This is a genomic window from Microcosmobacter mediterraneus, from assembly GCF_031846265.1.
Taxonomy (GTDB): Bacteria; Bacteroidota; Bacteroidia; order Flavobacteriales; family Flavobacteriaceae; genus Microcosmobacter; species Microcosmobacter mediterraneus.
Genome location: NZ_JAVRIA010000007.1, coordinates 57672 through 113435 on the forward strand (window position 1 = coordinate 57672; position 55764 = coordinate 113435).

General features: G+C 31.5%; 49 protein-coding genes and 1 tRNA gene (1 of these 50 cut by a window edge). 17 read left to right on the forward strand and 33 right to left on the reverse strand.

Annotated features, from left to right (window positions below; translation table 11 throughout):
• Window positions 1-803, forward strand: partial view of a fatty acid desaturase family protein gene (locus tag RM697_RS11880; RefSeq protein ID WP_311428119.1) — the 3' portion only. 292 nt of this gene lie to the left of the window's left edge; only the last 803 of its 1095 coding nucleotides appear in the window; its start codon lies beyond the left edge, outside the window; the stop codon is at window positions 801-803.
• A gap of 25 nt (window positions 804-828) precedes the next feature.
• Window positions 829-2013 carry a pyridoxal phosphate-dependent aminotransferase gene (locus tag RM697_RS11885; protein WP_311428120.1) on the forward strand — a complete coding sequence of 395 codons (1185 nt, stop codon included), beginning with the start codon at window positions 829-831 and terminating at the stop codon, window positions 2011-2013.
• Here RM697_RS11885 and RM697_RS11890 read toward each other — a convergent pair.
• The 4 genes from RM697_RS11890 to trkA form a co-directional block, all read right to left on the reverse strand.
• Window positions 2005-2301 (reverse strand): hypothetical protein, encoded by a 297-nt coding sequence (locus RM697_RS11890; protein WP_311428121.1) that lies wholly within the window; start codon window positions 2299-2301, stop codon window positions 2005-2007. The genes RM697_RS11885 and RM697_RS11890 overlap by 9 nt on opposite strands.
• A gap of 352 nt (window positions 2302-2653) precedes the next feature.
• The gene (locus tag RM697_RS11895; protein WP_311428122.1) at window positions 2654-2908 is read right to left on the reverse strand and encodes a hypothetical protein; all 255 of its coding nucleotides are present in this window, start codon (window positions 2906-2908) and stop codon (window positions 2654-2656) included.
• A 173-nt stretch (window positions 2909-3081) separates the two neighbouring features.
• A complete protein-coding gene (locus RM697_RS11900) occupies window positions 3082-4575 on the reverse strand; it encodes a TrkH family potassium uptake protein (RefSeq protein ID WP_311428123.1) in 1494 nt (497 codons plus the stop codon).
• Between the two features lie 13 nt (window positions 4576-4588).
• Window positions 4589-5938, reverse strand: a complete 1350-nt coding sequence (gene trkA / locus RM697_RS11905) for a Trk system potassium transporter TrkA (protein WP_311428124.1) — start codon at window positions 5936-5938, stop codon at window positions 4589-4591.
• A 192-nt stretch (window positions 5939-6130) separates the two neighbouring features.
• Between trkA and ubiE the strand changes: the two genes are divergently transcribed.
• The gene (ubiE, locus tag RM697_RS11910) at window positions 6131-6862 is read left to right on the forward strand and encodes a bifunctional demethylmenaquinone methyltransferase/2-methoxy-6-polyprenyl-1,4-benzoquinol methylase UbiE (protein ID WP_311428125.1); all 732 of its coding nucleotides are present in this window, start codon (window positions 6131-6133) and stop codon (window positions 6860-6862) included.
• Between the two features lie 20 nt (window positions 6863-6882).
• Window positions 6883-7596: a type IX secretion/gliding motility protein PorT/SprT gene (porT, locus tag RM697_RS11915; RefSeq protein ID WP_311428126.1), complete on the forward strand. Its 714-nt coding sequence runs from the start codon at window positions 6883-6885 to the stop codon at window positions 7594-7596.
• On the opposite strand, the gene RM697_RS11920 is transcribed toward porT, so the two are convergent.
• Window positions 7583-8311: a TrmH family RNA methyltransferase gene (locus RM697_RS11920; RefSeq protein WP_311428127.1), complete on the reverse strand. Its 729-nt coding sequence runs from the start codon at window positions 8309-8311 to the stop codon at window positions 7583-7585. The two genes, porT and RM697_RS11920, sit on opposite strands and share 14 nt — an antisense overlap.
• Window positions 8312-8415: 104 nt before the next feature.
• On the opposite strand from RM697_RS11920, the gene tamL reads away from it, so the two are divergent.
• The 3 genes from tamL to accD all read left to right on the forward strand — a co-directional run bounded on the left by tamL (window position 8416) and on the right by accD (window position 13022).
• Window positions 8416-10950: a translocation and assembly module lipoprotein TamL gene (tamL, locus tag RM697_RS11925; protein WP_311428128.1), complete on the forward strand. Its 2535-nt coding sequence runs from the start codon at window positions 8416-8418 to the stop codon at window positions 10948-10950.
• 108 nt (window positions 10951-11058) lie between these two features.
• Complete coding sequence (gene fbaA / locus RM697_RS11930) at window positions 11059-12126, forward strand: class II fructose-bisphosphate aldolase (protein ID WP_311428129.1); 1068 nt, start codon at window positions 11059-11061, stop codon at window positions 12124-12126.
• Between the two features lie 38 nt (window positions 12127-12164).
• A complete protein-coding gene (gene accD / locus RM697_RS11935) occupies window positions 12165-13022 on the forward strand; it encodes an acetyl-CoA carboxylase, carboxyltransferase subunit beta (protein ID WP_311428130.1) in 858 nt (285 codons plus the stop codon).
• Window positions 13023-13087: 65 nt separating this feature from the next.
• Here accD and RM697_RS11940 read toward each other — a convergent pair whose 3' ends face one another.
• A complete protein-coding gene (locus RM697_RS11940; protein ID WP_311428131.1) occupies window positions 13088-13930 on the reverse strand; it encodes a hypothetical protein in 843 nt (280 codons plus the stop codon).
• A gap of 292 nt (window positions 13931-14222) precedes the next feature.
• Between RM697_RS11940 and rpsO the strand changes: the two genes are divergently transcribed.
• The 4 genes from rpsO to rpe all read left to right on the forward strand — a co-directional run bounded on the left by rpsO (window position 14223) and on the right by rpe (window position 18788).
• Complete coding sequence (gene rpsO, locus RM697_RS11945) at window positions 14223-14492, forward strand: 30S ribosomal protein S15 (RefSeq protein WP_311428132.1); 270 nt, start codon at window positions 14223-14225, stop codon at window positions 14490-14492.
• A 159-nt stretch (window positions 14493-14651) separates the two neighbouring features.
• Window positions 14652-16910: a polyribonucleotide nucleotidyltransferase gene (locus RM697_RS11950; protein ID WP_311428133.1), complete on the forward strand. Its 2259-nt coding sequence runs from the start codon at window positions 14652-14654 to the stop codon at window positions 16908-16910.
• 207 nt (window positions 16911-17117) lie between these two features.
• The gene (locus tag RM697_RS11955) at window positions 17118-17981 is read left to right on the forward strand and encodes a sigma-70 family RNA polymerase sigma factor (protein ID WP_094967995.1); all 864 of its coding nucleotides are present in this window, start codon (window positions 17118-17120) and stop codon (window positions 17979-17981) included.
• 144 nt (window positions 17982-18125) lie between these two features.
• Window positions 18126-18788: a ribulose-phosphate 3-epimerase gene (gene rpe, locus RM697_RS11960; RefSeq protein WP_311428134.1), complete on the forward strand. Its 663-nt coding sequence runs from the start codon at window positions 18126-18128 to the stop codon at window positions 18786-18788.
• 1 nt (window position 18789) lies between these two features.
• On the opposite strand, the gene RM697_RS11965 is transcribed toward rpe, so the two are convergent.
• From RM697_RS11965 to RM697_RS12050, 18 genes are all read right to left on the reverse strand, one after another.
• Complete coding sequence (locus RM697_RS11965; protein ID WP_311428135.1) at window positions 18790-21129, reverse strand: GumC family protein; 2340 nt, start codon at window positions 21127-21129, stop codon at window positions 18790-18792.
• A 9-nt stretch (window positions 21130-21138) separates the two neighbouring features.
• Window positions 21139-21897, reverse strand: coding sequence for a polysaccharide biosynthesis/export family protein (locus RM697_RS11970; RefSeq protein WP_311428136.1), 759 nt, complete (start codon window positions 21895-21897; stop codon window positions 21139-21141).
• Window positions 21898-21960: 63 nt separating this feature from the next.
• Entirely contained in the window at window positions 21961-23094 is a 1134-nt protein-coding gene (locus RM697_RS11975) for an MraY family glycosyltransferase (RefSeq protein WP_311428137.1), read from the reverse strand.
• 190 nt (window positions 23095-23284) lie between these two features.
• On the reverse strand, window positions 23285-24376 hold the full coding sequence (gene wecB, locus RM697_RS11980) for a non-hydrolyzing UDP-N-acetylglucosamine 2-epimerase (RefSeq protein ID WP_311428138.1): 1092 nt from the start codon (window positions 24374-24376) through the stop codon (window positions 23285-23287).
• 16 nt (window positions 24377-24392) lie between these two features.
• Window positions 24393-25091, reverse strand: coding sequence for a WecB/TagA/CpsF family glycosyltransferase (locus RM697_RS11985; protein ID WP_311428139.1), 699 nt, complete (start codon window positions 25089-25091; stop codon window positions 24393-24395).
• Window position 25092: 1 nt separating this feature from the next.
• Entirely contained in the window at window positions 25093-26286 is a 1194-nt protein-coding gene (locus tag RM697_RS11990; protein ID WP_311428140.1) for a delta-aminolevulinic acid dehydratase, read from the reverse strand.
• Window positions 26270-28414, reverse strand: coding sequence for a bi-domain-containing oxidoreductase (locus tag RM697_RS11995; RefSeq protein ID WP_311428141.1), 2145 nt, complete (start codon window positions 28412-28414; stop codon window positions 26270-26272). Before RM697_RS11995 ends, RM697_RS11990 begins: the two co-directional genes overlap by 17 nt.
• Window positions 28414-29646 (reverse strand): hypothetical protein, encoded by a 1233-nt coding sequence (locus tag RM697_RS12000; protein WP_311428142.1) that lies wholly within the window; start codon window positions 29644-29646, stop codon window positions 28414-28416. Before RM697_RS12000 ends, RM697_RS11995 begins: the two co-directional genes overlap by 1 nt.
• Window positions 29643-30101 (reverse strand): acyltransferase, encoded by a 459-nt coding sequence (locus RM697_RS12005; RefSeq protein ID WP_311428143.1) that lies wholly within the window; start codon window positions 30099-30101, stop codon window positions 29643-29645. Before RM697_RS12005 ends, RM697_RS12000 begins: the two co-directional genes overlap by 4 nt.
• Before the next feature lie 43 nt (window positions 30102-30144).
• Window positions 30145-31311, reverse strand: coding sequence for a glycosyltransferase family 4 protein (locus RM697_RS12010; protein ID WP_311428144.1), 1167 nt, complete (start codon window positions 31309-31311; stop codon window positions 30145-30147).
• Entirely contained in the window at window positions 31304-32407 is a 1104-nt protein-coding gene (locus RM697_RS12015; RefSeq protein ID WP_311428145.1) for a glycosyltransferase family 4 protein, read from the reverse strand. Before RM697_RS12015 ends, RM697_RS12010 begins: the two co-directional genes overlap by 8 nt.
• Before the next feature lie 4 nt (window positions 32408-32411).
• Window positions 32412-33242: a sulfotransferase domain-containing protein gene (locus tag RM697_RS12020; RefSeq protein ID WP_311428146.1), complete on the reverse strand. Its 831-nt coding sequence runs from the start codon at window positions 33240-33242 to the stop codon at window positions 32412-32414.
• Window positions 33243-33254: 12 nt separating this feature from the next.
• The gene (locus tag RM697_RS12025) at window positions 33255-34259 is read right to left on the reverse strand and encodes a glycosyltransferase (protein ID WP_311428147.1); all 1005 of its coding nucleotides are present in this window, start codon (window positions 34257-34259) and stop codon (window positions 33255-33257) included.
• On the reverse strand, window positions 34249-35028 hold the full coding sequence (locus RM697_RS12030; protein ID WP_311428148.1) for a sulfotransferase domain-containing protein: 780 nt from the start codon (window positions 35026-35028) through the stop codon (window positions 34249-34251). Before RM697_RS12030 ends, RM697_RS12025 begins: the two co-directional genes overlap by 11 nt.
• On the reverse strand, window positions 35025-36188 hold the full coding sequence (locus RM697_RS12035) for a glycosyltransferase family 4 protein (RefSeq protein WP_311428149.1): 1164 nt from the start codon (window positions 36186-36188) through the stop codon (window positions 35025-35027). The genes RM697_RS12030 and RM697_RS12035 overlap by 4 nt, the downstream gene beginning before the upstream one ends.
• Before the next feature lie 51 nt (window positions 36189-36239).
• Entirely contained in the window at window positions 36240-37328 is a 1089-nt protein-coding gene (locus RM697_RS12040) for a sulfotransferase family protein (RefSeq protein ID WP_311428150.1), read from the reverse strand.
• An 8-nt stretch (window positions 37329-37336) separates the two neighbouring features.
• Complete coding sequence (locus tag RM697_RS12045) at window positions 37337-38074, reverse strand: sulfotransferase family protein (protein ID WP_311428151.1); 738 nt, start codon at window positions 38072-38074, stop codon at window positions 37337-37339.
• Window positions 38075-38128: 54 nt separating this feature from the next.
• Window positions 38129-39565, reverse strand: coding sequence for a lipopolysaccharide biosynthesis protein (locus RM697_RS12050; RefSeq protein ID WP_311428152.1), 1437 nt, complete (start codon window positions 39563-39565; stop codon window positions 38129-38131).
• A 190-nt stretch (window positions 39566-39755) separates the two neighbouring features.
• Here RM697_RS12050 and RM697_RS12055 point away from each other — a divergent pair, with 190 nt between their 5' ends.
• The 5 genes from RM697_RS12055 (at window position 39756) to RM697_RS12075 (ending at window position 46366) form a co-directional block, all read left to right on the forward strand.
• Window positions 39756-43316: a T9SS type A sorting domain-containing protein gene (locus RM697_RS12055; protein ID WP_311428153.1), complete on the forward strand. Its 3561-nt coding sequence runs from the start codon at window positions 39756-39758 to the stop codon at window positions 43314-43316.
• 70 nt (window positions 43317-43386) lie between these two features.
• Window positions 43387-43548, forward strand: coding sequence for a hypothetical protein (locus RM697_RS12060; protein WP_311428154.1), 162 nt, complete (start codon window positions 43387-43389; stop codon window positions 43546-43548).
• A 15-nt stretch (window positions 43549-43563) separates the two neighbouring features.
• Complete coding sequence (locus RM697_RS12065; protein ID WP_311428155.1) at window positions 43564-44694, forward strand: hypothetical protein; 1131 nt, start codon at window positions 43564-43566, stop codon at window positions 44692-44694.
• Entirely contained in the window at window positions 44695-45732 is a 1038-nt protein-coding gene (locus RM697_RS12070) for a nucleotidyltransferase family protein (protein WP_311428156.1), read from the forward strand.
• Between the two features lie 70 nt (window positions 45733-45802).
• Complete coding sequence (locus tag RM697_RS12075; protein WP_311428157.1) at window positions 45803-46366, forward strand: hypothetical protein; 564 nt, start codon at window positions 45803-45805, stop codon at window positions 46364-46366.
• Here the strand turns inward: RM697_RS12075 and RM697_RS12080 are convergent.
• From RM697_RS12080 to RM697_RS12120, 9 genes are all read right to left on the reverse strand, one after another.
• A complete protein-coding gene (locus tag RM697_RS12080) occupies window positions 46361-47230 on the reverse strand; it encodes a zinc-dependent peptidase (RefSeq protein WP_311428158.1) in 870 nt (289 codons plus the stop codon). The genes RM697_RS12075 and RM697_RS12080 overlap by 6 nt on opposite strands.
• A gap of 103 nt (window positions 47231-47333) precedes the next feature.
• Window positions 47334-47408, reverse strand: a tRNA-Val gene (locus RM697_RS12085).
• A 62-nt stretch (window positions 47409-47470) separates the two neighbouring features.
• Entirely contained in the window at window positions 47471-48688 is a 1218-nt protein-coding gene (locus RM697_RS12090; protein WP_311428159.1) for a bifunctional folylpolyglutamate synthase/dihydrofolate synthase, read from the reverse strand.
• Window positions 48689-49534: an energy transducer TonB gene (locus tag RM697_RS12095; RefSeq protein ID WP_311428160.1), complete on the reverse strand. Its 846-nt coding sequence runs from the start codon at window positions 49532-49534 to the stop codon at window positions 48689-48691.
• Complete coding sequence (locus tag RM697_RS12100) at window positions 49534-49929, reverse strand: ExbD/TolR family protein (protein ID WP_311428161.1); 396 nt, start codon at window positions 49927-49929, stop codon at window positions 49534-49536. The genes RM697_RS12095 and RM697_RS12100 overlap by 1 nt, the downstream gene beginning before the upstream one ends.
• Window positions 49929-50624 carry a MotA/TolQ/ExbB proton channel family protein gene (locus RM697_RS12105; RefSeq protein ID WP_311428162.1) on the reverse strand — a complete coding sequence of 232 codons (696 nt, stop codon included), beginning with the start codon at window positions 50622-50624 and terminating at the stop codon, window positions 49929-49931. Before RM697_RS12105 ends, RM697_RS12100 begins: the two co-directional genes overlap by 1 nt.
• Before the next feature lie 65 nt (window positions 50625-50689).
• Complete coding sequence (gene nhaD / locus RM697_RS12110; protein WP_311428163.1) at window positions 50690-52084, reverse strand: sodium:proton antiporter NhaD; 1395 nt, start codon at window positions 52082-52084, stop codon at window positions 50690-50692.
• An 11-nt stretch (window positions 52085-52095) separates the two neighbouring features.
• Window positions 52096-53322, reverse strand: coding sequence for a Glu/Leu/Phe/Val dehydrogenase dimerization domain-containing protein (locus tag RM697_RS12115; RefSeq protein WP_311428164.1), 1227 nt, complete (start codon window positions 53320-53322; stop codon window positions 52096-52098).
• A 73-nt stretch (window positions 53323-53395) separates the two neighbouring features.
• Complete coding sequence (locus RM697_RS12120) at window positions 53396-54457, reverse strand: anhydro-N-acetylmuramic acid kinase (RefSeq protein WP_311428165.1); 1062 nt, start codon at window positions 54455-54457, stop codon at window positions 53396-53398.
• Window positions 54458-54549: 92 nt separating this feature from the next.
• Between RM697_RS12120 and RM697_RS12125 the strand changes: the two genes are divergently transcribed.
• Complete coding sequence (locus RM697_RS12125) at window positions 54550-55692, forward strand: acyl-CoA dehydrogenase (RefSeq protein WP_311428166.1); 1143 nt, start codon at window positions 54550-54552, stop codon at window positions 55690-55692.
• Window positions 55693-55764 lie beyond the last annotated feature (72 nt).

Consider the following 55764-nt stretch of genomic DNA (forward strand, 5'->3'; position numbering starts at 1 on the left):
GTAAACCTTGGGTAAATAAATTAATGGGAAGCAGTATCCATATTTTAGCAGGAAACGATTATAATTGGAAGGTACAGCACAATGTTTTACATCATACATACACCAATATCAAAGGACATGATGAGGATATAGATGCTGGTAGAATTATACGTTTTTCTAAACACTCTAAATGGTTAAAAATTCATCAATATCAAAAATATTATGCTTTTTTCTTATACGGATTATTAACCGTTAATTGGGCCATTACAACAGACTTTAAGCAAACGTATCAATACCTTAAAAGACGATTATCTTATGGTAAATTTCCAAATCCAGCGACACAATGGACTAAACTTATTATAGGAAAAATAATCTATTACTCCATTTGGGTAATATTACCTTTAGCATTAGGCTATGAATGGTATCAAGTTTTAATAGGCTTCTTAATAATGCATTATACTGCAGGAATTATTTTAAGTGTTATTTTCCAATTAGCACATGTAATGCCAAATACTGAAATGCCGCTTCCTGATGAAAATGGCAATATGAAAAATACTTGGGCAATACATCAGTTATTTACGACATCAAACTTTTCTCCTAAAAGTTGGTTGGTAGAATTTTATACTGGTGGATTAAATAGACAAGTAGAACATCATTTGTTTTCACATATTAGCCATGTGCATTACAAAAAAATTGCAAAAATTGTTAAGGAGACAGCTAAAGAATTTAGTCTGCCTTACAATGAATACAACACGATTTGGAAAGCCATAGCTGAGCATTATAGACAATTAAAAGTTTTAGGTCAAAAACCTAGTTTGGCTTAGATTATTATCTCGTAATTACACATACATGAACCAACTTTCTGATAGAATAAACAATCTATCAACTTCACAAACTTTAGCCATGGCTGCAAAAGCCAGAGAACTTAGAGCTGAAGGAAAAGACATCATAGGCTTAAGTTTAGGAGAACCCGATTTTAACACACCAGATTTTGTTAAAGATGCTGCTATACAAGCCATTAATGACAATTACAATTCTTATACACCTGTTGATGGTTATTCAGAATTAAAAGAGGCCATTATCACAAAATTTAAGCGCGATAATAATTTAGAGTATACTCCATCTCAAATTGTAGTTTCTACAGGTGCCAAGCAATCTCTTGCTAACGTTGCTTTGGTTATTCTTAACAAAGGTGATGAAGTTATATTGCCATGTCCTTACTGGGTAAGTTATGCCGAAATGGTAAAACTAGGTGAAGGTATCCCTGTAGAAGTAAAAACATCGATCGAAAATGATTTTAAAATGACAGCTGCACAACTTGAGGCTGCCATTACTCCTAAAACTAAAATGCTTTGGCTAAGCTCTCCATGTAATCCAAGTGGCTCTATTTATAGCAAAGAAGAATTAAGAGAACTAGCTGATGTACTTCAAAAATACCCAAATATTATCGTTGTTTCAGATGAAATCTATGAGCATATCAACTTTGTTGGTGAGCATGTTAGCATGGCTCAATTTAGTGATATGTACAATAGAACTGTAACTGTAAATGGTGTTTCTAAGGCGTTTGCAATGACAGGTTGGCGTATAGGCTATATTGGAGCTCCAGAGTGGATTGCTAGAGCCTGTAATAAAATGCAAGGTCAAATTACAAGTGGTGCTAACTGTATTGCTCAACGCGCTGTAATTACAGCATTAAATGCGCTTCCATCTAAAGTACAATATATGATAGATGAATTTAAAGCTAGGCGCGAACTAATTTTAAATTTGCTAAACGATCTAGAAGGTTTTAAAACCAATGAACCAGAAGGTGCTTTTTATGTATTTCCAGATATCTCCTATTACTTTGGTAAAACCTTAAATGGTAAAACTATAAACAACGCAACCGACTTCTCTATGTTTCTTTTAGAGGAAGCATTAGTTGCAACAGTTACAGGTGATGCTTTTGGTAACCCAAATTGTATACGTATTTCTTATGCAGCATCGCAAGAACAAATTAAAGAAGCTGTTGAAAGGATAACAATTGCTTTATCTTAAACAGAATAGAACTAATAATATTAGTGAGATAATTATACTAAATACTAGTAATTGCTTACGCTCTATCTTTTTATTTTCTCTAGCTATTTTTTGAGATAATCTTTTAATCTCTTGATCACTAGCTTGAGGAAAATCGTAAGCCACTTTTTGTTTTGGACCATAACCACCTAATGACTTTCTAAAGTGTTTAGATTTATCAATCATTATACGTTTATTACTCCTTACAATACTAATCATTGATTCTCCTAATGGCATAACTATTTTAATATTAGTAATCCTAACAGACATAAAACAATCATTACAACCCAAAAAACAACTAACTGTTTTACAAATAATTCTCTATTTTCAGATTTAGTTCGCTCACCAATAAGCTCAATAGTTTTAGAACTTACTTTAGGTAAATTATATTCAACCTTCTTTGATGATTTATAAACTTTAGATTTATAAATTTCTCTGATAGACTTCCTATGCTTTTTTAAGAGATTTCTATTATTCTTAACAACAATATTATTGAACCACTACTAAATCCCATAATAAAAAGTTTTAAAAGGTTAAATAAAATCTATGCGACACCTTCAATAAGAAAATCTTATTGATACAGTTAAACTATACGTTTACACTAAGCTCTAAAAAACGCTGTTTACAAAATAACAGCTAATGCGATTACGAAAACAGACACTTTAAGTAAAACATCGACACTTGGTGTAAGTTGAAATCTTGCACGCTTTACATGTTGTCTAATTCCGAAAATAGATTGAGATCTTTCATTTTTGAAGTTACACTTTACTACTTGCTTGTAGTTAGAATTTAAAAGACCATCGTTTGAAGTAATGTTTGATACTACAAGGGCTTTAGGGAGTGGATCTAAATCTACGTTTGATAATACTAATTCCATGACTATAATTTTAATTGGTTATACAGATAAGACGTATATACATTAAAAATGTTACAACTGATATATCTATAACTCCTTAAAAGTCAACCATAAAATATCAAAAACAGTAGATAAATACTAGAGTATTTTAAAATTGAAGATTCTTAAAAAAAAACGGAATTTTAGAAAAATAGTTATCTATTTTTCCAAAAAGAAACAGAAAATAAGATTAAAACAGTAAATAATTCTAATCGTCCTAAAAGCATTAAAAATGCTGCCCACCATTTTCCTAACGTAGGTAAAGCTGCATAATTATCCACAGGTCCAAAATCACCAAGTGCAGGTCCAACATTACCCAAACTAGAGGCAGATAAGCCTATAGCAGATTCAAAATCTAATTGAAACATAGAGAACACTAAAGCACCAATAATAAAAGACAACATGTATAAAATAAAAAATCCAAGAACGTTAAATACAATATCACCAGAAATAGATTTTTGATTATATCTAACAGGAATAATAGCACTTGGATGCAATGATCGCTTAAATTCTAAAAACCCATTTTTAATTAAAATAAGGTGTCTTACCACTTTAACACCACCAGAAGTACTACCAGATGATCCTCCCAAAAACATAAGCCCAAAAAAGAACACTACTAAAAATGGAGTCCAAGCTGTGAAGTCTGCTGTTACAAAACCAGTAGTTGTTACAATAGCTAATACCTGAAATAAACCATGCCTAATAGAACTTTCAGCTTCTCCCCAAACCATTGGATGCTCAACAGAGCTTGCAGAAACATCTGCTCTAAAATAAATTAATAGCGCAGCTACAATGGTAAATCCTAAAATAAACTTAGCATAGAGTTTAAACTCTTCATCACCAAAAACTTTAGCAACTCTGCCTTTAAATATATAATAACTCAATACAAAATTTGTACCAGCTAAGAACATGAAAAATATAATGATATATTGAATCATTGGTTGTCCATTCCAATAAGCTATACTTGCGTTTTTGGTGGAAAAACCACCAGTAGATAAGGTACACATAGCATGATTAATAGCGTCGAAAAAAGACATCCCAGCTATATTTAACAAAATAGTTTCAGCAGCTGTATAGCCAAAATAAATAAGCCATAAGCGCTTTGCTGTATCTGTAATTCTAGGATGTAATTTGTCTGTGTTAGGTCCTGGAGCCTCTGCAGCAAACATTTGCATGCCTCCAATTCCTAATAATGGAAGAATTGCAATAGCTAATACAATAATTCCCATACCACCAATCCAATGTGTCATACTTCGCCAAAATAAAATCCCTTTAGGTAAAGATTCTATATCACTAAGTATGGTTGCACCTGTTGTTGTGTAACCAGACATGGTTTCAAAAAATGCATTGGTAAAACTTGGAATAGCCTCTGTGAGCATATAAGGTAGTGTGCCAGATAATGCCATAATAATCCATCCAAACGCAACAACTAAATAACCTTCACGCTTATTCATTTCTTTTCTATGCTTACGTGTGGTTATCATAGTAAAGGCTCCTAAAAGCACAATGACTAAACCAGAGAGTGCTAAATCTAGAGTAATTCCATCTTGATAACATAAACTCAGTAATGCTGCTAAAAACATAAAACCTCCATTAAACAAAAGAAGTAATCCAAAAAAATGAAATATGATTTTATAGTTGAGTTTCATGCTTTATAAAGATCTAAAAGAAAAAGCGTTCAACTTCAGTTATTGATCTTGGCAAACAACAAACCACAATACGATCACCAACCTGGATTTTAAAATTCCCTAAAGGTATAATTCCTTCCCCTTCTCTAATAATTCCTCCTATTATGGCAGATCGTGGAAATTGTAACTCTTTAATTTCTTTGTTAGCAATTTTTGAGCTATCAATAACTTCAAATTCTAATAACTCAGCGTTCATACTACTAAGCTTGGTCATAGCAACCACTTCTCCTCGTCTTATATATCTAAAAATATTATTAGCAGCTAATAACTTTTTATTAATCAATGTATCAATACCTATAGACTCTGAAAGCTGATAATAATCCATGTTTTCTACTAAAGCAATGGTTTTTCTAACACCTTTAGATTTAGCAACAAGACAAGACATAATATTCGTTTCTGAGTTTCCTGTAACAGCAATAAAGGCATCCATACCTTTAATATTCTCCTCTTCTAATAGCTCTGCATTGCGACCATCACCATGAATAACTAAAGCATTTGGAAGATCGTCAGCCAAATCAAAAGCAATATCCTTATTACTTTCAACTAACTTTACGCTAAACTTACTCTTACATAAGTCTCTTGCCGTTTTAAAACCTATTTTACTTCCTCCAAGGAGCATCACATTTTTTATTTCAGTTTTCACAGTACCAGATAGTTCTAATAACTCTTCGTCACCGCCTTTTGAAGTAATAAAAACAACTTTATCTCCTTCTTTAAACTGCGTATCGCCTCTAGGAATTATAGTATACTGCGTACCAAAGCGTTGAATAGCAATTGGAATAAAATGAAGCTCAGGGAAAATTTCTGCAGCCTCCTTAACTGTTTTATCCACAAATGATGCAGTGCGAGCCAACTTTAAACTTAGCATTGTTAATGCACCATCTTCAAACTCATAACTTTCATTAAATCCATACTGGTTTAAAAGCAATTCAATTTCTGAAGCAGCCAAAGATTCAGGTGAAATAAGCTCATCTATTCCAAATTTAGAAAACCCTAAATCGTCTTTATGATCTATGAATTCTGTATTAGAAATTCTAGCGATAGTCCTTTGAGCACCTAACTGTTTAGCTAAAACACAAGCCGTAATATTGGTTGTTTCTGATGAAGTTACGGAGATAAATAAATTAGTATCAGTAATTCTTGCTTCCTTTAAAAGTGCAATAGATGTGGTATTTCCACGCATCACTTTTATATCTAAATGATCATTAGCATAGTTTAAGCTATGCTTATCTGTATCTATAAGTGTAATTTCTTGAGATTCGTAAGACAATAGTTTTGCCAAATGAAATCCGACTTCTCCTGCACCAGCAATAATGATTTTCATCTTTGTTTTTTAAATAGAAAAACAGGCAAATATACTAAGAACTTATAAGTAGCTAAAGTTATAAGAGGCTAAAGTTGCTTTAAGTGTATAGGATTTAGTTTTACGCTTTTAAACTTCATATTGTAAGCTCTATTTATATAAACTAATCTTTAAGTACTTGTAACTTATATCTATCTTTGCAAAAAAAATAAAATGTCTACCAAAGTAAAGCCATATAAAGACAGTGACTTGAACAAAAAACAACAAGTCACAAAAATGTTTGATAATATTTCTAAAGAATATGATGGATTAAACAGAGTAATCTCTTTTGGAATTGATGTGAAATGGCGAAAAAAGGTAGTACAAATTGTAGCAAAATCAAATCCTGAAACCATTTTAGACATTGCAACTGGAACAGGAGACTTAGCCATTAACCTTACAGAAACTGCTGCTAACAGAATTGTTGGTTTAGATATAAGTGATGGTATGTTAGAGGTTGGCAGACAAAAAATAAAAAAGAAATCTTTAGATGGTATTATTGAAATGGTTATTGGAGATTCTGAGAGTTTACCATTTAAAGACAATAGCTTTGATGCGATTACTGTAGCGTTTGGAGTGCGTAATTTCGAGAACCTAAATAAAGGCTTATCAGAGATTTTAAGAGTATTAAAACCTAATGGTATTTTTGTGATTTTGGAAACTTCGGTTCCAACAAAAACCCCTTTTAAACAAGGATATAAGTTGTATAGTAAATTCATTTTACCTAATATTGGACGTTTGTTTTCTAAAGACAAAATTGCTTACAAATATCTCAGCGACTCAGCATCTAAATTTCCTTTTGGTGAAGAGTTAAACAATATTTTAAGAGATATTGGGTTTATTAATGTCGAAGATATGCCTCAAACATTAGGTGTAGCTACAATTTATAAAGCTACCAAGAGATAATAGATTACTGTGACATTATAATGAAAAAAGGACTCATAATTTTAGCTTTTTTAATTGCAGGACACTCTGCTTCTGCACAGTTATTTAGTAAAGAGAAAATTAAAAACAACGAGAATTTTGATAAAAAACGTTGGTCTTGGGGATTTTTTCTTGGCTTTAACAGCTATGATTATAAATTTGAATACGAACAAAATTTAGAAGATATACTTGTTGAAAACACACTTGGTTTTAACGTAGGACTTATCTCTAACCTAAGAATAAATGATTATCTGGACGTTAGGTTAGAACCAGGACTATATATTACTCAAAGAAATTTGGTTTATAGTGAAAACTACTTTCAAGGTATAGAGTTTACACCTTCAGATTTATTACGAGAAGTTAAGGCAACCTATATTCATTTTCCGTTATTACTCAAAGTATCTACTAAACGTGTTAATAATTTCAAACCATTTATAGTTGGTGGTGTCTCAGCAGCATTAAACCTATCCAGTAATGAAAAAAATCCTGATGACAACAGCTCTGGAGAATTTAGATCTAGAAAAAACATGTACTTTTACGAAGTAGGTTTTGGTATAGATTTCTATTTACAGTGGTTTAAATTTTCTCCATCAATACGTGGTGTTTTTGCTCTTAATGATGAGATTGTAAGAGATGCAGACCCTAATAGTCCATGGACAGGTAATGTAACTACAATGAAAACAAGAGGTGTGTTTATTAATTTCACATTTCAGTAGTACGTCTTTTAAATTCGCTCAACACAATAGATGCAGCAGTAGCAACATTTAAGCTTTCAGTTGCTTTTAATGCTCCATATCTAGGTATACTTATTTTCATATGAGTTAACGCTTTAATTTCAGTAGAAATGCCTTTGGCTTCGTTTCCTAAAACAATAACACCCTTATTGGGAAGTTGAGAATCGTATATATTTTCACCTTCCATAAATGTTCCAATAATATAAGCATTTTGAGCATTTAAAAAATCTTTCAACTTAGTATAAGTAACGTTAACTCTACTTAAAGAACCCATTGTAGATTGCACCACCTTAGTATTAAAACAATCTACAGTTTCCATACTACATACTAAATCTGTAATACCAAACCAATCACATAAACGAATGATGGTTCCTAAATTTCCAGGGTCTCTAACAGCATCTAAGGCTAAAATTAAATTATCATTATTAATAGGCTTAGAATCAGGTATTTTAAATACTGCTAGAGCAGTATTTGGTGTCGTTAAAGCACTTATTTTTTTTAGCTCTGTTTCTGAAATTTCAACACTTATATGAGAATTAAAAACGGACTTTGTTGTAAATAATTGATGTAACACAAAGTCAGATTCTAAAAACTCTGTAATCCCTTTTACACCTTCAACCGTAAATAATTGGTGTTGTCTTCTATATTTTTTTTGAGACAAACTTTTAATTAATTTTATCTGATTCTTTGATAACATTAAAATGTCTTTACTTTTGTTGAGCAAGCAAAGTAATACTTTTTGGACTAATTATTGTTTAAGAGCATTATAACTAATTTAAGATAGCATTGTAAGCTTCCTTTTTGAAACATCATATAAAATACATATTACAACTTATTTGTATCTGCTTTCTGGTATTGTCTTGCAATGTTATAAAACGTGTAAAAAAAGATGATTATTTATTGACAGAAAACACGGTTTACATTGATGGTAAAAAAGAAAAATCAGAAGACATTAATAACCTTATCTATCAAAAACCAAACAGTAAAATTCCGCTTTTAGGAACTCCTGTACGTCTTCATGTCTTTAATCTTGCAAGACCAAATATAGATTCTATAATGAAAGAGAGAATCTACGGAAACCCAAAAAAATTAAAAAGAAAAACTAAACTACTTTCAAAGAAACAACTAGATCGTCTTATATACTCAAGAGGTAAACTAAACAGTTGGCTTAAACGAACAGGTGAAGCTCCTGTTATTGTCAATGAAGAAAAATCTAAAAAATCTGCAACTCAGTTACGTAAGTATTTTTTTGACAGAGGTTGGTTTGAAACCAAAACTGATTATACCATTAACTACAACGATAAGCAAAGAGCAACCGTTCATTATACTATAATAAAAGGTAAACCTTATATATTAGATTCGATTGTTAAAGATATAAAATCACCAATTATTGACAGTCTGTACTCTAAAATTAAAACAGGATCTCTATTAAAAACAGGAGATCAGTATAAAAACAGTAATTTCACTAAAGAGCGTGAAAGGATAAACACTTTTATGCGTAATCAAGGTGTATATCATTTTGCTCAAGATTACATAACTTTTGATATCGATACGTTTGGCTTAACAAAAACGGTAAATACAAAACTCAATATAGCTAACAGAGCCATAAGAACATCAGATTCTACAGTTAGAGTTCCTTTTAAACAATACACTATAAGAGATGTTACTATTATTACAGATGCTAGATTTGAGAACCAGAATAATCCCTTAACCGATAGTATTTCTTACAATGATTACAAACTTTACAGCTATAACAAATTAGCTTACAGACCTAAAGCGATAACTGATGCTATATTTATTTCTAAAGGTAAGTTTTTCAGTGACTTAGATAGAACACGTACTTACAGATATTTAAACGAGTTACAAACATTTAACGCACCAGATATTAGGTATATAGAACATGATGAAGATTCTACCCTAACTGCACTTATACAATTATCTCCAAGAAAAAAATACGACTTAGGCATTGAAGCTAATATTTCTCAGAGTAATATTCAAACTGTTGGGTTTTCTGGAAGTATTGGTTTAATTACTAGAAATATATTTAAAGGTGCAGAAACTTTAGAGATCTCTGCTATTGGTACCATTGGTGCATCAAAAGATGGTAACAATCCTGATGATCCTTTTTTCGACATTAACGAACTTGGTGCTACAGCTAAGCTTACCATTCCAAGAATGTTTTTCCCATTTAATACTGAACGTATTATACCAAAGTACATGTCGCCTACTACAAGAATCAATCTTGCAGCTACAAGCCAAACCAATATTGGATTAGATAAACAAACCTTTTCTGGAGCTCTAAGTTACAATTGGTATCCTAATGATAAGGTAACTAATACCTTAGATTTATTTGATGTTCAGTATGTAAAAAATCTTAATACTAATAACTATTTTAATGTCTACAACACCTCATATGATAGGCTTGTAGATATAGCAAGAGACATCAATTATATAAATCAAAACGATGTGCTTACTATACCAAATGGAGCTGATATGTTCATAGATGATGTGTTAAACCTCAATACATCTATAGGTTCAACAGATCCAAATTTTTTCACTATAAATAGTATAAACCAACGACAAGATAGGCTTACTGAAGACAACCTTATATTCGCTTCTAGCTTTAATTATGTAAAAGATAAGAAAGAAAGTCTGTTTGATAATGATTATTCTACTTTTAAAATGCGTTTTGAACTCGCTGGCAATCTTTTAGCTAATGTTTCAAATATCTTTAATTTAGAAAAAAACCAAAATGACCAATACGAGATATTTGGTGTGGCATTCTCACAATATGCTAAAGCAGAATTTGACTATATCAAATACTGGGATTTAGGTAGAAATAGTGTATTTGCAATGCGAAGTTATTTGGGTATTGCAGTACCATATGGAAATTCTAACAACATTCCTTTTGCAAAAAGTTTCTTTGCAGGAGGACCAAACGACAACAGAGCTTGGACTGCCTATAATTTAGGTCCTGGCAGCTCTATTACAGCTAATGAATTTAATGAAGCAAACCTTAAAATTCATCTTAGTTTTGAGCAACGTTTTAATATTTTCGGAAGCTTTAAAGGCGCCTTGTTTTTAGATGCTGGAAACATCTGGAATGTTTTAGACAATGTAGAAGATGATGCTGCAACATTTAAAAACTTTAATTCTCTACAAGACATTGCTATTGGTTCTGGTTTAGGCTTACGATACGATTTCAGATTTTTTATCGTCCGTTTTGATGTTGGATTTAAAACCTACGATCCATCTTATGAGCTAGGTAATCGATGGTTTAATGATTATAACTTTAGAAACGCTGTTTATAATATTGGTATTAATTACCCCTTCTAAAACTATGCGCTAACACTTGTTAGTGTTGAAATCCTTAAATCATTATCCTTTTCTTTTAAAAAGTCTTATTTTTGACCCTTCAAAATTTAAGTTAAAACACAACTAAAAATGAGTCATAATATTAAACCTGGAGTAGCTACAGGAAGAGAGGTTCAAGATATATTTAAGCTTGCCAAAGAAAAAGGATTTGCGCTTCCTGCTGTAAATGTAGTAGGCTCTAACTCTATTAATGGTGTATTAGAAACTGCTAGAGATTTAAACTCACCTGTAATTATTCAATTTTCTAATGGTGGAGCGCAATTCAATGCAGGAAAAGGTTTGTCTAATGAGGACCAAAAAGCAGCAATAGCTGGTTCAATTGCAGGTGCAAAACATGTTCATTTAATGGCTGAATCTTACGGTGTACCAGTGATTTTACATACAGATCATTGCGCCAAAAAATTATTGCCATGGATAGATGGCTTATTAGATGCCAGTGAACAACATTACAAAGAAACAGGAAAATCTTTGTACAGTTCTCACATGATAGACTTATCTGAAGAACCGATTGAAGAAAATATTGAGATTTGTAAAACATACCTTGAGCGTATGAGCAAAATGGGAATGACACTTGAAATAGAATTAGGTATAACAGGTGGCGAAGAAGATGGTGTTGATAATAGTGATGTCGATGCCTCAAAATTATATACACAACCTGAGGAAGTTGCTTATGCTTACGAAGAGTTAAGCAAGGTAAGCGACCAATTTACCATTGCAGCCGCTTTTGGAAATGTTCATGGTGTTTATAGACCTGGAAATGTAAAGTTAACACCTAAAATCCTTAAAAATTCTCAGGAATTCCTTTCTAAAAAACATAATCTACCACACAATCATATTGATTTTGTATTTCATGGTGGATCTGGATCTACAGTAGAAGAAATTAGAGAAGCCATTGGTTATGGTGTCATTAAAATGAACATCGATACAGATATGCAGTATGCATTTATGAGTGGCATAAGGGATTATTTTAATGATAAAGCCGATTATTTAAAAACTCAAATAGGTAATCCTGATGGTGACGATGTGCCAAATAAGAAGTATTACGACCCAAGAAAATGGCTCAGAGAAGCTGAAAATGCTTTTGTTGAAAGACTGAAAAAAGCCTTTGAAGACCTAAATAATGTAAATACTTTATAACTTTACAACCTAACTAACTAAATTTAATCCAATAGAATATGGCTTGGTTTAAGCGAAAAACTAAAGGAATAACAACCTCAACTGAGGAAAAAAAAGATACTCCCAGAGGTCTTTGGTACAAGTCCCCTACTGGTAAAATCATAGATACCGAAGAACTAGAAAAGAACTACTATGTAAGTCCAGAAGATGGCTATCATGTAAGAATAGGCAGTAAGGAATATTTTGAAATTTTGTTTGATGATAACAAATTTAAAGAGTTGGATACAGGCTTAACATCTAAGGATCCTTTAAAATTTGAGGATACTAAAAAATATCCAGACCGTTTAAAAGCAGCTCAAGCAAAAACTAATCTAAAAGATGCTGTACGAACAGCAGTTGGAAAATCTAAAGGAAAAGATCTCGTTATAGCTTGTATGGATTTTAGCTTTATTGGTGGTTCCATGGGAAGTGTTGTTGGTGAAAAAATCGCTCGTGCAGCAGATTACGCCTTAAAGAAAAAGACACCTTTTATGATTATTTCAAAATCAGGAGGTGCTCGTATGATGGAAGCTGCATTATCATTAATGCAATTAGCTAAAACTTCAGCAAAATTAGCACAATTAGCAGATGCCAAAGTGCCCTATATATCACTCTGTACAGATCCAACTACAGGAGGAACAACAGCATCGTTTGCAATGCTAGGTGATATTAATATTTCTGAACCTGGTGCTTTAATAGGTTTTGCTGGACCACGAGTAGTAAGAGATACTACAGGACAAGAGTTACCAGAAGGATTCCAAACATCAGAATTTTTATTAGAACATGGTTTCTTAGATTTTATAACACATCGTAAAGAATTAAAGGATAAACTAAATCTATACATAGATTTAGTTACAAATCAAGCATTAAGAGCTTAACTATAAAAAGCCTCAGTAAAATTACTGAGGCTTTCTATTACCAACTTAAAAAATCAACTTAAAATTTAATTTAAAGTAATCGGAACTTCAGTTCCATTATTAAAAGTAAAGGTTGCTTGGTTATCACAATCACCCTCGCCGTAATCAAAAGTTCCTCCAAAATTTGTGCGTTGTACATCAACTGTTCCGCTTACAAAATAGTAGCAAATAACCTCGCGTCGTAAAGGCGTAATAACTTCATATGTATGTGTGTTACCATTAACAAAGTTAGTGGTCCAATTACCAGTTACTTCAAAAACATTATCACTAAATATACCATTTAAAGCTCCTTCAATCCATTCTCTAACTTTAGTACCTTCTCTAGAGGCTTGTGCTCCATTTGGCCAAGTTACAGTAATACTTAAGGTATGTGTAAATTGGGGATTACCATTAGTATTAGATAATTCTTTCAAAATAGTCTTAGTACCTTCTATACTCTTTGCATTAAAGTAAAAGCCTACAAGTGATTTAGAGATAAATACTTGCTGAACCTCAGGGTTTCTTTCCCATGAAAGTATAATCTGACCTTTGAGCGTGTTACCATTCACCTCACAGCCTTCTGTACCAAAATCAATAGTAACTTCTCTAGAATTTTGTTCAAACACTACAGTAACGGTTACACAGTCTGGTAGACCAAATTCTGCATCACGTCTTCCAAGTTCACTTGCTTCTTGTTTTTCGTAAACATCAATTGCGATATCGTCCATTGCTGATGAAGCTTCATCTACTTCAGCAGCTAAGCGCATTTCTGATATATCTTGTTGTTGTGTATCTACCTCAGTAGATTCATTATCACTACATCCTGTGAATGCCAATCCTAAAATCACAAGCAGTGACCATAGTTTTGTTGTAAATTTTGTTGTTTTCATTTGTTTCGATTTTAAATTTCTAAATGTTTAATAACATTCAGCAACTCCTATAAATTTCTATTATTTCTTTAGTCTAGAATTAAAAATAAAGAATATCTATAGTTGTTTCATTACTAATTATTTTATTTGTTAATATGGTGTTAAGACCCAACGAAAACAAAAAGGTTTAATTGTGATGCATGCTTTTTTAATCAAACGATAAAAAACCTTTTAAATCCTTAAAAATTATTATATTTGCCGCTTGAAAGAAAATCTTTCATAGTACATAACAATCATTTACAAAAATATTAGCATGTATTTATCTAAAGAAGCAAAAGAAGAAATCTTCGCAAAACACGGTAAAGGAAAAAATGATACTGGTTCTGCAGAAGGACAGATTGCGTTATTTACGCAACGAATTAATCACTTAACTGAACACTTAAAGCAAAATCGTAAAGATTTCAATACTGAGCGTTCATTAGTAAAATTAGTAGGAAAGCGTCGTGCTTTACTTGATTACTTAACTAAGAAAGATATCTTAAGATATCGTGCCATAGTTAAAGAATTAGGATTAAGAAAATAATCTCAATATAAAGACCACGCTTTTAGCGTGGTTTTTTGATTTAATAAACTCATACGATAGAGTTTAAAAATCGTATATAAGAAGCTAATTACAGTTTTTCATTGGTTCACAACAACTACACAACACAACTACCAATGTTTAATTAGAATTAAAAAATTTATGATTCCAAAAACTTACAAAGAGGTCATTGACCTAGGTGATGGTAGAGAAATTTCTATCGAAACCGGAAAATTAGCAAAACAAGCTCATGGAAGCGTTGTGGTGCAATCTGGAAAGTGTATGTTATTATGTACAGTTGTTTCCAATTATCATCAAGCAGATGTAGACTTTTTACCATTAACAGTAGATTACAGAGAAAAGTTTGCAGCAGCTGGGCGTTATCCTGGAGGTTTCTTCAAAAGAGAAGCAAGACCAAGTGATGGGGAAGTATTAACAATGCGCTTAGTGGATCGTGTTTTACGTCCATTATTCCCAAAAGATTATCATTCTGAAACACAAGTCATGATTCAGTTAATGTCTCATGATGAAGACGTAATGCCAGACGCAATGGCAGGATTAGCTGCTTCAGCAGCAATTCAATTATCAGATTTCCCATTCGAATGCGCTATATCTGAAGTTAGAGTAGCAAGAGTAGATGGTGAATTCGTAATCAACCCAACAAGAGCTCAATTAGCAGAATCTGATATCGATATGATGATTGGAGCATCTGCCGATTCTGTGATGATGGTTGAAGGTGAAATGGATGAAATTTCTGAAGAAGAAATGACCGAAGCTATCAAAGCTGCTCATGAAGCTATTAAAGTACAATGTGACGCTCAAATTCGTTTGGCTGAAGCTGTTGGTAAAAAAGAAGTTCGTGAATACGATCCAGAACGTTCTGATGAAGATTTAGCTAAGAAGATTCACGATATGGTTTATGATAAAACATATGCCATTGCAAAAGCAGGTTCTGCAAAACATGAAAGAGGTGCTGCATTTTCGGAAATTAAAGAAGAAGTGTTCAATTCTTTTACAGAAGAAGAGCAAGATGATTTAGGAAAACTAATTCATAAATATGTAGCTAAAGCACAAAAAGAAGCCATTCGTAATTTAACTTTAGATGAAGGGTTACGTTTAGATGGTCGAAAAACTACAGATATCAGACCAATTTGGTGCGAGGTAGATTATTTACCATCAACACATGGTTCTTCAGTATTTACACGTGGAGAAACTCAAGCATTAGCCACAGTTACATTAGGAACATCGAGAGATGCTAACCAAATAGACATGCCATCTTATGAAGGTGAAGAACGTTTCTATTTACATTATAACTTCCCTCCTTTTTGTACAGGTGAAGCAAGACCAATCCGTGGAACATCTCGTAGAGAAGTTGGACATGGAAACTTAGCACAACGTGCATTAAAAGGTATGGTGCCTGAAGATTGTCCTTACACAGTAAGAGTTGTATCAGAAGTTTTAGAATCTAATGGTTCTTCTTCTATGGCAACTGTTTGTGCAGGAACAATGGCAATGATGGATGCTGGTGTTCAAATGACAAAACCTGTTTCTGGAATTGCTATGGGATTAATCTCAGATGCAGATTCTGGTAAATATGCTGTATTATCTGATATTTTAGGTGATGAAGATCATTTAGGTGATATGGACTTTAAAGTTACTGGTACAGCTGATGGAATTACAGCTTGTCAAATGGATATTAAAGTAAAAGGGTTATCCTACGAGATTTTAGTAAATGCACTAAAACAAGCTCGTGATGGTCGTTTACATATCTTAGAAAAACTGACTGATACCATTGCTCAACCAAATGCTGAAGTTAAAGAACATGCACCTACAATGGTGACTAGACGAATTCCTAATGAGTTCATTGGTGCTTTAATCGGACCTGGTGGAAAAGTGATTCAAGAATTACAAAAAGAAACAGAAACGACTATCGTTATTAATGAAGACCCTGTTACTGAAGAAGGTGTTGTAGAAGTACTTGGTGTTGGTAGTACTGGAATTGACGCTGTAATGGCAAAAATTGATTCGTTATTATTTAAGCCTGAAGTTGGTAGCGTATATGAAGTAAAAGTCATTAAAATGTTAGATTTTGGTGCTGTTGTTGAATATATGGAAGCACCAGGTAATGAAGTTCTACTTCACGTAAGTGAGTTAGCTTGGGAACGTACAGAAAATGTTTCTGATGTTGTAAATATGGGTGACGTGTTTGATGTAAAATACTTTGGTGTAGATTCCAGAACACGTAAAGAAAAAGTATCTCGTAAAGCAATTTTACCAAAACCTGAAGGTTGGCAGCCAAGACCTCCTAGAGATAATAATCGAGGACGCGACAATAGAGGAAATAATCGTGGACGTGATAATCGTAACAGAGACAATCGTAGAGACGATAGAAAACCTAGAGAAGATAAGAAAGAGGATTAAAATATAGTGCCTCATATATTACAAAGCCTTACAAATTGTAAGGCTTTTTTGTTTCTTAAAACTAAGTAAACTATGTGACCTAAATTACATTATGTGTCTTACATATTAAATAACTTAGTTTTTTTTGTAACAAAATTTATACTTTTTACGTATAATAAAGAGGACACCTTTTGTTCCACCTTAAATTATTAATAGTAAACATTTTAGATGAGACAACTTAAAATTACAAAACAGGTAACCAACCGCGAAACGGCATCGTTAGATAAGTACTTACAAGAAATTGGCAAAGTAGATCTTATTACAGCAGATGAGGAAGTAGAATTAGCACAACGTATTAAGGCAGGAGATCAAATTGCTTTAGAGAAGTTAACAAAAGCTAATTTACGATTTGTGGTATCTGTTGCTAAGCAGTATCAAAATCAAGGTTTAACCTTACCAGACTTAATTAATGAAGGTAATTTAGGTTTGATTAAAGCTGCTCAGCGTTTTGATGAAACTCGTGGTTTTAAATTTATCTCTTATGCTGTTTGGTGGATTCGTCAATCTATCTTACAAGCATTAGCAGAACAATCTCGTATTGTACGTTTACCTCTAAACAAGATTGGTTCTATTAATAAAATTAATAAAACATTTGCATTTTTAGAGCAAAGTCATGAACGTCCCCCTTCTGCAGAAGAAATTGCTAAGGAATTGGATATGACCATTAATGATGTTAAAGAATCTATGAAGAATTCTGGACGTCATGTATCCATGGATGCACCATTAGTAGAAGGAGAAGATTCTAATTTATACGATGTATTACGAAGTGGAGAATCTCCTAATCCTGATAAAGATTTATTACACGAATCTTTACGTACAGAAATAGAACGAGCTCTTGAAACCTTAACACCTAGAGAAGCAGATGTTATTCGCTTATATTTTGGGTTAGGAAATCAACATCCTATGACTTTAGAGGAAATTGGTGAAACTTTTGATTTAACTCGTGAGCGTGTTAGACAGATTAAAGAAAAAGCAATTCGTAGATTAAAACATACATCTCGAAGCAAAATATTAAAAACATATTTAGGTTAGTAAACATTTTACGACTTAATAAAGACAACAACAGTTACAAAACATAACTGTTCGTTTTTTGATTGATGAAAGAACCCTCGGCTGATTACCGAGGGTTCACTTTTTTAAAGTATTTTTACCACTTTAAAATTAACTTATTATAAAATGTCTTCAGTTTTAATTGCTCCCTCAATGCTTGCCTCCGATTTTGGCAATCTTCAACGCGATGTAGAAATGGTTAATAATAGTGATGCAGATTGGTTTCACATAGACGTTATGGATGGACATTTTGTGCCAAATATTTCATATGGTATGCCTATTATTCAGGCTATTAAAAAGCATGCTACAAAACCTTTAGATGTTCATTTAATGATAGAGAAACCTGAGCGCTACATTGAAGAATTCGCTAATGTTGGTGCAGATATAATCACAGTACATCATGAGTCTACAGTGCATCTACATAGAACATTAACTCAAATAGAAAATGTAGGCTGTAAAGCTGGTGTAGTATTAAACTTGACCACTCCAGTAAGTGTTTTAGAGGATATATTACCTAAATGTTTTATGGTATTATTAATGTCTATTAATCCAGGTTTTGGTGGTCAGAAATTTGAGGATATGACTTATGCTAGAGTAAGGAAACTTAGAAAAATGATTTTGGATCAAGGATTGGATACTCGTATTGAAATTGATGGAGGCGTTAGCAATAAAAACGCAAAAGCTTTAGTTGATGCTGGTGCAGATGTACTCGTTGCTGGAAGTTATATTTTTAAAAGCAACAATCAAACAGAAACTATTAAAGATTTAAAGAGCTTGGCAAATTCATAATTTAAGACTTTCCTCCATAACCATAACCATAGCCATAATTATAACTATAGTTATACGACTTATTGGCTCCTACTCCATTTAATACATAAGCCATATTTTTTAGTTTACCTGATTCACTTAAATCTTTGGAGAAATTTAATAAATTTTTCTCAGTGAAATTTGCCCTAGCTATATAAATTGTTGCATCTGCTAAATCGGAAATAAGCATAGTATCTGTTACCAAAATAGTTGGTGCTGTATCCACAATAATATAATCATAAAGATCTTTGGCTTCTTCAATTATATTCTCAAAATTACCATTAGTTAAAAGATGAGCAGGATTTGGAGGTATTGGTCCAGAAATTATAGTATGATGATTATGATGCTTATCAAAACCTTTAATTATAGTGTTTTTCCAGTCTAAAGTTACATCATATAATAGGTTTGTCAATCCTGTCTGTCCCTTATCTACTTTTATGTGTGAATGAATTTGAGGATTTCTAAGATCAGCTCCAATTAGAAGTACTTTCTTATTAAGACTAGAAAGAGCTAATGATAAGTTAACACTTATATACGTTTTTCCTTCACCTTTTATTGTAGAGGTACAATAGATAACCTTACCTTTTTCATCTTTATTTTTTCCTAAAATAAAATTAACATTAGAGCTTAATATCCTAAAAGATTCTGCTAGAATACTTCTATCATTAGGATCTTCAAAAATCTTTGGATTAACTTCTTTAATTTTAGGTATTTCACCAATTACAGAAACGTCAGATTTCATTTTATCAATATCTTCTTTGCTCTGAAGTTTATTGTTGAGCATAAACATCAGATACAGAATTCCAAATGGTAGCAACAAACCACTTAAAAAGGCACCAGCATAAATAATATTAGATTTTGGTGATATTGGATCAGTATTAGAAATTGCATTTTCTACGACTTTAATTGAAGGTTCGGTAATTGCATAATTGATTGCAGATTCTTCTTGTTTTTGTAGCAAAAACAAATAAAGACTTTCCTTAATTTTTTGATTACGCTCAATAGATCGTAGCAACTGTTCTTTTTGAGGCAGGGCACTTACTTGACCTTTAAATTGTTGGTTTCTAGAAACAAGTTGATTCTTTGACAACTGTAATTGTTTACCAAAAGAAATAATTGATCTATCTATATTAGATCTTAGTTCTTTCAACTTAGTCTCATACAAGCCAACACTTGGGTTATTTTCACCTCCACTAACCATAAACTTATCTCTTTCTAAAACGATAGTATTGTATTCGTTAATAAGCTGATTAATTCTTTCATTGTCTATGCCTATATCTGCTGGCAAAAGATCAGATTTAATATTCGAAGTACGTAAAGCATCACTCAACAACTCTGATAAAGCAATCTGATTCTCGATTTTAAAAAGCTCACTATCTGAGGCTGTACGCTGCTGAAGGCTCAATTCAGCATCTGTCTCTAGATACACCAAATTACTCTTTCGCTTAAATTCTTTTTTTTCGTCTTCTATTGAATCTAACTCTACTGATAGAAATTTAAAACGTTCTTCTATAAACTCCATGGTTCTTAAAGATACAGACCTCCTGTCTGTAACACCATCAAAGTCAAAAACACTAATTAAAGTATCTAAAATAGTTTCTGATCTATTTTTACTTTGACTTTTTATAGCAAGCTCTAACAAATCACTTTGCTCTCCAATGGGTTCTGCTTTAATCTGTGACTTTAAATTTAGTACAACTGTTTTTAAAGGTTTTAATTTTATGATAAATCGTTTATCTAAACTCTTTTGAAGTTGATTTTTTGAACCCATAGTAATTTCAAAAGGTAATCGATGCTCAACTTCTAAAGTATTGTGATTGGGAGCTAATATAACTTTTTCTGAAGTAAGATTAGTAATCTTTAATTCGTTCTCCGTAATATCAACTTGATAAGATACAGACTTAAATATACTATCACAGGATACTGTTTGTTCGTAAAAAAATGGTGGATTTTCTACCTGAGAGGTTTGTATAGTGCCTTCCTCAAAAATACTTGATGTTAATTTTAGACTTTTGGCAACTTTTTCTAAAATGAGATACGATTTTAAAATCTCAATTTCATTTTCTAAGTTTATATTTACTCGCTTAAAAACGAATGCAGAAGTTGGTAATTCTAATCCTTCAGACTCATCTAAAATTTTAATTTTCGCTGTAGTTTGATAAACACTTGTTGTATACTTTAAATAAAAGTGTGCCACAATAAAACTTAGAATTAAAGCTAATAAAAACCATGGCCAAAATCTCAAATATCTTTTAATTTCATTTGTAATATCTAAGCTATCATCTTCTACAGAAAAATTATACTGTGGCTGTGTAAAACTCATATACTAATCTTATCGTGTTAATAGAATCGTAACACTCAATGCAAGTGAAGCTATTGTTAAAACAGTACCAACATTTCCTACAAAACCTGCAGTTTTCACTTTAGGATTGTTTTGGTTAACATAGATAATATCATTAGGCTGTATAGTATAATATGGATTATTGAGCAATTCTGCTGAAGTTAAATCCAAGTGACTAATCGTTCTAATACCATCAACCTCTCTAATAATCATAACATCATCTCTTACGCCATTAATTGTAAGGTCATTTGCATATCCTAAAGCTTGAAGTATATTTATGTTTTGTTCGGTAAAATTATATGTTCCGGGTGCGTTTACTTCTCCTAAGATGGTAACTTTAGCATTTAATATTCTAATATACACTCCAGGATTTATTAGATGTTTTCCCTCTTCTAGAAGTTTCTTAATTTTAGATTCTAAAGCCTTAGTTGTTATTCCTTTTACAGAAATTTCTCCTAATACAGGAAAGTTTATGGTATTTTCAGTCGAAACCAAATAGCCATTTAACATCAACAAATCTATACTCGCTGTCTGAATTTGTGAATTTGCACCTTTATTGTAGGGTATAGCAACTTCTGGCACTAAGGTTTCTATCTTGATATCTAATATATCATTAGGTTGAATAGTAGGAGATTTATAACTTACCGTTAACGCTCCTTTTTCTTTTGCATCCTGGAAATACAAAACTTCTTTTTTTGATGCACAAGATGAAAAAATTACACTAAGAAGTATTAAAAGTAAAAATCTCATACAATTTTATTGAAAAAACAAATATACTCTCATTAAGACCAAATACAAAAGAAACGATAACTTTTAGGTGTTATGCTCAACATCTACATTAGTTGTGATTTCACCTTTCTTGTTACTATACTTTTTAACCACAAAAGGAATACAATAGAGAAAACTTCCATAGGCTAACAAAGCCAATATTTGATTATTCAAATCCATATTTAAGCAATTAAATGCAATTAAAATAATAATTAGATTTAACCCTATTATAATTACTGTAGTACTTTTGTGTGAAAATTTATTATCAATAAATTTATGGTGAATATGATTTTTATCTGGCTTGAATGGACTAGTCTTTAACATAAAAATTCTAATAAAAAAAACTCTAAATGTATCCATTAATGGATAAAACAAGAGAGCTAGAGCTAATGCAGGAGCAGCTTTGTGGTACTGAGTTAGAACATCTGTTTGAGCTTTGTAAATAAAACTAATAGTAAAAAAAGCTAACAAAAAACCAACAATCATTGATCCTGTATCACCCATAAAAATCTTATTCTTTTTAGAAAAATTGAGTCGTAAAAATGCTATTAAGGCTCCTGCAAGAGCAACAGAAACAGTAGCTAAACTATACTCCTTAGCTTTGATAAACAAAACAACAAAAACTAAACTTGCTAATAAGCCAACTGAACCAGCTAAGCCATCTACACCATCAATTAAATTGTAAGCATTAACAATGAGTATGTAAACAAAAAGAGTGAAAATCACAGATATCCAATATGGTAATATATCTACATCTAAAATTTTAGAAAACCCAATAATTCTAGTATCAGTAAAGACAATTAGTAATAATGCTGCAAATAATTGACCGAAAAACTTTTTCCTAGCAGATAATATAGTAAGATCATCTTTTAGTCCTAAGAAAAATAAGATCGTTAACGCTCCTAAAAGCAGTAATAATATCTTAGTATTTAATAAAGCTCCAACTATAGTTATTACAACAACTAAACTGAAAAAAATACCTATTCCTCCTAGTGTAGGTGTCTTTGCTGAGTGAACGCTTCTATCGTCTGGTTCATCAAAAAGGTGTTTCTTATTTGTAACATAAAGAATCGTAGGAAAGGTAGTATATGAAATGATAAAAGCAATCACAAAAGCACCTATGAGTATAAACTCTAAGTGTTCTTTAGGGTTAAATGATGAGAGTAATTCTTGTATCACTAGGGCTAATGATTAAAATTCGTTTATCTAATAGTAGATCAGTTTTTTACAACAATCTATTTCTAATTTTACAAATATCTTACATTTAAACGAAGAAACCATAGATTATTAGGAAGTCTTTATTTTTTTGTAATATTTTTCTTTCAAAATAGAGTCATTTAGTCGAAATAATATTGTTAATATCTAAAACTTAAAAAAGATTTAATATAGATTTTACAATTCTTTTAGATGTATCGCCATCCCAAAGCGGTATATCATTACCTGTTTTCCATTCATTATTAAATAATTTATCTAGGTAAGGTTTTATATTTTTAGGATTAGTTCCAACCAATTCATTAGTTCCTAAAGTAAGTGTTTCTGGTCGCTCTGTATTATCTCTAAGAGTAAGGCAAGGTACTCTCATTATTGAAGTTTCTTCAGTAATACCTCCAGAATCTGTAATTACTGCTTTAGCTCGTTCGACCAAATAATTAAATTCTAAATAAGATAATGGCGGTACGTTATATAATCTAGAATGATTAATCCCTAAGCGATCTAGTATTTTTGCTGTCCTAGGATGAACTGGAAAAATAAGTGGATAATCTTTAGAATTATCAATAATTTCTTGCATTAATTCCTTTAAAACAAATTCCTCATCTACATTTGCAGGTCTATGCAAGGTCATGACAATATACTTCTTGTTTTCCAAACCTAATTCGTCCCAAATTTGAGGTTTAATAAAATTAGAACGCTGTTTTAGTAACGTATCAATCATGGTATTACCAACATAAAAAATCTTATCGTCTGAAACGCCTGAGTTTTTTAAATTATCATTTGCTAACTTAGATGTTGTAAAGAAATAATTAGTGATACTATCAGTTACTAACCTATTTATTTCTTCAGGCATGGTCCAATCACCAGATCTAATTCCTGCCTCAACATGCGCAACTTTTGTATGTAATTTCTGAGCTACTATAGCACAAGCCATGGTAGATGTAACATCTCCAACTACAAGAACTAAATCAGCTGGAAAGTTTTGTAATTCTTTTTCAAAACTCACCATAATACTTGCTGTTTGCTCAGCTTGAGTTCCGCCACTAGATTCTAAATTTACATGTGGCTCAGGAATTTCTAATTGCTCAAAAAAACTACCTGACATATTTTTATCGTAATGCTGACCTGTATGTACTAAACGAAAATCTATGTCATTTCCTAAAGATTTCACTCTATTAATTTCATGAATAATTGGTGCAATCTTCATAAAATTAGGTCTTGCTCCTGCAATAATTGTTACTTTAAGCATAACTGTTATTAAATTACTAATAGTTGTTGAGATGTAGATTCATAAAAAAACGAACCAAATGTATTTGTCTTTTAATTCTTGAAGGCTGATTAATAAGCCTGTAAGCCCATTCTAAATTATTCTTTACCCACCATTGTGGTGCACGTTTAACATTACCTGTATAAACATCAAAACTCCCTCCTAAGCCTTGATAAACAGCAGTATGCTTTTTCTGCATACGTTCCATCAACAGCTCTTGTTTTGGTGAACCCATAGCTACAAAAACTACATCTGGCTTCAATTGTACAATATCCTCAATAAGCTTATGTTCTTCATCTTCAGTCTTAATATATCCATTTCTATAATTGACTAACATTATTCCTGAAAATTCAACTTTAAGCTTTTCAACAGTAGCCTCAATCACATCTGGCTTTCCACCGACTAAATAAAATTTTTTTGATTTATAATAGTCTTTAATCACGTCTAACCAAAGTTCACAACCTGGAATTTTTACGGTGTTTTTAACTCCCTTTTTTCTAAGCGCCCAAACTGCACCAATACCATCAGGATAGCCAAGGTTTCTATTAATTATAGCTCTACTTTCATCAGTAGCATGAAGAATTTTTTCAGCGTTAACAGCTACCATTATCTTTTTATGCTTAAAAGCATAATTAATAAGTTCTGCTCTCGATTCTGGAGCATAAGTCATCACATTATTTAAAGCTACTGATCTCATACTATTCAGGCTGCGTTTCTAAATTAAAATGTGCCATAGCATTAAACATAAAAGCATTACTCCATCTCATGTAGGATATTTTTGAACTTATTCCCTTTTTTAACTGATAGTAAAAATACCCTTTTTTGTGCTGCATATTATTAATAGTCCAAGATAAAACCGTTTCTAACAACGATTCATTTTCTTTAAACTTTTTGAGTTTTGAAGCCGTTACAATAATCTGAGCAGGACAATGGATATCTATAGGATATGTTTTATTATGGTAATATTTTGGCATACCATTTTCCTCAAAAAAATGACTAATGTAAAAGTCCATCCCTTTTTCAATATAATCTTGAAAAGATATATCTGAAGTATTATCTTGATATGCGAATATTGCATCTAAATTAAAACCTGTATGAAAACTATCTTTCCAAGATTGAATTTCTAATAGCCCATAAACCCAAGATCCATCTTTTTCTTGTAATTGACATGCCGCTAAAATAGCTTTTTGAGCAGGTTCAAAATACTTTTTATCTTTTGTGTATTTATATGCATAACTCAAAATTTTAGCTCCAAGAAGCGAAGCATTTATTACAGTATTATTCCCGTCTTTAATACTGTAAGAAAATAAAAATCCATCTTTACAGGGTGTTCTAGATAAATCATTAAGTACAAAATCCGCTGCAGATAATGCTTCCTCTAGCACCTGCCCATTTTTTGTTAACTCATAACTCTCCAATAACGCCTCAACACAGAATGCAGTAGCAACTACTGTTGGTGTGTTCTTTTTAAATAAAAACAAACGCCTTGCTTGCCAATCAAAGTTATAACCCCAACATGCACCAGAAAACCCTTTAGATTTTAAACTTAAAAGTAACTGAGTTATATACTTTATCTGATTTAAAATCTCATCCTTAGAACCAAACGACTCATCGCCTTTTAAAGCAGCTTTATATAGTTTACAATAACCCAACAGAAATAATGCTATACCTTTAGCATTGTGTTCTTTTGGAACTAACAATAGTTTTCGAAAATTTATTGGACTACGTTTAAAGCCTTGAATCCATGCTAATCTAGCTAAATCCCAGTACTTTAGTGGTAGTACTTTAAAAATTTTAGAGTTAAGACCATCGTAAGGATCCCAGCCTTTAAAATCTTCAGCCTCGCAATACGATTTAAGTTTAGAAAAGCTTTGTTTAAATTGAGATTTCAACTTGTTGTCCTCCAGTTTTAATTGATTCTAATACAGCAAATGATGCCTTAGTTACTGCTAAAATATCATTAAATGGTATTGGCGCTTTACCATCTTTAAGTAAACCACCAATAAAAGCCTCTACCATTTCTTTCTGACCTTTATTTTGATTCATTAATTTTTTCTTAGAAGGCTTTCCTTTACCATAGATTTTTAACTCTTTAAAGTCATTCAATATGGCTGTCGAACCAGTTGAGTACACCTCGAAATACTCTTTTGTTAGCGATTTAGATCCATTTGCATAATACGCAATAGTGCCTGTAGACCCATTTTCAAACTTAATGATAATATTCAGCGTATCATTTAATCCATGAGCATCTGGTAGTGATTGAGCAGAAACTTTGATAGGTAAACTTCCATTGATAAAGGTCAAATAATCTACAAAATGACAAACCTCTCCGAGTACTCGTCCTCCACCAATTTCCATATCCTGGATCCAAGTATCCTTTGGAATTGCACCAGCATTAATTCTATAAATCATAGACATTGGTCCTTCACCAAACTTTTCTTTTATTCTTTGAGTTAATGGTGAAAAACGTCTATTAAAACCCACCATCACAACTTTATCAATGTTAGCTTTTGCATCTATAATATCTTCTAATTCTGATTCTTGAAGGCAAAGAGGTTTTTCAACAAAAACATTGATACTATTTTGAAGTGCTTTTAGTACATATGATGCATGTGAATCGTGTCTAGTGGCAACAAATAAAGTATTAGTTTTTTCACTAAATATATCCTCCTCTTTAGTAGCACAAAACTGAAAATTAAATTTCTCAGCAACACGTTTAGAAGTAGTTCCTGTATTCGTTAACACTCCTACCCTTTTTACATCGTTAGAATTTGGAATATTTGGCAATAAATTTCCTTGTGCATAACTACCTGCTCCTATAAAAGATATGTTAAGTTTCCCTAACTGTTGTGAAGTACTTGTTATAATAGCTTTTTTGTTATGTTCCTTGTCTATATCATATTTTAAGGCTATACCTGTAAAAGGTTCTGATTTGTTAACTACTAAATCAAATGCTTTAGGTGCATCTTCAAAATTAAATTCGTGAGTAGTTAAATAATCAATATCTATACGTTCTTTTGCAATCAACTCCTGAAAGGCTTGCATATTCCTATTCTGAGTCCAACGTACATATGGTAATGGATAATCAATCCCTTTTTCTTCGTAATTAAGATCGTAACGTCCTGGACCATAAGAACATGCCATTTTAAGTTCTAACTCTTTTCTGTACCAGTAAGGATCACGGTCAAAACCAGTAGGAACAGCGCCTAAAACCACAACTTTACCTTTTTTACGAGCTATAGCTCCAGCAAAATTTATGGGATCAAGACTTGACGTTGCAGCAGCTATTACAACTGCATCTGCTCCATAACCGTTAGTTATACTAAAAATCTGTTCTTCAGCTCCAGCAGAATTGCGAGTTAATCCTAAATCGACTACATTGTTTTTTACAGCTTGTTTTACTGCAGCTTCAGAGACATCAACTCCAATAACAGTAACACCAGATGCTTTGAGAATAAGTGCAGCTAACTGACCGAGAAGTCCAAGACCAATAATTACGCAAGTTTCACCTAAACGTAAATCGGCTTGCCTAACACCTTGCATTGAAATGGCACCTAACGTATTATAAGCCGCATTCTTTAAATTGATATTTGAATCCAATTTTACAGCAAGATTAGTGGGTACTGATACAATCTCAGCATGATTAGCATATCCTGCTCCAGCACAAGCTACTTTATCACCTATTTCAAATTCGGTAATACCTTCACCAACTTCGACAACTTCTCCTGCACAACTGTAGCCTAATGGTGAATAAGCATCGAGTTTTTTCATAACAGCTCTGTAGGTTTGAATAGGCCCTTGCTTTTTTAGTGTATCCAAAACCTGTTTTACTTGTTGTGGTCGTTCTTTAGCTTTACCAATAAGACTTTTACGTGCAGCTTGTACTGTAGATCCCTCTGTACCTGCACTAATTATAGAGTAATGATTTTTAACAACTATCATTCCCTTACTAACTTGTGGATATGGAATCTCTTGTATTACCATATCTCCTGAGCCTAATTTTTGTGTGAGTTGTTGCATTACGTTAAATTATATTTTGAAAATAGATTTGGGTTTAATATTAAAAGTCCAAAAATACCCCAAATTAAAATATTATAATAATAATACGTTCCTGGAACCAAACCAACACAATCTACTAAATACATTGTTAATATCATCATTGAGAAAACTCTAATTTTTTTATATACTTTGAAAATATTACTCACACTTTTTAACAAGAATAGTATTAACAATAACAATCCTAATATACCATTTACTAAAAGTATTCTAAAAAATTCATTATGTACAGGTCTGTTAATACCATCTCCAAACCATTGAAAAAAAAGTAACTGCTCATTGGCCCAAAAATTCCAATAATCTTCCCATATATAACCTCTTCCTGCAAGAGCATATCTTGCATCTGCAACCTCTCCTGTTTGATACCCTACCTCTTTGCTAAATAATTGCTCAATATTACTCAAAACAACATCTCCAAAAACAATAAAAATTACTGAAATTCCTACTACTAAAGAAAAGAATTGTTTCAACTTAGATTTTGAAAAAATTAATAATAATATAATCCATGAGCCCATGATAACAACCGCTGCTTTACTAAATACAGCATAAATAGAAATAAATGCTCCTGATGCCAACCCAATCATTAAACCTTTATAAAAAATTCCTTTTAAGTCAAAAATAGTTTGGTAAAGTAATAACGATAAAATAGTCATTAATCCATAAAATCGGACAGGGAAAGCATCATGATAAAACCCAACATATCTTGTTAGACCTATGGTTTCTCTTTCATTGAAAACAATACCTGTTTGAAGTTGATAAATACTAATAATTATGGGAAATACTCCACAAACCATCATTGCAATTAAAAGTTGTTTTAATTGTTTCTTAGTATTTACTAAAAGAGGAATAATAATAAAACCCATGTAAATATTAACATTAACTATAATTATTTCAATGAAACTGATGGGTTTTACAGTAAGAGACCATATAACACCCAAAGATAATGCTACAATATATATGTCCGCTGTTCTCAACCAAATTCTTGGTAAAAACTTCCTCTTAAATAATAAATTAAAAAATAATGCTGTGATTAAAACACCTTGGATAGAAAGCATTGAAAGTGGTCCAAATTTTATATCCCAAAAGGCATCAAAAATTGATTTCGAGGCTACAATTAATAAGAATGCGCTAAATAGACCTTTCTTTAGCCTAACAAAAATAATAGCGCAAAGAATGAATAATGGAATTAGTATCATTTTACAGATATGTGCTTTTTAGGAAGATCTCTGTAAGGTTTATCTAACTCCTTAATAATTTTAATAGGGTTTCCTGCTGCAATAGCACCTGTAGGCACATCTTTATTGACCACAGAACCTGCTCCTATTATGGCATGATCACCAATTGTAACATTACGCATAACCACAGTATTTACTCCAATAAAAACGTTATTACCTATGGTTACAAAACCAGTCCCATCATCGCTAGAATCAATAACATGAGCCGCCCCATCGTGGGATAATATATAGCAACCATGAGTAATTAAACAATTATCACCAATGGTAATTTTACCTCGCCTAACATCAATTTTTGCACCTAAACTTATCATGGTGTTTTCACCTATTGAAGCACCAGAAGCTCTTAAAAAAGAAAGTTGAAAGAATCTTAATACATTTCCTAAATGATGAATAACTAATCGAACTAAACGCTTCATTGTAGTAATAATGATTGATTTTTAGCCAAAAATAATGATAATATTATGCTTTTATCGTATTATCTAAAATTGCTTTGAACTGATTAATAATATGTTTTATCGAAAAACTAGTTTCTACATAAGATCTATTGGTTTTACCTATTTCTATCAACGCTTTATTGTTTGATAACAAATTTAACAATGCTGTTCTCATGCCTTCTAAATCCCCTGGAATAAAACTATAACCATGCTTACCATCTTCTAAAACCTCTTTATGCGCTCCAACTGGTGTAAATATAAGTGGCTTACCAACTGCCATAGCTTCAAGTAAAGATCTTGAAAAACCTTCTGAGTAAGATGCAGTTAAAAACAATTGAGAACTCATAAAATGATTTAATTTTTCTTCCCCTTCAATTATCCCTAGGTTTTTATAATTGTTTTGAAATCCTTTGCTCAAAAGAATCTCTTCAGCTTCATAAGGATCCTCATAAACTATCTTGTCTCCTGTGACTTGATTAAAAAAGACACCGCGCTCTCCTCTTCTCATATCTCCTGCAAAATAAAATTTCACATAAGGGTGTTGTTTCACAATTTCAGGAATAACCTTTAAAATATCTGTAAATCCTTTAGCTTTTGTCATATGACCAACAACAAGAATCTTTCCCGCTTCAACATCTTCTATACTACTATTAGAAAATTCATTAATATCCATGGCTTGATAAAGTGTCTTTACCTGCTTTTTTTGTATAAAAGGATAAAATTGATCATTTAAATAGTTGGCTTGCACAATTGCTGTATTAACTTGTTTTAGTGAAAAGCCTATTATTTTTTTTGTTATAGGATGAAATTGTGAAAAATTTAATTTAAAATGGCTTCCTCTTAGGTGGATGACTACTTTAGCTTTAAATAATTTTGATATTAGGATAGTCCACACGTCTCTTCCTAACCAGCCTATTTGCGTAGGAGTAATAGGATAATAAACTAATTTTGGCCTTTTCTTTATTAATAGTAATACCAGTTTAATAAAATATTTGAAAAAATTAAGAATCATCCCAATTCCAAATTTTCCTTTATTTTTATTATTACTCCTGAAGTTAGTTTTTAAAAAAGAGATGTCAAACGATTCATTAAGAGATTTAGATTCCAAAAATTGCTGCATGCTCAGTTCTGGTCCAGAATATGGAGGAGGTGTTGGTCCAATAAAAAGCAGTTTATGTTTTTTATTACTCATGTAACAGGTTTTGTTTCATTTGGTCTACCCAGTTCTCAATAGAGAGGTCATTACCCTTTTCTTTTGCACTGTCGCAAAATAACTCTAGAACATCTCTGTTTAAAATCAGGTCTTTTATTAGATTTATATTAGATTCAAAATCACCATCAAGAATATACCCGTTTTTTCCATTATCTATATAATCTACTTCTGGAGCATGTCTAGGTCCTGCTAATGTAACATATGGTCTACCATAAGCAAATGCGTGATTTACAGACAAGCCTGAATGACCTGGTATAAAAACTAAAGAAGATCTCTTCATAATTGGAGCTATTTTAGATTCATCTACTATAGTTCCATGCAAATTAATATTAGGTTCTAGCTCTAAAGCACTTTTAACAATCTTAACTTCTGGACCATCTCCAATTATATCTAGAGAAAGTTCCGGTATACTTTCTTTAAGTTTCTGGTAATAACTAATTAAATCTGATAATCTTTTAGAAGGTATTAATCTCCCTATAAAAAGAATATACAATTTATCTTTTGAAGGTAAAGTATAATTATAATACTTATCTATCTCCAGGGTATCTATTGTATTATTTGCCCAAAATGCTTTGTCTTTTATTATAAGCTTTTCACTTAAAGCCCATTCATAACTTTGCTTGGTGTAGAAAATAACTCTATCTAATTTTTTAAAATAGAATTTAGTTAGCCACTTATCTAAATACGTAATTCTACCTCCTTTAGATTTAAGTATTGGATGATTATAAGAAAAGAGTTTAAAATTACTCCTATTGTTTCTAAATTTCAATAAAAAAAGAAAAAGAGGTAAGTTTTTTTTCTCAGCAGGAATCATTACCCAATCAAACTCACTTAAATGTTTTTTTAGAAATAATTTAACCTTTTTAGATTTCCCAAAATCTTTTTTTAAAACCTGTAAACTAAAATGCTTAAACACACTGTCCTGGTTGAATTCCACATCTCCTTTTCCCAGTCTACCACTACCAGACAACACAGTAACTTCTAACTCACTCTCACTAGCTAAATAATTTAAGAACTTGGCTTTATAGTGATTTAGGTTAGGAGATAACCATAGAATTTTCAGTGCAATTTTCATGTTTTCAATCTAAAACATCTATGTTAAATTCATTAATCATTTTATTATTATCATCTGTAAATTGTAGTAGAAGCTTTTCTCTATTTTCGCTATTCAATTTCCAAAGTTGGCTATCAATTTTATCTTTATCCTTAGTTAAGGATCTTATTAGGATATACTTATATTTTTGAGGTATATGCTTTACAATCGCTTTTAAAAGTCTAAATTTTCTTAGATTTTGATATAATCCTGTATTTGTAACTCTTCTATCTCCATATTTAACTGATAAGTTTTTAAAATTGATTTTTTTTGTATTTAAAAAAGTACAAACATCATCTAAAACCTTCTCTGGATTGGTTTTCAAATCTTTTGTCTTTACTATTTTGATTTGATTTTTACCAAAATACTTTAGATACTCTTTAATTTGGTGGTAATACATAGAAGATAATACTAAATCCTCTGGTAGGTTAGTATTAATCCCTTCTTTATTTCCAGTATCGTTAATATATTGTCTATAATTAGTTTCTAACCTATCTATAGGATGTCTTAAGATACATATTAGCTTTGCTTTGGGGTAAGAGTTGAAAATGTTTTTAGGTACATCTTTATGTAAATGACACTTAAAATAAGTTGGAGAGGCTTCTAAATACAAGTTGGTTTTATCAAAACTATTTGGTTCCCAAAATGATTGATAAAAGTTAAGTCCTTTATCAAATTTTGTGGAAAAAAAATGAGTTTCTGTTTTTTGTGTTGATATAACCTCTGGTAATTGAGACAAGTGCTTAAATAAACTTGTGGTGCCAGATTTCATTGCACCTATTATAATTATCAAATTTTCACCATCTGGTTTTATCATAATTAGTATATATTATTTAACTAAATCTTTTATTAATGATGACCACTCATTTTCAAAATAGTCTAAATTTAACTGTGACGCATAATTCCAACCAAAATTAACCAACTCCGAATGATTTTTTATTGTTTTATCTATTGCTTTTGGTAAATTTCTGATGTCTTTTACAATAGTCTGATTTGATTTTTTTAAAAGCTCCATCATTCCTCCAGAACCCGAACCAATCACTGGAGTCTTTGCTAACAGTGCCTCGTGAGCAATTCTGTTCCAACCCTCTATCATTGTAGACATGCAAAGAACCACATCACATGAGGCTAAAAAAAGAGGGAATTCTTCATCATTAAAAAAAACTGTTTTAATACCTAAATCATTTGGATGTTTTGATGTTGCAATACAATTATACTGGCTTTTATCAATAACTTTTAAGATAGATTCTACACCTTTACCTTTTGTTAATGGTCCTAAATAAAGTATTGGTTTACCATTATTTAAAAGGTTCTTATCCTTAAAATCATCTATCTCTATTTTAGAAAAATTATAATTGTTTACATCAAAAGCATTATAAATTACTCTTACGTTTTGTATTCCATGATCATTTAAAAACGTTTTCCAAATATTAGATACCACAATTACAACATCCATGCTTTTTAAATGCTTAAGAAGTTGTTTGTAAAATATTTTGGAAGCAAAATTTTTATTTAAAATGGCATCATCTAAATGATGCACTATAGATATGTTCTTTTTCTTAGAGTTAAACTTTCCTAGAGCTACAACATAAGGATCTATAATGCAAATATCTCCTTTTATTTCGTGCACATGATGTTTAAAGTAGTATTTAAATATATTAGTGTTTTTAATAAAAAAAGGATTGATTGAAACTTGGTATGACTTTTTAAGCAGTTTATAAGCTTCTATCTCATATAGTCTTCCTCCTCTGAGTTGAGCATTAGATTTCTCTTTAATAAAATCGTACATTACTGAAGATTTCGTAAGCCATTCTATGTGATGCTTAGATATCATATCCACATTTTTGAGCTGTTTCTCCACAAATAGTTTTAAAGCGTATTTTCATATCTGGAGACCATTGTTCAAAATCTCCAATGTCTTCTATTTTAATAGATTTGAATGTAACTAATAGTTTTAATCGTTTTCTAAATAGTGCATACTTAGACGTGTTTTTTGGTTTTGCAATCTCCATTTGCCAGGCTTTTTTTGAAATCTCAGGAATTTCAATGTACCTGCACATTTCTGCAAAAACATCGTAATTAGCTATTAAATCTTCAAATCTAAAACATTGGTCAACGTCATTTAGCAACATATTATTTGTATGTGTCCAATACCAACAAATTTTATCAAACCTATCCATATTTTTCCATTGCTTGGAAAACTTATCATCATTTTTTGGAATAATCTCTAAATGAGAACTTCCGTCTTTATATACATTTCTTGAGTAAATTGATGGCACTACTTTTCTAGGATCTCTAACCACATGTACAATCTTAGCATTCAATGATTTTTTTAACCATTGGGTATTATATCTTAGTAGTGAATTAACCTCTCCATAAATCGCAAAGTCATTTAAAGATACTTTACTATTTATTAGCCTAAACCTCTCACTTAATCTATCTTTTAGTGTCATAAGATCATTTGAATAGTAAGCTAGTGGCAAATTCGCATAATCTTGTCTGTATGGTTCATGAAAGCATTTTACTCCTTGAGCCTTATTTAACAAATTTGCAAAAAATGCGGTTCCAGATCTCCCTATAGAAGTTATAAAAAAATATTTCATGTTTGTGCTTTGATGGTATTTAGAAAGTGATTTGTCATTTTCTCCACTGTATGGTTATTTAAAGCATAAGTATATACATTTTGAGACATTTTTGAATAAACATCGTTGTTTGAGAAAAGATATGTGATTTCTGCTCTAGCTTCTATTTCATGTTTAACTATTAAACCTAATTGATGCTCTTCTACAATATTATCTGGATCAAAGCCAAAGGTTAACACTGGAACACCTCTAAGCCAACTCTGAATAAATGTATTTGGAAAACCATCTCCAGAAGGCGATGATGTATTTATAAATAAACTTGCCTTATTAAAATAATGTAACGCTTCTTCAAAACTCAAATGACCTGTTAAGGTTAGATTTTTTGGCTTATTAATTAATAAATTTTTTAAATGGTTTTTATCGGCATGGTTTCCAATCATAATAAAATTACAGTCTGTATGCTGCATTAATTCTGCTAATTTTAAGAATAGTTCAGGTCTTTTATGCTTACCAAAATTAGCACACCATAGTATTATTTTACTACTAAATCTATGTTTTACTTTGTTGATGATACTGTCTTCGATTGGATAATGCCCAGAAATCATTTGATGTGTATCTATACCAAAATTCTTAAGTATTTCGATTTTTTGATAGTTATTTTGAGAAAAACCTAAATCGACACCTTTCATTCCATGATTTCTTAATTTGTCTTCTAATAGACAATTAAGATAATATACTATATATTTAAATAACCCTGTACTTCTTATGGTGTTTTTAGTGATAAATCGCTTTTTATAAAAGTCTCTTAAAGGAGATAGATTATCTGTACAAATCCAAATTAATTTAGCATTAGTTTTCTTTTTATAAAGGTAAGATCCAAATAATACAGGTGACGAGTTTCTTTGTATTATTATATCTGGTTTGGTTATTTTTAATTTATTTCTGTAATTAAGATAATTGGTCCAGCTAAATTTTCTACTGGGTTTAATCCAGTGGATTTTTACACCATTAACAACACTATTGGTATTAATGTTAGTTTTAGTTATTGTTTGACAAATATATTGCACTTCATATCCTCGTTTTACTAGCTCTTCAGCAAGATAACTCGCCTGTACTTCTGCACCACCAGTTCGCTCAGAAATATGCCAAAGCATTACAAAGGTTACTCTACAAAATTGCATATTCTAGCCATTAATCATTATGAAATATTCTACCATTTACAATAATATTTCTTACATTTTTTTATAATTTTTAAAATAAAATTTATTCATAATCAAAGACAAAGCTTTTTTTAATCCTAAGTTTTTAGAAAATGATATAGCTATATTGAAGAAATATTGAATTTTATATAAAAATAATTTAGGATTAGAAATTTTATATTGATATGATAACGTATTATCTATATCTAAGGCCTTATTAATTCCATCTTCAAATTCTTTATTAACATAACTAATCATTTTTGGATTTAAAGTTATCAAATATTTTAACTTATTTGATGTCAACACCTTGGCTACACCCTCTGTTTGCCCAGAAGAAGATTTACGTATTTGAAATTTTTCAATCTCAAAGTTATTTGGAATTGCTAAAAAGCTTGCAATATTTTTTAAAACGAGATTCAGGTTATCTAACAGGCTTTCATATGAAACTTCAGTGTAATTTACTCCAGATTTTTTTAACGTATTACGAGTAGTTATCAACCTCTTAATATTTTTAGAAATTCGGGCCTTCAGAATGTAGTTATTCTTTAAATGTAAATCTTTCCATGACTGCGTAACCTCTTCATAACCATATTTTTCATTAAAATGTCTAAAAGAAAACCTATCCTGAGATAATGATATATCTATTGGGTTTCTAGTTAAAAAAATATATCTAGCATTTGGAAAATATTTAATTAGGCTTGTGATGTTTCTTGAATGTTGCGGAGATTTATCACCAACCCAAAAAATGTTTAATTTTGATGGTTGAGATTTTTGCACAAAAAACTCAAGTAAATATTTATATAAATCATCTAATCTGTAAGATTTAGAACCCTTAAACCATAAATGCTCATCCATGGTATAAACTCCTTGCTTTGTATCAGTTGTTTTCTTAAGATTTAAAGTTGTAATACCTTGAGCATCTTCATAAAAATTACGGAAATTAGTTGGCGAACTAAGATCATTATAGCTATCAAAATTTGCTAACACCTCATTAAATTCACCAAATTCTCGCTCAGGAAATCCAATATTAGAATGAGTATTTAATAGCTGACGCAACATCGTACTTCCTGAGCGAGCGTTGCTTATAATGAATAATATATTTGTCTCAGTGTTCTCTTTCATAATTTTATTTATGCATTAGCTACACTTTTTAAAAATGAAATAATTTTTTCTTCATCTACTTCTTTTACATCAATGAATTTATTTAGCGCCAGTTCTTTTGATTTAGCATCAAAACCGAATTGTTCGACTATTTTCAAAATTAATCTTTTATTACTACCTGAATTTGAATGCGGAAAACTTTCAGATGGAATTGGTTTATTCAAAAATGAACAAAGAATTTCCCATTTATCCTTTTGAGAAACATCAAGTGTTATAATATCATCAGGTCTATTCTTAAAATAGTCTTTTACATCTAATAAATGTTCATGGTATTTTTGGGTGTATACTGATTTATTATAGTTTTTATCTCCTAATATTCTTTCTCTATAAATTTTCCTTTTTTTTTGAACATTAGTCTCATTAAAATTGGGCCATTTTGCACAACTCTCTAACCAACTATCTAAAGATCTTGTTGTTAAAATAAATTTAGAGTTAGGGAATTTTTTGTCTAACCTTTTATAGAGTGGAATTATTGTAGAATCTGTAAAGCAATTATAATCATTAATCTGTGTACCTCTAGGCCAAAGGAATCTATTTCCATAAAGTCTTATCGTTGGATAGTCTTTAACTCTGTAGCCAAGAATAGTTAATGCCTTGGCTAAGGATGTCGTGCCTGTTTTATGCAACCCAATACAAAATAATTTGGGTTCCTTTTTGGGAAAATACCAAGCAGTAACCTCCTTTATTAAATTAATTACTTTACTCATAATTACTTACTCTTAAAGTTTAAATTTCCATTTTAATAACTAAAAATTAGAGTTCTATCGTAACTTACGTTTTTTCAATTTAGATAATAAATCAATGAATAATTCTTTTTCTAAAATTTTAGCCAATAATAAAAACAAAGTTAAGCCTAATAATATTTGAAACATTAAAGCAGTTTTATAATTTAAATTGAAATAGTTAAAAAGATAAACAGGAATAAAAATCACTACAGAAATTATTAACGCAGATTTAATAGAATTAAAGGCAGCATATTTAAACTCAATGACTTTATTGTAATGATATGCCGTATAAATCCATCCAAACATCGCTCCTACTAGATAACCAATAACAAGTCCTACTATGCCATATTTAGGCATTAAGAAGTACATTAAGGGTAGTGAGGCAACTAATTCAATTATTGTGGAGATAAAAATTATTCTAGATTCACCTTTTGCTATTATTGCACTTTTTAGAATATGAGAGAGTCCTCTTAACAAACCTACCATAGCTAGTATAGTTAGTAACTCTCCAGCAGCTTCCCATTTTACACCATAAAAAGTTAAAACTAAATGATTTCCTGTAGCCATAAGCATTGCCATAAAAGGGATAAAAACTAAGGATGTATATCTTAAAGCCTTATAGTAGTTTGTTCTAAATTTATCTAATTGATATTGTAATTTAGAAAACCCAGGTGTTAATACAGATGTTAAAACTGATTGAATTTTGGATGCCGGAACAACAGCCAAATTAAAGGCTATATTAAATAATCCCATAACATCTTTTCCTAAATATCTACCTGTTAGTAGGCCTATCATATTTTCAGCAAAAAAATACACAAAATTAGCTCCAAGCATATTCAATCCAAACTTAAATAGAGGTTTAATACCTGTAAATACAGGTCTAGTTGGTAACCATTTACCATAGTAAAAAGCAAGTAGTCCTATTAAAGACCATTGAATAATTAAACGCCATACCAATGACCAAACACCAAAACCAGTAAAAGCCATTATAATTGCAATTACATTAGCTATAATCATTGAAATTATTTCTGCTAAAGAAAAACTTTTAAAATCCATTTTTTTTCTCAATAGAATTATGGGAAATCGAAATGATTTTAGGAAAATAATCAATGAAAGTATCTGAATTATTGGACTTAACTTAGGTTCATTAAAAAAAGAAGCTGCTAAATCTGAACAAAAAAACACAACTATTGTGATTGCCAAATTTAAAGCAGTCTGAATAAAAAAAATAGCAGAAATTTGCCCTTTTGTAATTTCTTGACTTTGAATTATAGCTGTACCAAAGCCTATGGAAGTCATAGCCTTAACAAAACGATTAACAATAAGTGCCATGGCTACTAATCCAAAATCTCCTTTAGTTAAAAGCCTAGCTAATACTATGGTAAAAACTATTTGCAGTATTTGTCTAATTACATCTGCACTACCTCTCCACACTATGCCATTTAGAACTTGTTTTTTTAACGATTTCTGCAAAATAACTAATATAAATTTTGGACAATATTACTCTATTTTAAAATCAAATAAAACAAAATACTATATAATATGGCTAATTAAAATAGATTACACTTCAACGAAAAAACCTTTTCTGTGTTAACAAGATTTACTACATTTGTTATTGCCTTAATAATTAATCTATTTCATTATTAACTAGATATTTAAGATTATGAAAAAAGTTTACTTCCTACTGTTATTACTCCTTACTTTTTCTTTAGGTTACAGCCAAAGTGTTATAGTTACTGTAGACAGAGCTAATATTGTTGGACCTACCGATACTGGTAACGATCCATCTATAACATCTTCTGGTCTAGTTAGAGGCTCTGGTGTAGACCTAGCTGCGCCTGGTGCGGCAAACTTCACAGCTAATCAATGGCAGGCTACAACGCAAGCAGAAGCTGTTACAAATAACGAGTACATAGAATGGTCTGTTTCGGCAAGTGCGGCAAATTCTGTAGAAGTAACCGAAATAGATATAAGAAACAGAAGAAATGGTAATGGGCCTACTAATTGGCAAATTTTCTACAGTTTCGATAATTTTGCAACTTCTGGCTCAGCTGCCACAACAGTTCAGACTTCTGCTGCTACTGCCACCAATTATACTTTTAGTGGCTTAAGTATAGATTCTGGAACAGCAGGCACAATTACATTTAGATTATATGCATGGAGTTCTCTCACAAATGGAGGATGGTTTAGAATAGCCACTAATGGCTCATGGTCTGATTTCGGAATTGCCTCTCCAGGTGTTAGGCTTACTGGTAATATTACCACAACTGCACCTAATGATTTAGAGTCCAATATCATAACAACGTCTTTCGATCCTTCAGACAATATCGATTATACTTTATATAATGTTACTTCTGGTTTAACGATCGCGAACGCCATTAAAATTGGCGAATTCAATATTCAAGATGGTGGAGACGATTTAACAGATTCAGATGGTGTAAGTACTATTTTAACTGATATTAGTTTTAATATTAGTGCATTTGATAATTTAGCAGCTATTGCACTTTTTGATGGTACAACCAATGTTGGTGAAACTGCTACTATTTCAGATACGGTTTCTGTTAACGCACTTAATGGAGGAACAGGGATTGAAGCTTTAGATGATTCTATAAAAACATTTGACGTCTATGCTACTTTTAATAACAGTGTTACGGATAACGATCAAATAGAACTCACAATTAATTCGGCAACAGCAGATGTAGCCTCAGGGTCTGGCTTTGAATTCTTTGATGCTGGTGGTGCAATAACACCAACTTTAGGAGATGATAATAGAATTGAAGTCACAGCATCAGCTTTGGCCTTTAACCAACAGCCTGTTGATGGAAACCAATTTGAGGTTATGACACCTTTCCCAATTGTGTTTACTGTAGATGTTAATGATAACCAAGATTTAGATGCTACAGGAACGGTAACTATTCTTGCTGCTGGTTCTCTGGTAGGAGCGCCTATAGATTATCCAATAGTTGGAGGTGTTAGTACTTTAAATACACTTGTTTTTGATGAACAAGAAACAGCGATTTCGTTATTCGCCTTGGGCTCTGGAGCCTTAGGTTTTACAATCAGTAACACTTTTGATATCAATGGACCTCTGATTAATATAGTATGTCAAGATTTTGATGGAGCTTCACCAGAATGGACATACACTAACGATATTCCGTTTTTTGATAATGGTTGGGGAACAGATGGATACTATGGCCTAATTGATATTTCTAGTGCTTCGCCTTTAGATTATGAAAATTTTTCAGGTAATATTTTAGGAGAAAATGATCTAAATGACGAAGGTGACAATGGTACTACTGGCTTTGCTGAGATTACATTTGCAACCATAGATATAAGTAATTACGAGAATGTAAAATTATCGTTTGATTGGGATATCGATGGCTATGTAAACAATAATAATGATGCACAATACAGACTAATCCTAGATGGTGTTAACCAACCTAGAGTATTTTTACTAGATGGTAATGGTGCTATTGATAGTGATGAAGGAACCTTATCTTTAGATATACCTGAAGGTACTAATACAGTTGCCTTAGAAATAAGAGTTCGTAATAACAGATTACTTGGTTTCTCCGGTTTTGATAATTTTAAACTAACTAGTACATTCGATGGCTTATTGTATACTGCTAATTCTTGGAGTCCTAATGCACCTTCTGGCGCAACAGAAAACGATAATGCTTTAATCCTTGATGGATCATACATAGTCGGAAGTAATATAGAGGTTAACAACTTATACATTGAGCCAGGTGCAACAACAAGTGTAGCTCTAGGACAATCTATCACTGCAAATGGTGGAGTTGTAAATAGAGGAACTCTAGAAATGAATTCTGCTTCCTCTAGCTATTCTAGCTTAATTTCTACAAATACAGTTCAAGGAGAAGTTATCTATGACAGACACGTTAACCAATTTGCAGATACTGGATCTACAACGGGTAATAACGATTTAATATCTGCACCTGTTACAAGTGCTGCTCAAGATTTCTTAGCTCTTAGAACAGCAAACCCTAACTTACCATCAGGAACAATAGGAGGAACATTATCTTATTTATTTGGCCCTTTTGATAATGATATAGATGATTATGTTATTTGGACAGGTGCCAATGACTCAGACCCTATTGAATCTGGTAAAGGTTACAGAACAGCCTCTACAGATGTTAGTGGCTCAACATTTACTTTTACTGGTAACGTAACCATTGCTCAAAGTCCAGTTTCAATAAATGTAGGTATAGGAAGCATATTTAACCTAATTGGTAATCCATATCCTTCATATATTACACTATCTGGATTTTTAGCTGCTAATAATTCAGAGTTTGATCCTTTATTCTCAGGTGTATATGGTTATGATGGTGATGCTACAGATGGTTTCCAGATTTGGAACCAAGCTTATTCAGACGCTAATCCGAATGCTTTAATTGCTCCAGGACAAGGGTTTTTAGTGTCTTCGCAAGCAGGTGGTGGTTCTATATCTTTTCCTGCAAGTATTAGATCTATTGGTACTGCTGATGATTTTATTGCAGGTAGATTAAGTAATCCCAATATTGCCCATATAAAATTAAAGTTGAGTAGTGACACTAAGCAATATTTTACAGATATCTATTTTAATGATAATGCGTCGCTAGGTTTAGATTATGGTTACGATTCTGCTATTTACAATAACAGCACTCCTGATTTTGCCATTTATTCTCAATTAGTAGAAAATAATAATGGTATTGATTTAGGTGTACAATCTGTGGATTACACCTCTCTTGAAAATGTAATCATTCCTTTAGGTATTAATGCTAGCCAAGGAGAGCAAATTACTATCGAAACCGATCAATTAAATATCCCAGAAGGTGTTAATATATACTTAGAAGACACACTAAATAATACCTTTACTCTATTAACGGAGTCTAACTATACTTATACTCCTCAAACAAATCTTAATGATACAGGTAGATTTTTCCTTAGAACGGAACAAGATGCATTATCTATTACAGAAAACGATATAAACTCTCTACAAGTGTATAATTCTAATACACCTAAAGAATTAGTTATTAAAGGTAACTTAAGCAGCAATAGCACTTTAGAATTGTATGACATGCAAGGTAGATTGGTTATGTCTAAAGACCTTGATACTACATTAAATTCTCAAACTATTGATATGACTATTATTAATACTGGAATTTATGTCGTAAACATCAAAAATGAAGATCAGAAAAGAGCTATTAAAATCATCGTAGAATAATAGTATTGAATATTAAATAGCCTAAAGAAATAATTTACTATTTTTGAACTTTCTTAGTGACAGAAAAACTATGAACAACAGCTCCAAAAAAAACCAAATAACTCGCAAAGAGGCCATAAAAAAGATGGGGAAATATGCAGCACTTACAGCTGCAGGAACCTTTCTTATTTTAAATCCTGCGAAAGCTCAAAGTTCTTCACCTCCAGATCCAGGTGGAAATCCGTTTGATTAAAAAGTATAGAATACATTGAAGCATCATTTATCTCCAAAGCATACAAAAAAGATTGGAGATTCAGTTATTGTTTGGTTTGAAAAATCTAACAGTTATATTGTATTAAACGAAGAACTTCATAAGCTTCTGGATCTATATATCTTTTCTAAAGACAAAATATCTTTTATCTCAAATATTCAAAAATTTGGTTACTCCCATACACAGAGTCGGTCATTATTTAAGGATATTGATATACTTCTCAAAGACCAAAACGTTGAGGATTTTACTGACAACTTAAAGGATATACCATTTAAAGCTTTATCCAAGGAATATTCAGAAAGCTACAATATCTGGAACACTAAAATTGCATTACACTATTCCTCTGAAAAAGTAAAACAACTAATCCACCCTTCCTTATCTTATTTAGCAGAGGCTAACTATAGCACCTGTGATACTAACATACATATTTATCAAGAAAAGCATGAACTTGTTCTAGCTGAAAATGAAACAAGTGTTTTTAGATGTCTAGCTAAAGACTATCACAAACTTCAAGGTAAGTTTTCACAGTTAATTATGAATATACTCTATAAAACAAAGGAGTCTGATTACCTTGGGTGTTTTCATGCTACAACAGTATCTAAAAGTGACAAGGCTATAATGCTTATAGGATCTTCTGGTAGCGGTAAAAGTACTTTGAGTGCAATACTCCAAAAAAATGGGTTCAAACTGGTCTCCGATGATGTAAGTTACATGAATAAATTAGACCTGTCCATTAAAGCTTATCCTTCTGCAATATCCATAAAAGAAGGAAGTCTTACATCGCTTAATAGTTTTTACAACAATCTGATGCAATTGCCAAAAGTTAATCTTAATCCTAAAAAAGGGTATATTAGATACATTCCACCTTTAGAAATGGACTATAAAAAATCACCTCTTTGTAATACAATACTTTTGGTTAATTACAAGAAAAACGTACCTACTAGGCTTGATGCTTTAAATATTAAATATGTTTTGGAAGTTCTCATTCCTGAATCTTGGATTGCACATGAGTCAGAAAGTGCACTAAACTTTTTAAACTGGTTAGAAACGATTAACTGTTATCGTTTAACCTATAGTAACGCTGAAGGTATTTCAGATTTACTTTGCCAAGAAATCATAGATAAATAGATGTCTTCTAAACGACATATAATCTTTACAATTTCTGATATCTTGAGTTTTACTGAAGATAGAAATAGATTAATTACCGAATTAGAAAATCCAAAAATGAATTGGGATAGGTTTGTAAAGATTGCTAGCCAGCACTTAATACTTCCTGCAATATATTGCCGATTAAAGCATAAACAACTCTTAAACCTCTTACCTAATGATCTAATAGAATACCTTGAAGAATTAACTGAAATCAACAGAAATAGAAATTTTGCAATACTCGAAGAGGCTAAAGCTATTGCGAAAATGTTTAATGCCAACTCTATTGATTATGTATTTTTAAAAGGTACAGCAATGCTTTTGGGAAATTATTATGTTGACCAAGCAGAGCGTATGATTGGTGATATAGATATTCTTGTAAGTTCATCAGATGTTGAAAATGCTCAAAACATTCTATTAAATCATAATTATCTAACTGTTGAACCTACTTTAAATTCTACATATTTTAACACAAAACATTTACCAAGATTAATTTCAGGAAATAAAATTGCTGCTGTAGAAATACACACCTCATTATTCAATAATAGTGAAGAGAAATACATTAAAACTAAAAGATTATTAATTGACAAAATAATAATGCAACATAGTTATATTCCGAAGCAAAATTATCATTTACGTCACAATATTTACAATTATCAGATTAATGATAAGGGCTTTTATTATAAAAATCCAAATCTAAGGTCTTATTATGATACTGTAATTTTATCTAAGAACTTTGAAGCTATTGATCATTTTCTTTTTGATGACATTATAGAAAACTATTTTGAAATTGGCACTTTATTCTTTAAAGATTTTTGGCCTATGTTAGGAAGAAAAACCTATGAAAACAAGGGGCTACTGATACGTTTAAGACATAGTTGGGTACAATGTTTATGGATGATTACATTAAATTCATGGAAATACATACTTATTCTTTTAAAACGAATGGAATACTTCATCTTCAATAACAGTTACAGAAAAGATTTAATAAAACGTTGTTTTAGAAGTCATAAGCTATAAATATTGCCTTTTATTTTTTTTGCTATATTATTCAGCATAGTTTACCTTTGATTAATATTATTTTGCACCCATGAAAAAACTAACCTTATTATTATTACTTGTTTCATTTTTATCCTTTGGGCAAAGAGATAGAGATTCTTGGACATTTGGTTTGGGAATAAATACAATAAATAGCACAGGAAAATTATCGCCATTTAATAGTCCTGATGAATGGGCTTTTAGTAATCCTATAGCTTTAAGTGTTGAACATGTATGGACCGAATATTTCTCAATAGAACAATCCTTTAGTTTTAATAAGTTTGCTGAAGGTTCTGTTATTGATAATGCCTTAATTACTGAAGATATTTCTTTTTTTTCTACCAATACTAAAGTAAAATGGTATTTTGACGAGCAATTATTTTATAGAAATGCGTATTGGTTTGATTTAGCACTTTCTGGTGGTATAGGCGTTTTTAACATTGAAGATCAAGGACTAAATACAAGTGCTAATTTAGGCTTGGATTTTTATGTATGGTTCGATGATCACTGGGGAATTGCTCTTAAAGGATTAACAAAATTTGCTTTTGATAGAGATGATAAAATTTTCCTATCCAATCACTTTCAATACTTTTTTGAAGCGGTTTATAAACTATAAACCTAAAACTAGAGCTTCTTTAAAATTTAGCATTTGCCTTACTTTGTTAAATAGAACAGGAAATTGCAGCTTAAATAGCTGAGGTGTTTCGATAAAGGTTTCTACGATTACTGCTGCAAATTCAAACTGGTTGGTAAATGCGTATTCTCTAAAATATCTTGACTTAATTAAGCGCGATTTAAGCTCTTTGTTACTATCTAAATATAGTTTTAACTCATTATAACTTTTATTAAAAATTATAGAGTTAATACTAGAATTATAGATACTATTGAAATGAATAGCATGAGTAAATTCATGAATTCCTAGATTAAGATTATCATTACTTACATCATAACCCTCTCTAAAATGTTTCCAAGACAAAACCAAAGCACCAAATTGAGGATTAAATTCTCCATTATGTAGTTGATTATTTATATTAGAATGGAAACTATCTGGATAAATAATAATCTTAGAAATAATAGATATTAAATAATCTCTAAACCCAAAAGTTAGCATTACACCAGTAGCTCCGATTAATATTTTCATCTCATCTGTTATTATTAAGCTTTCTCTACCAATAAAGTTTTTATTATCAATAAATTTAACTAAACGATGTTCAAACAACTTCTTTTGAGATTGAGAAAGTCTTTTGTAAAATGTGAAGTTCTGAGTTAGTAAAACTCTATTATTATCGTTTAATAGTCGTTTAAATAAAACGAAACTTCTAAATAATGGCTTTCTATTCTTAAGAGCATACATTTGCTCAACGTAAATAAAGAGTCTACTTAGCACAATTAAACCTAAGCCTCCAATAATTATAGAAATAAAAATTATTCTAAAAACAGGGTTCAATGGTTGATCTTGAAGAAAAAGGGCAATTATCATTGCTTAAAGATAAAAAAAGCAAATAACTAAGACTTGTATTATATCTTTTAATGCTATTAGTATTTCCCATAAAAAAAGCTCCTCAGAAATGAGAAGCTTTTTGTGGGCGCGAAGGGATTCGAACCCCTGACCCCTTGGGTGTAAACCAAGTGCTCTGAACCAACTGAGCTACGCGCCCTTCAATTGGATTGCAAATATAAATTAGTTTTTGATACCTCAAAAACTTTTCTAATAAAAATATTAGATTATTTCTGCAACAACAAAGGTACTTCCACCAACAAAAATAAGGTCATTATCCTTAGCATTTTTCTTGGCAATATTAAATGCATTAATTACTGTTTTGTAAGGCTTAAAATTATAATTATTACTTTTAAATACAGACGATAATTCATCTATATCTAAACCTCTAGCAACATTGGGTTTTGATAAATAATAATCGGCTTCCTTAGGTAATAAAGGCATAATTAAATTCAAATCTTTTTCCTTCACAGTGCCAAAAACAATATGAAGTTTATTAAATTCTTCTTTCAGTAATTGTTCAATAACATAGGTTAAACCTTCTTTATTGTGTGCAGTATCGCAGATTATTTTGGGGTTTTGCTGTATTACTTGCCAACGACCTTTTAAATTTGTATTCTCTACAACTTTTAAAAGACCATTTTTTATAGCATTATTGGAAATCTTAAAAGTTTTATTACTTAGTATTTTTATAGCTGCAATGACAGCTTTAATATTTTTTTGCTGATAATTACCTTTTAAATCAGTTGCATAATTTTCTTGAGTTAACTGATCTGCAAATTTAATTTTTGAATTCTTTAGTTTTGCTGTTTTAATAAAAACATTACTAGTCTCATTTTGAGTTTCACTAATAATAATAGGGATTTTTTGTTTTATTATCCCTGCTTTTTCAGCGGCAATTTCAGGTAAAGTATTTCCTAAAAATTGTGTATGATCTAAACCTATATTTGTTATTACAGAAACTTCTGGTGTAATTATATTAGTAGAATCTAATCGTCCTCCCATTCCAACTTCGATTATAGCTATATCTACATGTTGTTTAGCAAAATAATCAAAGGCTAGACCAACTGTCATTTCAAAAAAAGACAGTTTATTCTCTATAAAAAATTGCTTATGTTTTTTTATAAAACCAATAACAAAGTGCTTGCTAATTTCTTTGCCATTAATTTTAATACGTTCTCTAAAATCTTTTAAATGAGGTGAAGTATAAAGACCTACTTTATAGCCAACTTCTTGCAAAACAGAAGCTAACATATGACTAACAGAACCCTTGCCGTTGGTTCCAGCCACGTGTACAGATTTAAATTTATTCTCTGGCTTTTTAAGATAATTAGAAAGTAGAATTGTATTGCTTAGATCTTTTTTGTAGGCTGTTTTACCTAAATTTTGATACATAGGCAACTGCTGAAACATCCATTCTACAGTATCCTTATATGTCATCTATTGACCAACATCAAAATTAATACTTACAAAGCCTATTTGCCTTGCAGGAGCTTTAGAATCTGCTGGCCATTTGTGAGATAATGCTATCTTTTTTGCAGGAGCCAATAAACATGGATGTGTATTTGTAGTACCTCTTACTCCAGGTTCGGCACTTATAACCTTGCCTTGATTATTAACTTCTATTCTTACTACCACTAGCCCAAATTCATTACAATCTTGTTCAAAGATCTTTTTAGTTGGTCTTCCTCTACCATTTAAGCCATATCCAACGCCACCTTTTCCTGGTCCTGAGCCACCAAAATAACTTGGCGCATAAGGATCTCCATCTAATTCACCTTTATTACCTGATTCATTATCAGACCCTTCTCCACCTTGATCATTAGATGTGGAATTTTTAACACCTCCAATAAGATTGTCTAATTTATCCTTTTTGTCTTGTTCTTCTTTTTTCTTTTTCTCTTCTGCTTCTTTCTTCTCTCTTTCAATGCGCTCTTGTTCAGCCTTAGCTTTTGCTTCAGCTTCCTTTTGCTTTTTTATAGCAATAGATTCTTCTGTCTGTTGGGTAACTAGTTCTTCAGATACAGTTGATGATTTTTCGGGTTGAACCTCTTCTTGCGGCTCTATTTTTTCAGTAACGTCTTTAACTTCTGATTTAACAGGTTGAGCCATTGGCTTATTACCATTTCCAAAATCTGTAGTACCAAAATTTACAGCAACGCCATATTCTTCTGGCGGATCTAAGTATTGCATACCAACCACAAAAAGCAATAACAATAATATTACAGTTATTAATCCTGTAATTTTTGCTGAATTTTTTTCGTGTATGGTTTTAAAATATCCCATTATTTACCTGGCTTAACAGCCAATATAACTTTAAACTTATTTCTATTAGCAATATCCATCACTTTAACTACATTTTCTACTGGTACCGATTTTTCTGCCCTGAGTACAATAGTAGGTTTATCTTGACCTGCTAACATTTCTAATAATTGACTTTCTAAAACACTTACTCCAACACGTTTTTGGTCTATGTAATAGGTTAAGTCTTTTTTAATACTTACAGCTACAGACTTTTTATTTTCAGTTTTTCCACTTGCCTTAGGTAAAACTATATCGATAGCATTAGTTGTTACCAATGTAGAAGCAATCATAAAAAAAATCAAAAGCAAGAATACAATATCAGTCATAGATGACATATTGAATTCTGGTGTTACTTTATTTCTTCCTCTAATATTCATTAACTAGGCTCATTTAAATGATCTAAAAACTCAACGGAGTTTGCTTCCATTTGATAAACCACTTTATTTGTTTTTACTACTAAGTGATTGTATGCAATGTAACCTACTATACCAACAATTAATCCAGCAACTGTTGTAGTCATTGCTGTATATAAACCACTAGCAAGCGTGTCCATTTCTATAGTACCTCCTGCATTTGCTAATTCAAATATTGCTAAAATCATACCAATTACAGTACCTAAGAATCCTATCATTGGTGCTGCACCTGAAATCGTTGCTAGAATACTTACGTTTTTTTCTAAGCCATAAATTTCTAAACGCCCAGCATTTTCTATAGCTGTGTTAATATCTTCTAAAGGTTTTCCTATACGAGTAATACCTTTATTAATAAGTCTAGACACAGGTGAATTTACTTGAACACAAAGCATTAGAGCAGAATCAATTTTACCGTTACTGACATGATCTTTAATTTGATTCATGAAATTTGCATCTACTTTAGAAGCCGCTTTAATTGCAAATAAGCGTTCAAAATAGATATAAATAGCAACGACTAATAGTATGAATAAAATAGCTATAATAATCATACCAGCAGTTCCTCCACTACTAATAAGTTCAATAATAGATAGTGTTTTTTCAACTGATTCTCCATCAGTTAGCAATTCAGTATCATCCTGAATAGTACTAAATAACATCATATTAATTGGGTTAAAATTAATTTTAAGCTACTCTAATAACGTAGCATTTTTTGATAAAGTATTTTTTATAAAATTACTCGCATTAACATAAATGCAGCAGAACCTGCAAGAAATCCTATGAGAGCTAACCAAGAAATTTTCTTTAAATACCAAAAGAAATCTATTTTTTCCATTCCCATAGCTACCACTCCAGCTGCTGAACCTATGATAAGCATACTTCCTCCTGTTCCAGCTGAAAATGCAATAAAGTGCCATAATTGATCGTCTAAAGGCTCTGAAAACATGCCTAAGCTCGCTGCTACTAAAGGCACATTATCAATTACCGCAGAGCCAATTCCTAGTAATATAACTACCAAATCTGACACACCAGCACCTATTGGTTCTGTAGATAACATTGGTGTTGTTTCTTTCAAAGAATTTGCAAAACCATACAGAATACCCAAGGACTCTAAAGCAGCAACTGCCATTAAAATACCTAAGAAAAATAATATACTTGGTAACTCTATTTTTGATAGTGAATGATGAACAGGGCTGTGACTTGCGTGATCATTATGCTCGGTACCACCTATATCCGAAATTGCAAATTTAGAATTACTATAAATTTCTGCAAAAATAGCTACGACACCTAAAGCTAACATCATACCAACATAAGGTGGTAAATGTGTTACGGTCTTAAAAATTGGCACAGAAACAATTCCTCCAAGTCCTAGATATAACATTGTTGAGCTAAATTTACTTTTTGGTTTATCAGAATCGTCTTCAACTTTTTCTAATTTACCCTTAAATGCTGGCATAAAAGAAGCGATAAATGTTGGAATTAGCATACATAATAATGACGGAATAAATAGGTACAGAAATAAATTAGTCGTTGTTACTTTGTTACCAATCCATAACATTGTAGTTGTTACATCTCCTATAGGTGACCAAGCACCACCAGCGTTAGCAGCAATGATAATTAAACCTGCATACCATATTCTAACATCGCGTTCTTTTACTATTTTTTGAAGTATAGAGATTAATACAATAGTAGCTGTTAAGTTATCAATGATAGCAGATAAAATAAATGCTAGAATACAGAAAATCCATAAAATCCTTTTCTTACTATTAGTTTTAATAAAACCTTTAATAGTAGAGAAACCATCAAAATAGTCTATAATCTCTACAATGGTCATAGCACCTAGAAGAAACACTAAAATCTCTGCTGTTTTACCCAGATGATGCAATAAAGTTCCCTCCATTAAATGCATCTTTTCTTCGTGCTCTAAAAGGCCAAAACCCTCTAAAAGACTATGCTTGGCAGAATCAAACCATTGCGGAAAACTATCAATTCCTAAAGAGATAAGAGCCCAACTTATAGCCATCATTACTAATGCAGGAATAAGTTTATCTATTTTAATGCTGTGTTCTAATGTTATGGCTAAATACCCAAAAACAAATACAAGAATAATTACGGTTTCCATAAATAGTTTATTTAGATAAGTTGCTTTAGAGCAATTTCAAAAGCAGTTTTACTTATTTTAGTTAATGATGAGTTTTTATTGTGAACTTTTTTAATGGCTTCTTTAATAATCTTGGATGTATCTTCAAAAATCGCGTCGTCAGTCATTTGAACACGTTGCTCCATAAAGTAAGCAAATACTCTAGCCATACCACAATTGGATATAAAATCCGGAATTAAACTCACTTTCTGATCTGTATGTTCCATAATTGATCCAAAGAAGATTTCTTTGTCTGCAAATGGTACATTCGCCCCACAGGATATCACTTCTAATCCAGTATCAATCATTCTGTCAATCTGTGATTGCGTTATTAAACGAGAGGCTGCACATGGTGCAAAAATCTCAGTTTCTAACGACCATATTTTTTCATTTATCTCATGAAAAGGAATAAGATTATCTGACACTAAATTATTGCCAGATTTATTAAGATATAATTCTCTTATTTCTTCAAAAGTAAATCCTTCTTCTTTGATAAGACCACCGACTATATCAATAATTCCTACAACTTTAGCTCCCATTTGAGCTAAGTAAAACGCTGCAGCTGCTCCAACATTACCAAAACCTTGTATTACTGCACGTTTCCCTTTTACAGAACCATTATAAATTTCATAATAGTGTTTTACAGCTTCAGCCACGCCAAAACCTGTAATCATATCGGCTACAGTATATTTTCGTTTAACATCTGGCGAATAATCTGGGTTCTCAATTACCTTAATAACACCTTGTCTAAGTTGACCTATTCGATTTATTTTATCGGCTTCTGATGGCTTAAAATGACCTGTAAAAACACCTTCTTGTGGATGCCATACACCACTTTCTTCTGTTATAGGAATAACTTCGTGAATCTCATCTACATTCAAATCGCCACCTGTTCCATAGTAACTCTTTAGAAGTGGAGACACTGCTTTATACCAACGCTCTAAAACATCTTTCTTCCTTGGATCTTTTGGATCAAAATTAATACCAGACTTTGCGCCTCCAATTGCAGGACCAGATACTGTGAATTTTACTTCCATGGTTTTAGCTAGCGATAAAACCTCATTCATATCAAGCCCTTTTCGCATTCTTGTGCCGCCTCCTGCTGCTCCTCCTCTTAAAGAATTTATTACTGTCCAACCTTCTGCATCAGTTTCTGGATCTTTCCAATTAAATACAATTTCGGGTTCTTTATTTTCATACTTGGTAAGTAATTCTTTCATTAAGTTTAGTTGGTTTTGAGATTATAACAAATATAAAAAACTAAAAGAGGCTAAAGTTAAATTTACAATATTTTTAAATATTGTAAATGACACCTGAACTATGATCTTTAATTGCTCCTGTAACGCTTTTAAGACAATTGACTTCACCTCGTAACTTTAACACACCTAATAAGCCAAAGATTAAGGCTTCTTTGTATTCAATAATATCATTATCTGGTATAATAATATATGACCTCGACATTGATTTTAAACGTGCAATTAAAAAATCATTAAATACGCCTCCTCCAGTAATAAATACCTTAGAATTATCTTCAATGGCCTTAGATATTTGGTATGCAACATGTTCTACAAACGTTCTTAGCACATCTTTAATTTCTAAATTAAAAGCATTAATCAACGGAAATATTTTGTCTTCTACCCATTCTAAACCTAAAGATTTTGGTGGTTTTCGACTGTAAAATTTTATTTGATTTAATTTATCTAATAACAATTTATTAATTGTTCCTTCTGAAGCTAATTGTCCTTTATCATCAAAATCGAGTCCTATTTTTCTAACATAATAGTTTAAGACAATATTTACAGGACAAATGTCATAAGCTACTCTGCCAACATTAGCTTCAGTTGAAATATTTGCAAATCCGCCTAGGTTAAGACAATACTCATAATCTGAAAACAAAATACGATCACCAATCGGAACTAATGGAGCACCTTGACCTCCAAGCTTTACATCCTGTATTCTAAAATCGCAAACGACTGTCGTTTTTATATAATTTGAAATCATTTTTCTATTTCCAATTTGGACTGAAATACCGTCTTCAGGTTTATGTAGTGCTGTATGACCATGAGAAGAAACTAAATCAAGGGTTTCTATTACATTTATATCAATAAAATTTTGAATTGCATTAGCCAATAGTTCCGTATACGATTCATCTATTTTAATTAACTCATTATCAGATATATTAGTAAGCTTACTAAGTTTGTTAAACCAGTAGTCTGAATATGAAATTGTTTCAGTATTATGAATTTTAAAATGCCATTTATCATTTATTATGGTGAAGGTTATATAGGCTAAGTCTATTCCATCTAAAGACGTACCAGACATAACACCAATAACATTATACTCATTAGTTATCATATTAGTAAAATTAAGTATTCATATTGAAAAAACGCTAATAATGACCTATCTTTGCATCACTTTTTTAAAGAATCAATAATTTATTACAACTAATGGATTTTACACTTACCGAAGAACATTTAATGATTAGAGATGCAGCTAGAGACTTTGCAAAAACTGAGCTACTACCTGGAGTTATTGAACGTGATGATAAGCAATCCTTCCCTGATGAATTAGTTAAAAAGATGGGAGAACTAGGATTTATGGGCATCATGGTTGATCCAAAATATGGAGGAAGTGGGATGGATGCTATTTCATATGTTCTTATCATGGAAGAATTATCCAAAATAGATGCTTCTGCTTCGGTTATGGTTTCAGTTAATAACTCGCTAGTTTGTTACGGTTTAGAAGCTTTCGGAACTGAAGATCAGAAGCAAAAATATTTAACTAAGTTGTCTTCAGGAGAATGGATTGGTGCGTTTTGTTTAAGTGAACCAGAAGCAGGAAGTGATGCTACATCTCAAGCTACAACAGCGATAGACAAAGGTGATCATTATCTTTTAAATGGAACAAAGAACTGGATAACTAACGGTGGACGTTCTGATGTCTATTTAGTTATTGCCCAAACTGACAGAGAAAAAGGTCACAGAGGAATAAATGCTTTTATTGTTGAAAAAGGAATGCCAGGTTTTGACATAGGACCTAAAGAAGATAAGCTAGGTATTAGAGGTAGTGACACTCACACTTTACAATTTAATGATGTGAAGGTGCCGAAAGAAAATAGAATTGGTGAGGATGGTTTTGGTTTTAAATTCGCTATGAAAACACTATCAGGCGGAAGAATTGGAATTGCAGCGCAGGCACTTGGTATTGCTTCTGGAGCTTATGAATTAGCTTTAAAATATTCAAAGGAACGTAAAGCCTTTGGGACTCAAATATGTAATCACCAAGCTATTGCTTTTAAGTTAGCAGATATGTATACTGAAATTGAAGCCGCACGAATGCTAGTTATGAAAGCAGCTTGGGATAAAGACCAAGGTAATAACTATGATATGTCTAGTGCTATGGCAAAACTTTATGCTAGTAAAGTAGCCATGGAGCAAACGGTTGAAGCTGTTCAAATACATGGTGGAAATGGTTTTGTAAAAGAATATCATGTTGAGCGTTTAATGCGTGATGCTAAAATCACACAAATTTATGAAGGTACTTCTGAGATTCAGAAAATTGTGATTTCTAGAGGTGTTATTAAAGCATAATAATCTATAATATAACCATCAAAAAAACGACTTAATTAAATTAGGTCGTTTTTTTTATTATTTAATCATCCG

Coding starts and splice junctions, on each gene's coding strand:
- RM697_RS11885 (WP_311428120.1), top strand. CDS start 829: ATGAACCAACTTTCTGATAGAATAAACAATCTATCAACTTCACAAACT.
- RM697_RS11890 (WP_311428121.1), bottom strand. CDS start 2,301: ATGTCTGTTAGGATTACTAATATTAAAATAGTTATGCCATTAGGAGAA.
- RM697_RS11895 (WP_311428122.1), bottom strand. CDS start 2,908: ATGGAATTAGTATTATCAAACGTAGATTTAGATCCACTCCCTAAAGCC.
- RM697_RS11900 (WP_311428123.1), bottom strand. CDS start 4,575: ATGAAACTCAACTATAAAATCATATTTCATTTTTTTGGATTACTTCTT.
- trkA (WP_311428124.1), bottom strand. CDS start 5,938: ATGAAAATCATTATTGCTGGTGCAGGAGAAGTCGGATTTCATTTGGCA.
- ubiE (WP_311428125.1), top strand. CDS start 6,131: ATGTCTACCAAAGTAAAGCCATATAAAGACAGTGACTTGAACAAAAAA.
- porT (WP_311428126.1), top strand. CDS start 6,883: ATGAAAAAAGGACTCATAATTTTAGCTTTTTTAATTGCAGGACACTCT.
- RM697_RS11920 (WP_311428127.1), bottom strand. CDS start 8,311: ATGTTATCAAAGAATCAGATAAAATTAATTAAAAGTTTGTCTCAAAAA.
- fbaA (WP_311428129.1), top strand. CDS start 11,059: ATGAGTCATAATATTAAACCTGGAGTAGCTACAGGAAGAGAGGTTCAA.
- accD (WP_311428130.1), top strand. CDS start 12,165: ATGGCTTGGTTTAAGCGAAAAACTAAAGGAATAACAACCTCAACTGAG.
- RM697_RS11940 (WP_311428131.1), bottom strand. CDS start 13,930: ATGAAAACAACAAAATTTACAACAAAACTATGGTCACTGCTTGTGATT.
- rpsO (WP_311428132.1), top strand. CDS start 14,223: ATGTATTTATCTAAAGAAGCAAAAGAAGAAATCTTCGCAAAACACGGT.
- RM697_RS11950 (WP_311428133.1), top strand. CDS start 14,652: ATGATTCCAAAAACTTACAAAGAGGTCATTGACCTAGGTGATGGTAGA.
- RM697_RS11955 (WP_094967995.1), top strand. CDS start 17,118: ATGAGACAACTTAAAATTACAAAACAGGTAACCAACCGCGAAACGGCA.
- rpe (WP_311428134.1), top strand. CDS start 18,126: ATGTCTTCAGTTTTAATTGCTCCCTCAATGCTTGCCTCCGATTTTGGC.
- RM697_RS11965 (WP_311428135.1), bottom strand. CDS start 21,129: ATGAGTTTTACACAGCCACAGTATAATTTTTCTGTAGAAGATGATAGC.
- RM697_RS11970 (WP_311428136.1), bottom strand. CDS start 21,897: ATGAGATTTTTACTTTTAATACTTCTTAGTGTAATTTTTTCATCTTGT.
- wecB (WP_311428138.1), bottom strand. CDS start 24,376: ATGCTTAAAGTAACAATTATTGCAGGAGCAAGACCTAATTTTATGAAG.
- RM697_RS11985 (WP_311428139.1), bottom strand. CDS start 25,091: ATGAGATCAGTAGCTTTAAATAATGTGATGACTTATGCTCCAGAATCG.
- RM697_RS11995 (WP_311428141.1), bottom strand. CDS start 28,414: ATGCAACAACTCACACAAAAATTAGGCTCAGGAGATATGGTAATACAA.
- RM697_RS12000 (WP_311428142.1), bottom strand. CDS start 29,646: ATGATACTAATTCCATTATTCATTCTTTGCGCTATTATTTTTGTTAGG.
- RM697_RS12005 (WP_311428143.1), bottom strand. CDS start 30,101: ATGAAGCGTTTAGTTCGATTAGTTATTCATCATTTAGGAAATGTATTA.
- RM697_RS12010 (WP_311428144.1), bottom strand. CDS start 31,311: ATGAGTAATAAAAAACATAAACTGCTTTTTATTGGACCAACACCTCCT.
- RM697_RS12015 (WP_311428145.1), bottom strand. CDS start 32,407: ATGAAAATTGCACTGAAAATTCTATGGTTATCTCCTAACCTAAATCAC.
- RM697_RS12020 (WP_311428146.1), bottom strand. CDS start 33,242: ATGATAAAACCAGATGGTGAAAATTTGATAATTATAATAGGTGCAATG.
- RM697_RS12025 (WP_311428147.1), bottom strand. CDS start 34,259: ATGATATCTAAGCATCACATAGAATGGCTTACGAAATCTTCAGTAATG.
- RM697_RS12030 (WP_311428148.1), bottom strand. CDS start 35,028: ATGAAATATTTTTTTATAACTTCTATAGGGAGATCTGGAACCGCATTT.
- RM697_RS12035 (WP_311428149.1), bottom strand. CDS start 36,188: ATGCAATTTTGTAGAGTAACCTTTGTAATGCTTTGGCATATTTCTGAG.
- RM697_RS12040 (WP_311428150.1), bottom strand. CDS start 37,328: ATGAAAGAGAACACTGAGACAAATATATTATTCATTATAAGCAACGCT.
- RM697_RS12045 (WP_311428151.1), bottom strand. CDS start 38,074: ATGAGTAAAGTAATTAATTTAATAAAGGAGGTTACTGCTTGGTATTTT.
- RM697_RS12055 (WP_311428153.1), top strand. CDS start 39,756: ATGAAAAAAGTTTACTTCCTACTGTTATTACTCCTTACTTTTTCTTTA.
- RM697_RS12060 (WP_311428154.1), top strand. CDS start 43,387: ATGAACAACAGCTCCAAAAAAAACCAAATAACTCGCAAAGAGGCCATA.
- RM697_RS12070 (WP_311428156.1), top strand. CDS start 44,695: ATGTCTTCTAAACGACATATAATCTTTACAATTTCTGATATCTTGAGT.
- RM697_RS12075 (WP_311428157.1), top strand. CDS start 45,803: ATGAAAAAACTAACCTTATTATTATTACTTGTTTCATTTTTATCCTTT.
- RM697_RS12080 (WP_311428158.1), bottom strand. CDS start 47,230: ATGATAATTGCCCTTTTTCTTCAAGATCAACCATTGAACCCTGTTTTT.
- RM697_RS12090 (WP_311428159.1), bottom strand. CDS start 48,688: ATGACATATAAGGATACTGTAGAATGGATGTTTCAGCAGTTGCCTATG.
- RM697_RS12095 (WP_311428160.1), bottom strand. CDS start 49,534: ATGGGATATTTTAAAACCATACACGAAAAAAATTCAGCAAAAATTACA.
- RM697_RS12100 (WP_311428161.1), bottom strand. CDS start 49,929: ATGAATATTAGAGGAAGAAATAAAGTAACACCAGAATTCAATATGTCA.
- RM697_RS12105 (WP_311428162.1), bottom strand. CDS start 50,624: ATGATGTTATTTAGTACTATTCAGGATGATACTGAATTGCTAACTGAT.
- nhaD (WP_311428163.1), bottom strand. CDS start 52,084: ATGGAAACCGTAATTATTCTTGTATTTGTTTTTGGGTATTTAGCCATA.
- RM697_RS12115 (WP_311428164.1), bottom strand. CDS start 53,322: ATGAAAGAATTACTTACCAAGTATGAAAATAAAGAACCCGAAATTGTA.
- RM697_RS12120 (WP_311428165.1), bottom strand. CDS start 54,457: ATGATAACTAATGAGTATAATGTTATTGGTGTTATGTCTGGTACGTCT.
- RM697_RS12125 (WP_311428166.1), top strand. CDS start 54,550: ATGGATTTTACACTTACCGAAGAACATTTAATGATTAGAGATGCAGCT.